The sequence below is a fragment of the Clostridium chromiireducens genome (assembly GCF_002029255.1).
Classification (GTDB): Bacteria; Bacillota; Clostridia; order Clostridiales; family Clostridiaceae; genus Clostridium; species Clostridium chromiireducens.
On sequence record NZ_MZGT01000038.1, the window covers coordinates 1 to 53866 of the forward strand.

Below are 53866 nucleotides of genomic sequence, written 5' to 3' on the forward strand. Positions count from 1 at the left end.
ATTTATTATAGTATTGCTAAACTTTTTTTATTCAATATTATACTCTTAATATACTCGTTTTCCGTTTATCTCTTTTAATAACGAGTTTTCTCGAAACATAAATTAATCCGAACTTACTCATACATTAAGTATAATCTATAAATAAATTAAGCAAAATACTAGTAAAATTTAATTTGTTGCAGCAAATAAGGAGGAATTTAAATGCATAGAGGTACAGCTGGCTTTTTGGGTGGTGTAATAGCAGGCCTTATAAAATTAGCGATTGATCAAATTGCAGTTTCTATCAACATATCTTCTTCTAGCATGATATATATTATTTCTAGGATATTATTTGTCACAAGCGGAATATATTCGTTTATTAGCTATATTATCTACATCTTATTTACTGGTTTACTAGGTTGGATCATCTCAAAAATCATAACTGGAATATTAGTTAACTTTCTTTATTGGGGAACAGTTGCCGGTATAACTATTTGGGCACTAATGAGCAGCATATTTTTGCTTTTAGGAACAATCGATCCTACTTGGTCAATAAACTTTGGTACAACTGTAATAAACTTTTTCTCTCATATTGTACTTGGGGTGATAATTACATATGCAATCTCTATTTCACGGACAGAAGTAAATCATTAGCTATATGCTGAAAAACAATAACTAACATTGAAAATACATTCACTATAACCTATTTATTATTAATACTATAATAATCTTTCAAAGTGATAAACTTCCTGTTATAAACCCAAGAAATAAAGGTAAAATATATTTGTTAGCTAAATCACTCATATCTAAATTCTATTAATTAATATTTATGAAAATGAAAGGAGAACATAACTATGGTTAGAAACGCATATGACGTACAAGGTTTAAAGATACTAAATTCTAATAATTCAGTCCAAAGTTCCGCTAGCAGCGTTTACTCTGGCAGTGCTAAAAAATCAGCTTCTAAGAAAGGTAATATGACAAGTTCTTCAGATTCACCAGAAAGTTTAAAGTAAATCTATTTTTAATAATAAAGTAGGATATTGAGTTAAATAAAATTCTATTAACTGCAAAATAGCCTGCAAAAACTTCATGAAGATGATATGATGTAAAAGATCACCAAATGAAGTTTATGCGGGCCTTATATTTATAGATTTATCTCTGTTTTTTAACTCCTTATTCCATTGTAATTTACGTAATACCCATCTATTATTGTATTAGACGCCATTTTTCCATCACCATAATAGAAATAGTACCAAACTCCATCTATTTTCTGCCATCCTTTTTTCATAATTCCTACAATTCCGCTATCTCCGCTTGTATTAAAGTAATACCAATAACCATTAATCTTTTGCCACCCTGTTCTCATAACCCCAATACTGTTTGTATTACTTTCATCTAGATAGTAATAAGCATCTCCTCCAAGATTTATAAATCCTGTTGCCATCTGCCCATTTCCATAGAAATAATAGAAATTTCCATTATCATAAAGCCAACCCGTTTTCACTTTTCCATCTTCACCTAGGTAAGACCAATAACCAGTATCTTCATCTTTAAACCACACATTTCTTGCTTTGATTTTTGATGAATTATCATGATATACACGTACATAATCAACATACATTTTTGCAGGGAATTCAGTTAACGAATCAGGATTTTTAGGCCAATTTCCGCCTACTGCCATATTCAAAACTATAAAGAATGGTTTATGATATGAAGTAGTTCCATTTACACTGTTAGTAATATCATACTCAGCATACTTAGTACCATCTACAAACCATTTAATAAAGTTTGGACTCCATTCAACGGAATAATTGTGATATTGAGTAACATCAATATTTGTTTGACCACCATAAGATTTATATTGTGCTCCATCATGTGCATTCCAGTGAGCAGTGCCATAAATATTCTCAGTAAAATTTATATGTTCCATAATATCAAGCTCACCACAATCAGGCCAATTAACAGAAGACATATTTGAGCCCAACATCCAGAATGCCGGCCAAAGGCCTTGTCCCTCAGGAAGCTTAATCCTCGCTTCAATTTTTCCATAAAGAAAGTTCTGTAATCCTTCAGTTTTTAAACGTGCTGAAGTATACTGACTACCCTTGTACAATTCTTTTCGTGCTTCAATAATAAGATTTCCATCTTCAACTCGTGCATTTTCAGGTCTATCAGTATAATACTGAAGTTCATTGTTTCCCCATCCATGCCCATCAATGTCATAAGTCCAATTTAATGGATTAATTTTATCTCCATTAAACTCATCACTCCAGGTAATCTCCCAGTTATCTGTTTTAGTTTCAGCATCTGCTTTTGAAGATATTATATTTATGCTGCTTGCTAAATTTAACGTAGTTATAATTGTAGTCGATATTGCTAGTCGTAAAATTAATTTACTTGATTTCATTTTATTTCCCCCATTTATCTTTAGTTCAAACTAAATTTTGAACCAAATATACTATACTTCACAATAACCTTATAGTCACTTATTATATACTAGTACTTTACGCGTAATATAATTAATAATTTCTTAGATTATATTATTATGGTAAACTTTACCGTAATCTAACCATTTCGTATCGTTAATTATTATAATTAACGATACGAAAATCAGCCATACACTCACATTGACTATGTCAATGTATAGCTGTAATTTTATTTTTCTCCAACGCGAACCAGTTCCCACTTTTGTGCATTTGTTCCATTATAAGTGTAAACATCAACGTTAGAAAAATTATCTGTTCCAGCTGCATATACATCCAGAGCCTTTTCACTACCAACATTAATCAATCTATATGTGCCATCACCATTAGTTATAATGTTCCACTTTTGTGCTGGCGTCCCATTTTCGCTAAAGATATCAACATTAGTGTAATCATCGGCTTTAGCTGCATATACATCTAGAGCCTTCATACTATTAGTATTGATTAATTTATATGTCCCATCTGAATTTCGAAAAATACTCCACTTTTGTGCTGCTGTTTCATTATCTTCATAAATATCTACATTAGCATAATCCTTTGTCTCAGCTGAATATACATCTAGGGCTTTTCCACTGCCAACATTAATTAGCTTATAAGTTTCTCCTGAAAATATTTCATCTGTATTTGCAACATCCTTTTCAGCTTCACTAGGATTAATATCATTCATTTTTTCTATACTACTGGTAGGAGTTTGAATAATATTTTCTTCATTTAAAGCTTTCACTGCTAAATTATTTGTAAGTATAACAATTGCAGCTATTGTACCTCCTAGTATTGTTTTTACTGTCATTTTATAAGAGCCTTTTTTAAATCCTTTTATCATCCAAATTCTATTTTTTATTTGATTATTAGTTTCAAAAAAAACTGGAACTTGTGAATAATTTCCCTTATTTAAAAGCATTCTCGAAAGAGTTAACAGTGTCATACCATACTCTGTATTTTCATCTTCTCTAAGTAGTTCAAGAACGCAAGCATCACAATCATATTCTCTATACAATCTCATTTGCTTAATTGCAATCCATACAAAAGGATTAAACCAATGTACTATTAATGCAATTATGCTAAGACAGTTATAAATTAAATGTTTCCTTTTATAATGCACTAATTCATGCAAAAACACATGAGAAAGCTGCTTATCATCCTCGATATCCAATACATATTTGGGAATATAAATTTTAGGTTTCATTATGCCTATAATGCAAGGACTTTTAAATTCATCATACACATATACCGGAATTCTTGATTTAATATTGAGCTTATTTTTACATTCATTAACTAAAGTTAAAATTCCAGGATGTACATATTCCCTTATATCCTTAGTTTTTCTTTTCAGCATAAGTGCAAACCTAAGTAACAGTAAACTTGAAATCACAAATCCTATGGCCCATATACATGAAATAACCTTAAAAACACCTGCCGTTACATCTTTATTATTTTCTGGTAGATTCCTGCTTAAATTTACCTCATTGCTGATATAGTTATTGTCTTTACCAATAATGCTGATATTATTTTGTTCATTAATTTGAGATTCTTCACTTGTTTTATTTAAATCGACTACTTCATTTTGTTCTTGTACAACGCTCCCATACCTTTCATATACCATATTTAATAAACCTATATTGGTTCCTGGAATAACAGGTATAAGGAGCTTTATTAATACCAACGTCCATAATACATTTTTAGCTCTTATACTAAGACCCTTATTAAATATTTTTAAGAATAGAATTACGATTATTATAACTACACTTGCTGTTAAAGAAGATTGTAAAAAACTCAAAAAGATTCTCTCTAATAGTTCCATAACCCCATATTCTCCTAATGGCATAAAATTTTCTAAACAAGAAATACAGTCCTTATTTTAATCAGGTAATTTTTTCTCTTTTTTGTCCTTAAGTATATTCTCTAACTCCTCAATCTCATTAATTGATAAATTCTCTTCTTCTAAGAATTTAGTAAAAAGCATGTTTAAAGCTCCATTATATACCTTTTTAAGGAAAAATTCATTTTCAGATTTGACACATTCATCTTCTGAAACTAATGGATAATAATTGTAAACTCTACCTGTCTTTTCGTAACCAATGGCTCCTTTTTTAATAAGCCTTGTAATAAAAGTTTTTATAGTTTGATCAGACCAATCATTATATTCTGATAGTGAGGCTATTATTTTTTCTGAAGTTAATGAATTTGTTTTCCACAAAAGTTTCATTACCTCCCATTCTGCTTCAGAAATTTTAGGAAGCTCCTTCATAACCTTTCCCCCTTTCTCTCGTGATTATCATTTGTAAATATCATTTCAAGTTTATTCCTCTAACTTTTTCCTGTCAATCCTTAGTTTACTTAATAATAATTTGGGGAAAATAGTAACTATTTCACGATAGCTTTGTAGGTTAAATAGCTACTATTCTTTCTTATTAATATGCTAAAAAATTTATATATGGAATTATTTGAATAAATACTTACTATAATTCTTAACCAATACGAACCAACTTCCACTTTTGAGCATTTGTTCCGTTATCAGTATAAACATTAACATTAGTGTAATTGTCACTTCCACCTCCATATACATCTAGTGCTTTCCCACTACCAACATTTATTATTTTATAAGTGCCATCATTATTAGAAATTATATCCCACTTTTGTGCACTAGTTCCATTCTCAGCATAAATATCAACATTAGAATAGTTATCTTTTTGAGCTGCATATACATCTAAAGCTTTCTTACTTTTTGGGTTGATTAATTTAAACGTTCCATCTGGGAATTGATAAATAGTCCATCTTTGGGCTTCTGAATTATTATCCTCATAAATATCAACATTAGTGAAATTATCTGTATCAGCTGCATATACATCTAGAGCTTTTCCACTACCAACATTTATTATCTTATAAGTTGCTCCAGATTCTACTCCTTTAGCTGTACTTCCATAATTCTGAATCCACGCACCATCGGAACCCACTTTATACTCTATACCATTTGTTATTATAGTAGTATTTTTTAACACAACTCCTGATTGATAAAAATACCATCTTCCATCAGTACCTTTTTGCCAAACACCCTGTGTATCATTTGTTTCACTTGTTCCAATCCATGCACCATCCGAACCTAATTTATACTTATGCCCATTTGTTGTCACTGTTGTATCTTTTTGCATCACTCCATCACCATCAAAGTAATACCATACTCCGTTACTATCTTTCATCCATCCTGTTTGATATGATCCGTTTGTTGTGACATAGTACCAATCGCTATTCTTTAGTACCCATCCTGTTTTAGTTGCAGCACTAGATGCCATTGGTAAAGCTCCTAATAATGTTACAGTTGTTAACACTGCTGCTATAGTTTTTTTGATAAATATATTTTTCATTTTAAATCTCCCCTTAATTCAAAAATAAATCTACAGATGTAAACCATAATCTAAGTTTACATCTGTAGATTTAAATTGTCAATATATAACTTGGATATAATTTCTATATTTAAGAATTGTTTCTCAAACATTATTGTTATTATCAAAACTATCCAAATGCTTTTGTAAAATATTATGTGTTTAGGTCACTAAATTTACGTAGATTAATTTTTTATAAAAAGTAGAGACTTACCATTAAATTAGATAAGCCTCTACTTTTTAATTAATCTTAATCAAAATAATTATTATATATAAAAATCCTATGTAAAAATGATATTTTAGACAAGCCATCATATTATTACAGCTTAAGAACTAAATATACTTTACTTACATGATTTTAATAACAGTTTATTATGCTTTTTCATATCTTCAAGTTCAGTTAGTATTGTTGCATCTATAACAGCCATATTTTGATTTATCATTTTTATTTTTTCCAAATCACTAATATAGTCCTTATATAGATTTAATACTTTCTTGTATGCTTTCCCTTGCATTACAAGTAACGCTTTATATTGCTGATTGGTTAAATTGACCAATTCTAATTCTTCACTTGTCATGTCATACCACCCTTTCATATAAAATAAATGCTAGAAATTTTCTAGTAAGATACCAATCACATATTTAGGATAATATTATTATTGGTATTTATATATCTAATATACTATTCGTTCTTTAATCTGATTTTCTGACCAAATCTAGAAAATATTATATAAAAATATAGCATAGATTTTACTTATAGCAATATATAATTTAAAATTATCTTATAGTAATAAATCGATAGATTAACATATATAAAAATATTTAATATTAATATCATTTAGTTTTGTTATTTTTTATCTTTTAGGTGATATTTATTACAAATACTAATATAGAAATTGGAAGGACGATAATTTATGGAATTTAAATATTCAATGCCTACAAAAATATACTTTGGTAAGGATTCAATTTTAATAAACAAGGAAGTGTTTAGCTCTATAGGAAGTAAATCTTTAATTGTTACTGGGAGAAATTCTGCAAAAAAGAATGGTTCATATGATGATGTTGTTAGAGCACTTTCTGAAGTTGGCGTTAAGCATGTTCTTTTTGATCAAGTTGAAGAAAATCCTTCGTTAGAAACTATAGAGAAAGGCGGTAATATCGGTAAAACAAATAATGTAGACTTTATTATTGGAATAGGCGGAGGCTCACCTATGGATGCTGCTAAAGCTATGGCTATTTTTATTAAGAATCCAGAGATAAATATAGATAATATTTTTTGTGGAAAACAACTAGAAAGTATTCCTGTCGTTGCTGTAGCAACAACTTCTGGAACAGGCTCAGAAGTTACTCAGTATAGCATTGTAACTTCAAATAAAGAAAAGACAAAGAAAAATTTAGGACAGTCAATATTTCCAGTGGCCGCTTTTCTTGACAGCAAATATACTTTCAATTTATCTTATGATATAACTGTCAATACAGCTATAGATGCATTTACGCATTTAGTTGAAGGATATCTAAATTCTAATAGCACTTATATATCAGACCTTTATGGTGAAAGAGGCTTTGAATTATTTAAATACTGTTTTGAAAAACTTATCAGTAAAAATTTAGATGATGAATTCAGAGACAAGGTTATGCTGTCATCAACCCTAGGAGGCATGCAAATATCTCAAACTGGAACTTCCTTGCCTCACGGCATGGGCTACCCACTTACCTATTTTAAAGGACTTCCCCATGGTTTAGCCAATGGAGTTCTGACAATAGAATATTTAAAATCATTCAAGAACAAAACTAAAATTGAAAAAATGCTAAACATTCTTAAACTAAATTCATTAGAAGAATTACAAGAAATCTTCAAAAAATTATTAAATATGAATATTCAGGTAACCGAGGAGGAAATCATTGAGTATTCAAAAGCACTTGTTTCTAATAAAGCTAAACTAAAAAATCATCCTGAAGAAGTATCTTTAGATGATATAGTAGAAATTTATAGTAAAAGCCTTTTATAGTGTTCTTCAACTATAATACAACAATTATTATTTTAGTTTTCGAATACCTTAACGGATATACATCCTTCTATCGGCATCATTAGTTTAAGTTTATATACTTTTAAATTTATGATACAATATAAGAATATAATCATATAATCAAAATAATTATGTGATTTATTTTAGGCACATGAAATGAAATATACTAGCGTACTTGCTTGTTATTTTTATGAAAAGGCTCTGGATTGGAGGAAAAAATATGAATGATAAAAATATAGAAATGATGAAAAAAATAATAGAAGAAAAGAAACAAAAAGGAAATAATACTAAAAATAATGAAAGACCTAAAAAGGTTATAGGTAGAATGTTATTGCATAGCGGAAGAACAACGCAGTAATTTTATATATTATTTTTTGATTTTCCTGTAACAAAAATAGAGGACATGATTTCACTTATAAATCATGTCCTCTATTTTTTATTGCGTTTTATCTCTAACTACTTAAGCTTCTCAAACACTCTACGATTACCAATTACAAAATAACGGCATTATTACATAACAAAAAATAGCAATGTTATCAATTAATTGAACACTAGAAAAAATATATATTCTTCATTTCTAAAAATGAATTTTTTATAGAGACAATATTCATTATTTATGTTATAATTCAAAATGTTGCTAAGGTTTCTACATAAATTTGCAATTTATTGCATCTCAAATGTCATAATGAACCTTATTTTTTATTTATTTTATAAAAATTTTAAACTTAAGCAAAGGAGAACATGTATGAAGAAAATTAAATTTGGTCTGGCATTACAAATTCTTGTCGGACTTGTACTTGGAATTATTGTAGGTGGATTTTTTTATGGTAATCCAGCTGTTGAGGCATATTTAAAGCCTATTGGAGATATTTTTATTCGATTAATTAAAATGATTGTTGTTCCAATAGTCTTTTCATCCCTTGTTGTTGGTATCGCTGGAGCAGGAGATATTAAGCAAGTAGGAAGACTTGGAGGAAAAACTATTCTTTATTTTGAGATAGTAACTACAGTTGCTATTGTTCTTGGACTTTTTATAGCTAACGTTGTTCATCCTGGAACAGGAATAAATATGCAAGAACTTACTAAAGCTAGTATTGATACTTATGTAGCAACTTCTGAAAAAGTGGCTAATCATAGTTTTGCAGATACTTTTGTAAATATTGTGCCTACTAATATTTTTGCGGCCCTTACAAATGGAGATATGCTTGCAGTTATTTTCTTTTCAGTTATGTTTGGTTTAGGAGTTTCTGCAATTGGAGAAAAGGGAAAACCAGTTCTACAGTTTGCTCAAGGCACAGCTGACGCGATGTTTTGGGTAACTAATCAAATAATGAAAACAGCTCCTTTTGGGGTATTTGCTTTAATTGGTGTAACAGTTTCTAAGTTTGGACTTTCATCTTTAATTCCACTTGGAAAATTAGTTGTTACTACTTATGGTTCAATGATTCTATTTATACTAGTAGTGTTAGGATTAATTGCAAAATTTGTTGGGACTAGCATCTTCTCAATCATTAAAATTTTAAAGGATGAACTTATACTTGCTTATAGTACTGCAAGTTCTGAAACAGTTCTACCTAAAATCATGGAGAAAATGGAGAAATTCGGATGTCCTAAGGCAATTGCAACCTTTGTTGTACCAACAGGTTATTCTTTTAATTTAGATGGTTCTACACTTTACCAAGCTATTGCTGCTATATTTATAGCACAATTATATGGTATTGATTTATCTATAGCTCAGCAAATCAATTTAATGCTTGTGCTAATGCTTACTTCAAAAGGTATAGCAGGCGTTCCGGGAGTATCTTTTGTAGTTCTTCTAGCAACTCTTGGTTCTGTTGGAATCCCACTAGAAGGCTTAGCTTTCATAGCAGGAATAGATCGTATACTTGATATGGCTAGAACTGTTGTAAATGTCTTAGGTAATTCTTTAGCAGTAGTTGTTGTATCAAAGTGGGAAGGAAAATATAATTCCATCAAAGCTCAAGAATATGTAGAATCCATAAAAAAGGTCGCTTAATATTTTTTTAAGAATAAATTAGTTAAGTATTAACTTTTTCTTATTTTTACCGAAATAATTTTACATATCTAGATTATAAAAATAAAGGACAATTAGGAGATATAGTATTTCCCAATTGTCCTTTGTTTTTAATTAATCTAAAAATTATTCTGCTAACTTATGTATAACCTTATTATTTAAATTTAGTCTATAAGTGTATACATAAGTTTTTTAAGTTCACCTTTATCCCTGCCATTCCTTTGAGCATAATCATCAAACTGATCCTTATCTATTTTGTTAATGTCAAAATACTTAGCATCCTTATTTCCAAAATAAAGACCACAGGTACTTGCTGTAGGTGACATCATATAGCTGTCAGTAAGCTCTACTTTAAGCTCACCTTCTTTATCAAGCAAGTTAAACAATTTAACTTTTTCTGAATGGTCTCTAAGTGAAGGATAACCAATTGCAGGCCTTATTCCTCTATAGTTGCCTTTAAATATATCATCCATAGATGAGTTTTCATCTGGGGAATATGCCCAGAATTCTTTTCTTACTTTAAGATGAATATATTCTGCAAAGGCTTCTGCAAGTCTATCAGCAAGTAAGATAACCATTGTCGCATTATAGTCATCACCAGCAGCTTTAAGTTTATCTGCATATTCTTTTGCGCCTATTCCACCTGTCGTAATAAAGCCACCTATATAATCCTTTATTCCACTAGTTTTAGGTGCTATAAAATCTGATAAACACATGTAAGTGTTATCTTTTTTCTCCTCTTGCTGTCTAAGAAGATTAAAGGTACTTACTTCTGAATTATTATAAATCTCAATATCATCTCCAATAGAATTGGCTTCAAAGATACCAAAAGCTGCATTTGCTTTTAGAATATTCTCACTTTCCATTTTATCAAGCATTTTTTCTGCATCAGCTAATAGTTTCTTCGCTTCTTCACCATACTTTGCATCTTTCAATATCTTTGGATATATCATTCCCATATCCCATGCAATGAAGAAAAAGCTCCAGTCTATATACTTTCTTAACTTTCCTATAGGAAAATCAATATATTTCTTTATACCTAACATCTTAGGTTTATCTATCTCTTCTTTATCCCATTCCTTCTTAAAGCTATTTTCCCTTGCATAATCTAGTGGGACAAATTTTTTAGGTACTTTATTGAAGAGTTCTCTTATTGATTCATATTCAGCTTCCAATGATTTAAGGTATTCAGCTTTTTTCTCTTTGTTTAAAAGTAATTTAGCAGCTTCAACTGCTTTTGAAGCATCAGTTGTATGAATTACTCCACCTGAATACTTTGGTGCAATTTTAATTGCTGTATGAGCTTTAGATGTTGTAGCTCCACCAACCATAAGTGGAATTTTAAAGCCCTGCTTTTCCATCTCTTCCGCAACAGTTGCCATTTCTTCTAAAGATGGAGTTATAAGACCGCTTAAAGCAATTATATCTGCATTTTCTTTCTTAGCTGTTTCTAAAATAACTTCAGTTGGTACCATTACTCCAAGGTCAATAACTTCAAAGTTATTACAAGAAAGGACTACTGATACAATATTTTTTCCTATATCATGAACATCACCCTTTACAGTTGCAAAAACTACTTTTCCCGCGCTAATACTTCCGCCGCTGCTTTTTTCTTCTTCTAAATATGGCATTAACACTTCAACAGCCTTTTTCATAACCCTAGCACTCTTTACGACTTGAGGTAAAAACATCTTGCCATCACCAAAAAGTTTACCAACTTCATTCATGCCATCCATAAGAGGTCCTTCTATTACTTCTAAGGATTTACTATATTCTGTTCTTACTTCTTCTACATCTTCCTTAATATATTTATCTATGCCTTTTATTAAAGCAGTTTTTAATCTTTCTTTGACATTTTCATTTCTCCAAGCTTCCTTGTTTTCTTCTGCTTTATTATCTACTTTGTTATAGCCTGCTGCAAATTCTAAAAGTTCATCTGCTGCATTTTCACTTTTATTAAAAATAACTGCTTCTACTTTTTCAAGTAAAGCTTTATCAATTTCATCATAAATTTGTATCATTCCTGGGTTAACAATTCCCATATCCATTCCATCTTTAATTGCATGATACAAAAACACCGAATGCATTGCTTCTCTTATTACATTGTTACCTCTAAAGGCAAAGGAAAGATTACTTACGCCACCACTTACTTTTGCATATGGCAAATTTTCTTTTATCCATTTAGTTGCATTAATAAAATCTACTGCATAATTATTATGTTCTTCTATTCCTGTAGCAATTGTTAGGATATTGGGGTCAAATATTATATTTTCTGGAGAGAATTTAACCTCATTTACCAAAATGTCATAAGCTCTTTTGCAGATGCTGATTTTTTTCTCATATGTATCTGCCTGCCCATTCTCATCAAAAGCCATAACTACAACAGCTGCTCCGAAATCTTTTATAATGGTTGCCTGTCTTTTGAATTCCTCTTCTCCCACCTTAAGACTTATAGAATTTACAATTGGTTTTCCTTGAAGCGCTTTAAGTCCAGTTACAAGGACTTCAAATTTAGATGAATCTATCATTACTGGTACCTTTGAAATTTCAGGCTCACTTGCTAAAAGTTTTAGAAAATTATCCATCTCCTCTTTAGCATCTAAAAGTGCATCATCAAAGTTTATATCTATGACTTGAGCTCCATTTTCAACCTGATCTTTTGCTATAGATAAAGCTTCTTCATAATTCTTTTCTCTTATTAATCTTGCAAATTTCGCTGAACCTGCTACATTTGTTCTTTCACCTATATTAATAAAGTTATTTTCCTTATTTGCTCTAAATGCTTCTAAACCACAGTAAACAGATTCCCTCTTTATATCAGGTAGTTTTCTAGGTGGTATATCTTTTATAGCTTCACTAATTGCTCTTATATGATCTGGAGTTGTACCACAGCAGCCTCCTACAATATTAAGACATCCATCCTTTGCTAAACTTTTTATTAAAGATGCAGTTTCTTCTGGTCTTTCATCATATTCACCAAAAGAATTTGGAAGTCCTGCATTTGGATAAACACTTATATACCTATTTTGAGTTTTTGAAAGAAATTTTACAAATGGTATTAAATCCTTTGCTCCAAAGGAACAATTTAGACCTATTGCAATTATACTTTCGTCTACCATGGTGTTTGCAAAAGCTTCTAAAGTCTGACCTGAAAGAATCCTTCCGCTTTTATCCGCAATAGTCCCAGATATTATTATAGGTAAGTTCTTACCTTTTTCTAAAAATGCAGACTTTGCTCCCATAAGGGCAGCTCTGGCATTTAATGCATCAAATATTGTTTCTATAAGTATTAAATCTGCTCCACCATCAATAAGACCTTGAACCTGTTCTTTATAGGCATCTACCAATTCGTCAAAACTTATATTCCTATAGCCTGGATTTTCAACGTCTGGAGATAAAGAGGCCGTTTTATTTGTAGGTCCAAGTGACCCTGCTACAAAACGCGGCTTATCTGGAGTTTCAGCTGTAAATTTATCTGCAGCAGCTCTAGCTAGCTTTGCGCCTTCAAAATTAAGCTCATATATTTTATCTTCTAACTCATAGTCTTTTTGAGATATACTCGTACTATTAAATGTGTTAGTTTCAATTATATCTGCTCCAGACTTTAAATATGCTTCGTGAATTTCTCTTATTATATTGGGACTCGTGAGATTTAAAATATCATTATTTCCTTTTTGGCTGCAAGAGAAGTTTAGATTACCTCTAAAATCTTTTTCTTCTAATTTATAATTTTGAATACAAGTCCCCATAGCCCCATCTAGCACCAGTATTTTTTTTTCTAATAGATCTTTTATTCGTAATTTCATTAGTTTACCTCCCCAAAGTGCATTATCTGAATAGATCAATTTTAAAGCATTTATTATAAATATATCAATATATTTTTCAATAAATGATTATATAACGATTGTACCATACTATGATGATTTTAGAATAATATCTAACTAGTAAATTCAAAAATGAACTAACTTATACAAGTTACCTTCTTTCACATATAAACTTAACACATTTTGCATACACTAATAAGGATTCCTTCCTTGGAGGTTTTTACTATGGAAAAAAAGAAGATAGATAGACGGATAAGACGAACTAAGAAGGTTTTAATAGAAGCCTTAACAAAACTTATGTCTGAAAAGAAAATAAATAATATTACAGTAAAGGAACTTACTGATTTAGCTGATGTTAACAGGTCAACTTTTTATCTTTACTATAATGATATATATGATATGTTAGAAAAGATCGAAGAAGAATTATTCAACGACTTTACAGAAGCTTACGAAAAATTTTCAGAAGAAACTACTACTTATGATAGCTTATTATCTTTCTTAGCTTATTTACTTGAATTTATAAAAATCAATGCTGATATGTTTAAAATATTACTTGGTCCTGATGGAGATTATGCTTTTATAGATAGATTTAAAAATTTTATAAAGCATACCGATTTTCCACTAAACAGTTCATTTTCTGAAATAAAAGCTTATTACTATATCCCCTACACCATATCAGGCTTTATTGGAGTTGTGCAACAGTGGCTTAATAATAATATGGATGTCTCCCCTAATGATTTAGCAATTATTATAATTGAAATGCTTTAAATATGTACGATAGGAATTTTAAAAGGTGCCGCTAATTAACGACACCTTTATTATTTATTTAATTTAGATTTCTTCAATATAGTTATTCTTTTTCATTGCTTTCGAAATCTCTTGTATTTTAGTATTTGATTTTTTTGAAATATCTTCTGATATTGACATAAGCGCTGGTATAGCAACTGGAAGTAAAACAAACGCTAATAGGAACAATCCTATTACAACAGCTATTGCTAGTTCCATTAATATAACAATATTAGATGGATACAATGTAGCAAAAGTTCCAGCTAAAATAATAGCTGCTGACATTACTACTCCGCCTATTTTTCTTGATGCTATTATAATGGCTTCTTTTGCTGAAATATCTGAATATTCCTTAAAGCGCATCATTAGGAATATACTATAATCAACTCCTAATGCAGCTATCATAATAAATGAGAAGAAAGGAACATTCCATGATAAACCTTCTGCTGCACTACTAAATAACATTTTTGATATAAAACCTGTTGCTGATAGAGCTGCATAATAAGCTACTCCAAGGGAACCCACTATATAAACTGGGATCCAAAATGATCTTATTATAATGACAAGTAGTATAAATATAGCTCCAAGTACTATTATTTGTGTAAAAGTTATATCGTGAGTTGCAACATTGCTTAGATCATTAGAATTAGCTGTTGCCCCTGCAACTCCATATTTTACACCAGAAAGTTTTGTACCGCTAAGATTGTTTTCAACTACTGTGTTTATATTATCTATAAGATTAATTGAAGCATCAGAATACGGCTCTGAATCTAAAGTTATAGTTAATTTAGCTATTTTTCTGTCGTCGGACATATATGCATCGAACATTTTAGTTATATCTGCATTATTAAAGGCTTCATCAGGAATATAAAAACTTTTAGTGTTAGTAAGTTGATTTAAAAAATCATTACTCTTATCAATCCCATCTGATATGCTTGATAACCCATTGCTGCTTCCATTTAATCCATCCTTTAGTTGTGTCATTCCTCCACTAAGATTGTTTAATCCATTATACAAAGTATCTTGGCCTGTTTTAATTTTATCAGCGCCACTTCTTAGCTGCGCCATACTTTTTATAACTTGTTCTTGTCCACTATTTCCTTGTCTTAGTCCATTTGAAAGTGCTTTTGCTCCATTCTCAAGTTCATTAATACCTTTTACAAGCTCTGAATTTGTGCCTGTGCTATCTATAACTGTTTTTAGCCCCTCATTAACTTGTTTCAAGCCAGATGCTAAAGTATCATAATTTTTGTTAGCATTGTCCATTGCTGATGTAATGCCGTCTAATGAAGCCGATAACTTGTTAGACATCTCTTTAAGGGCAGCTACGTCTGGATCATTAGGTAATTTTGCATCAATGTTATTAATACTTCCCTTCATAGCGTCTGACAACTGTTTCAATTGAATTATAGATGCTTCCAAAGATTTATACCCGTCTCCAAGTGTAGTATATCCATTATTTATCTCTGTAATTTTGCTTGAAATATTCTCAAGTCCGCCATTAATGCTTGCGACTCCGGTTTTAAGTTTTCCGATACCTGTTGCAAGATTGTCTGCACCATTGGCTCCTTGTGCAATACCATCATTTATTTTTACTAATCCGTTAGTTATAGCGTCCATTCCACCCTTTAGATTTCCTGTACCTATAGATAAATCTTTAACTGATGAAAAATCAGGAGCGTATAAACTATTATCCATCTTATTTAATCCATCTTTAACCTTACCAATACCATCATTTGCGCTAGATAATCCATTAACTACAGTATTTGTTTGTTTATTTGTATAAAAATTATCTATCATATTTCCCATAGGCTGAGTTGGACCAGATACTTCTTTAATACCCTTTATCCCTTTAAGTTTTTCAGTAAGATTATCTATTATCGCTAAATCCTCGTTATTATCTAAAGGCTGCTCGCTCTCTAAAACAACAGTAGTCTGCATAACCTTCCCTGCACTAAATTTATCTGTAATAATATTAAACCCTTTTACAGATTGATTTGTCTCACTTAAATCTTTAATATTATCAAAAGACAATTTATTTGCATTAAACGCTATTATAGGAGTAAGCATTATTGCTACTACAAGTAAAGAGATTACTGGATGTTTAACTGATAACGAAGTTATTCTGCCCCATAAACCATTTTCTTTATGACTATTTATTTCTTTTGATGGCCAGAACAATTTACCGCCCAAGAGCTTCATAGCTATAGGCGTAAATGTGAACATTTCTATTAAAAGAATAGCTATACCTATAGCAACAGCATTAGCTGATTTATATATAGAAAACTGTACAAAAGTTAAACTTGCAAAAGCTATTAAAACCGTCAATCCACTATATAGTATTGTTTTACCTGAAGTTTTATAGCTAGTTACTATTGCTTCATCAACTGACAAGCCATGGGACAACTCTTCTTTAAATCTATTAAGTAAAAGTATATGGTAATCTGTCCCGATTCCAAATAACACTAAACATACAAACATTTGAGTAAAATTTGTAGCCGGAAAATTAAATTGATTAACCATTACTCCAATAATCCCCATAGAGCAAATATATGATAATCCTACAGCTAAAAGAGTTACTATAGGTGTAACAACTGAACGGAACATAAGTATTAATACAACCAATATGAATCCCACAGTTATAATAGCACTTTTATCTATACTTTTTGCCACTTCATTTTGATAATCATTATTTATTGCAAGTGAACCTGTAATATAATGATTTACTTTGACATCTTTAATCGCATCATTAAAATCCTGCATAACTGTATTCCTGTCTCTTTCACCTTTTTCAAAGGAAACTGATGCGAGAACAGTTGTATTATCTTTTGATATCATCTGATCTTTGGCTTCTGGTTTGCTAAAGGGATCTATGATATCAGTTATTTGTAATTGTTCTTTACTTTGATTTAATTTATCTATACCTTGCTTAATATCATTCATTTCATCGCCTGAGAGTCCTTTATCGCTGCTAAAGACTAGTAGCAGTGAATCCCCCTTGGATGTGCCCATCTTGTTTATCATTTCTTGTGCGACTACAGATGGTGAATTTTCACTTATTGTAGCTTCACCTTTTTGACCAAGTATTTTATTGAAATTTGGTTGATTAAGAGTGAAAACCACTGTAGCTATAATCCATACAATCAATATACTAAAACGATGTTTTAATATCTTCCTCATAAGTTTCTCCTCCGTTTAATAGTTATTGTTTTACCGACATGAATTTATTATATTTAGATGCATTTCTTATTTCAATCATCAATGTTGCACCAGCCTGTTGAATATAAGACACATTAAATAAAACTGTCGATTATCTTAGATTTACTTATGAAAAATAATATAAGCAATTTATGAAAAGATTAGAATCAATAATATTGCATATCCTGTATAGGAAATATTTATATTTGGTTCTTCGAGGTTTATATGAAAATTAGGTTAATCCACCCGGTATAAGATCATCAAGTCCTAGGCATACTAACAATATATTTTTCCCATCTTAATTTGTAAATCTTTTATTAAAAATCCCACCATGAATTAATAGGAACATTTATATTTGAATCCAATAGTACAGTTTCCCCAATTTTAGGGGCTATTAAATTTACTTCTGATCTCTTTGCCTTTTTTATTGCCCGGTCTATTGGTTCCTTCCAACCATGATAAGCTAATGTAAATGCACCCCAATGCATTAACATCATATTCTTACCCTTTACATCTATATTTGCATTGACTGCTTGTTCCGGTGTCATATGAATATTCGACCAACGCCTATCGAATTGAGCCCCCTCAATTAAGGTGATATCTAGCGGTCCATATTTATCACCGATTTTCCTAAAATGTGAACCATATCCGCCATCTCCACTGGTATATAAACGTATATTCTTTCCAATAATTATCCAACCACCCCATAGAGTTTCATTGGAATCAAATAACCCCCTTTTTGAAAAATGTCTTGATGGTGTCAGAGCAATTGTTAAGCCTTGATAATCCATTTCATTCCACCAATTAAGTTCCGTAATTTTTTCTTTTGGAATTCCCCATCTCATTAAATGAGAATTTACTCCAAGAGGGACAAAGAAATGTAATACTTTACTATTCAGCTTTACAACAGATTGATAATCTAAATGGTCATAATGGTCATGTGATATAAAAACCGCATCAATAGGAGGAATTTTTTCTATAATATCCATCATATTTTCACTATATTTATATCTTTTACTTCCTGCAAATGAAACTGGTGATGCAATAGGACTTAAAATTGGGTCCAATAGCAACTTTTTATTATTAACGCTAAGTAAGAAAGACGAGTGCCCAAGCCAAGTTAAACTATCCTTTTCACATTTGATTTTTTCCCAATCAATTGATTCAACAGGAATTTCACAATGAGGATTTCGATTTTCATCACCTGTAATCGAATCTTTAATCATTGATAAAATATTCGAGAAACTCATGTTCAAACTCGTCGGAGCTTCATTTACAAATTTCCCGTTAACATAATTATTAAATTGCTTATACGACTCTTTTTGTTCATTAGTTGGCTTTCTTCCAAAGGCTGGGTTAAATTTTAGAAATAATACAATGCCAACACAAAATAATATTAGAAAACTAAATACATATAACATCTCTTTTTTCTTATTCCTCCTATATTTTCATTCGTTCATATTACCTTATTAATTAATTTATAAGTTATTTAAAACATGCTTTTGCTTTACTTAAAATTAGAACGTATTTCTATTAGTTTCTGTAAATTTATAAAAATTATGCCACCAGAGTCTTATCCTGATGACATTCAAATATAAAAATATATTTAACCTATGACTACTATCCGAAAAGTTTCACTTTATAAAAATTCCAGCTCGCTAAAGGCTTTTATAAATTCTTTTACTCCATAATTCTCAAATTCTACTTCAACCATCATATCATCTTCATTAAGAACTTTTCCTATTCCATATTTCTTGTGATTCACCCATTTAATAGGTTCATGATTTATTTCTTCCACTACTGATATATCTGCCGGTTTAGAAACTACTGCTTCCTCTGTCCTATTTACTATTTTAACTATTGACTCAGTAACTACTGCCTCTTCTTTCTTTCCGTGAGCCTTTGCCTCTTGAATTTGCTTCTTCAGTTCTTGTAAATTTACATTCTCACTTTTTACCTTATCATTTTGTATTAGTTTTTCTGGAATCATGTAAATATATCTACTTTCTCCCGGGGCTACTCTTTGATAATCAGGATTTGTATAATAGGAAAGTTCTAAATAATCTTTTGCTCTTGTAATTCCAACAAAAAATAATCTTTGTTCCTCTTCTTCCTCCATATCTCTTGTATGCAATGGAATTAATCCATAATTTACACCTGTAATAAACACATATGAAAACTCTAACCCCTTTGATGCATGTAATGTCATCAGCTTAACCGAATCCGTCTCATTAGTTATGTCCTTCTGCAAAATATTAACACCATATAATGCTGAGGAGTTTATAAAATCTCTTAGTCCATTTAAAAATGGAACTTGCTTTTCCTTCACATATTCCATAATGATACCTAGTAAAGCACAAATTGATTCTTTATCTTCATTATATGTAGCTGCAGTTGGTCTTATATATTTATCAAATTCAAAATAAGTATAAAGCTCATCTGATTTAGTAATGTTAGAACATTCATTAAGAAAGTTATGCATTTTTTCAAGTAACTCTGACTTAATTATATTCTGCTCTTTCACTATTTTTCTTGCTGCCTTTTCTGTCATCCTTTCCCCATAATCCTTATTGCTAAGAACATATATTGCAGATGAAAAATCATTAGGATTTACTGAAAAACGCAATAGCTTAATCATCCAGTTTAATACAGGAATATCACGTATAGTTTTCTTCATAGATACTTCAAATGGAATCTCATTTTTCAAAAATACATCTTCGAATACCTGAGATTGATTCTGTAATCTATAAAAAACTGCAATTTCTTTATATGATACACCTGATTTATGTATTTCCTTAATCTTATCTGCTAGATAACATGCTTCATTAAATGAATTATACTGATTTTTCACTACTATTTTATTTCCAGATTCCCGTGCTCCTATCAGATTGCTTCCACTCTGCTGAAAACACCTTGCTGCTTCTAAAATAGCACTGCTAGAACGATAATTTATTGGAAGAGACAGTTCCTTTGCATCATATTTATGCTTCAATGTATAAACTACATTCAAGGAACTACCACGCCAGCTATAAATAACTTGATTAGGATCACCTACTGCAAATAACTTAGTGCCCCCACTTTTTAATTTATCAATGAAATCAAGCTGTAGTTTATCGCTGTCTTGAACCTCATCAATAATAATCCACTTTGGTTCTATCTTATACTCATCTAATAAAATATTTGCATTTTTTAATATATCTGAAAAGGTCATCTTATTCTGTTTTATTTTTTCTTCTTTTAATAACTCAACCAGCCTAAATATATCATCATCATATGGTGAAACCTTTTCCTCTTCTTTCTCAATGGACATAGCCTGCTCAAGCCGCTTTATTAATCGGTTCTTATATTTAATTTTAAGCTTTTCTTCCTGTGTTATCTGCATAGCAATATCTAATTCCTCTTCTGGCTCTATTACAAGAAATTCCTTATTGTATTCTATTTTTTCAACAGATAATACATTTTTAAGCAAATGTAGTGCAACACTATGAAAGGTTCCAAAACCCTCAAGCTCTTCTAATTGTATACTATCATCAGAAGCGATTAATCTTTCTTTAATCTCATTTGCTGCTTTGTTAGTAAAAGTCAATACAATCATATCTTTATAGCTAATGTTTTTTGCATAATGGAGATATATAATTTTTGAAATTAATACTGTAGTTTTTCCACTCCCAACATTTGCATTTACAATACATGCATTACTTTCATCTAACACTGCTTCTTTTTGATATTCATTTAATCTCTTCAATTGTTCCTCATAATGCATGAAATTTCTCCTATTCTGTAAGATCTTCATATCTTCTCTGTAATTTATTTTTTATGTTTTTTCTGTCTTCGTCTGTCTCTTCAAGTCTGACTCTTAATTCAATTCCTACTGGAGCATCTGTATGGAAGGAAATTATATTTATTATACTCTTTTTATTGCTTTCTTCCATCACCCATTCTCTATAAAAAGCATTATTTAAAACTAAAGTTAAAGTACGATTGTCTATTTCAACTTCAGGAATTGTACTTAAAAATTTTGCAAATGCATCTCCATTCTCTTGCATATATTCACAGAATTCTTTCCATTTTCCTTGTAATTCTTCAAATTTAAATGGTTTCTTAATAAATGTTGAAGGAGCATATTGAACTAGCTTAATATCCTTTGGTGCCTCTATTTCTTCTAATAAATTCTTTAATCCCCAAAGAACCATAGATTTATCTAATTGATAATCCCCAATACATGCAGCACATCCATTTTCACATTTGCATCCACCAACCATCTTAATTGCATCTTCAACAATCTGTTCAGTTAAATCAAATACCTTTTCTGCATAACCGAGGCCCCCTACATACTTATCATAAATAAACATATATACTTCTTCATCATAATTTTCCCTTATTTCTATTGCATTATTAGACATTACAACTCCAATATCTTCCTGCTCTGTCATTGTAGCCATCATGGCTGCATTTTTTATAGCAAAACATACTCCTTCAAAGTGATTGTTTCTTATAATCATGCCATTTTGACTTTCTTGAAGCAGTCTTCTATATACCGTAACCACATTATCTGGAATCCTTATCCAGGTGCTTTCCGTATCGTAATCCTTTGATAATGGTTTTTCTAACTGTTCAAAACCTAGATTCTGATGATTATGAAATTGCAACTTTTTGTACATATAAACTATTTCATCAACATTTACATCACCAAATGTGACCTTAGTGCGTTTATACTCCATATCCTTACTGCCTTGAATAATCCTTATATTAGTAATACCACCAGGCATTGTGTAATAATTTCCATTAGAAGGAATCGCAAATGCAGTTCTGCTTTCTAAATCAAGTTTTATAACTTGATATTGAACACCATCATGCATATAGATTGCCCCATTATGAACTTCACGAAAGGCCTGCATTTCATCCATTTCTGTAATCTCTTTATTATTATCTTTATTAATCAACTTGTATCTAGCTTTATCAATATTTCTTAAACTAAAGTCTCCTGCTGGAAAGAAATTACCACTCCATGCAAACTTTCCACTTTGATTGGTTAATTCACTTGCTCTAATTAAAACTGGAATTGTTTCACCTAAATCTGGAAAAATAGAAATATCATCTAAGGTTAATGGTATTTCAGCAGCTGCAGCACGTATATGAGCAAGTTCTATTAGAAGATTATTCTTATCAATAACTGCATTTTCACTTCCGCTTTCAAAAAGCCAGTCTGGATTAATTGCTATGTACTGATCAAAAGGAAGATTATCAAGAATCAAATAATTGGTAGACTCGCTTCCACTTCTACCTGCTCTTCCACTTTGCTGCCAAAAAGATGCCTTTGTTCCTGGATATCCAATAATTACTGTTGTATCAATTTTCCCAATATCTATTCCAAGTTCTAAAGCATTTGTAGATACGAGTCCTCGTAAAACTCCTGTAATCATTTTATTTTCAATCTCTTTACGCTCGATTGGCGTATAGCCTCCCCTATATCCAGATATCTTATCTTTTAAGGATCCTCCAAAGAAGTTCTCCGTCTCTAATTTATCTCTTGATTCTTTTAATACTACTTCAACATTTCTTCTTGATTTAGCAAAAGCAATAAAACTATTATCATTTTCCACTAAATCAGGTAGTAAATCAGCGGCAACTGAGGTTGATTGTACTTGCCCATAATACTTTTTATCATTTCCCATAATCTTCGGTGGTTGTACAAGCATGTATTTCTTTTGTGGGGCTGGTGAACCATCCTTACTAACTCTAATGAATTTCTGCCCACAGATTTCTTCTGCGAGTTTAACAGGATTGGCTATGGTTGCTGAACTGCATAGATACTTAGGTGATGAATTATAATATCTGCATACTCTCCCTAGTCTTCTAAATACATTTGCAAGATGTGAACCAAATGCGCCTCTATATGTATGCAGCTCGTCAATTACTACATATTTTAAATTAGAAAATATAAAATCGAAACCAAATTTACTATGATTCGGTAAAAATGCAGCATTTATCATTTCTGGATTAGTTAAAATAATATTAGCGCTTTTTCTTATTCTACTTCTTTCATTTACAGTCGTATCCCCATCGTATACACCTGCCGAAATCCTATTATCCCCGAAATATTCTAAGTATGGTAAGATAGCACGATACTGATCACTTGCAAGTGCCTTTGTAGGATATATAAAAATTGCTCTTGCAAGAGGATTTGATAAAATTTCTTGAATAACTGGCAGTAAAAAGCTAAGAGTTTTTCCACTGGCCGTAGATGTGGTTATTACAATATTATTTCCCTCCATTGCTTTTTCAAACATTTCTGCCTGATGACAATATAGCTTACCAATCCCTTTTTCAGAAAGGTATCCACACAATTCCGTTGACAAATTACTTGGGTAATCCACATAAGCAGCTTCTCTTTTTGTCATTGTTTTATTATATATTATTAAATCGCTTATATTCATTAAATAATGCTCCTATTCTTCTAAGTCACGCTCAAAAAATAATAGACCAGTATGGCAGCCTATTTTGCACCATAGTTAATTAATTTTTCATGTGCTCAAATTACCTTATAATTATATAACAAAGTTATTAATAATTACATCTTAATGCAATAAGCGAAAATCTACTATAAGTGCATTTATTAAATCAATTCGTTCAGTAAAATGTATTCCTATTATAATCTTATCTAACTTCTGTATATGAAAAAACTAGCAATGTTTAGTTATAAATAAAAAATTGTTAAGTATTTATCTCTAAGCAAGAATATAGTAAGTAAACCTATACATATAATTTAGTAAGATTATTATATTTTGAGGTATTGAATGAATGCTAAACAAATAACCTTCCACCATTTGTTATATGAAAAAATAAAAGAAAGCCATAAACACTATGCTAAGAAAATTTTATCTGAATTATATCCAGATAAGTCATTAAGCCAATTTAATATTCTTTCAAAATTCTCCAAAAAGCATTCCAAACTTGTAACTGCGTCTATTAAAGATCTTGAAGAATGCAATCTAATTAAGAATTCTAATACATCTAAATTGTCACCAAGTGAAAAACAATATATACTTACCAAGGCTGGAAAACAACTCGTTGAAGATGATGGTAGTCTCTTATAATATGAAAAGGCTAGAAAAATTTCTAGCCTTTCTCTATTTAAAACTTCAATTGGATCCTTAATTTTTGCATATCCGTTTTAATTTCCTCTTTTTCGATTTAACTGCACATTCCTTATTTCTTCGTAATTACTATTCTCCATACCTCAGGCCCCTGCTCTAGATACTCCCACTTAAACTTTTCAGGAACCTTTGACATAAAATACTGATAAAGAGGACGTGGATCATGATCATTTATAAGTTCCATTTTTTCATCTAAATTTAGTTTTTCAAAAGCTTCAAAAATAATATCCTTCTTACTTCCTCTTTCTAGAGTCCTAACATCTATGCTTGTAGCAAAATTGGACATACTTGACTTCTCCTTTCGTTTTCCCTTATTAATCAATTTATTTAGCTGATATTATTATAACCATATGTTTATATTTTAAGTGTGATTTATATCACAACATGATATAACAATTAAGGATATTTCATGATTGAAATATCCTTAATTGTTAAATTTTCTATGAAACTCCTCTAAAGAAAGTTGAAGTCCTAAGCTTTTCTATGAAATTTAAAATGCTCTTATGCATGCTCATTAAGCTTACTAACAGCAATAACAGCCAGCCTGCTAAAGGCGAAAAAGTTAACAATATAGCTAACACAATGATTAGTAAAGTTATTAGTACTTTTAATAAAATTCCATTTACGCATTTCAAGCTTGCAATAAGCCCAAGAAGTGCATTACAAATAAAAAAAGTATTTGCGATTCCTACAGTCCATTCCAAAGTAACGTAATTATAATGAATAAGAACAATAACCAAACAATGAAATGTAGTTAACAATATTAAAGCTCTTTTAGGCGATCGTTCTTCTTCCTTTTTTCTTAGGAAAGCAGGAAGAGTTCCTTTTTCTGCCCTGGAAGCCATTTGTCTTGTCACAGCACCTAATATCATAATTAAGGTTGAATAACATAAACCTGCTGCTATAATTCCCATAATAATATATGATAAATTACCGAATAACGGAATGAGAATTAAACTTACATTGATATCTGTTTCTTTTGTAACCATATAGCTTGTACTATTCTGTAAAGCAAAGGTGGTCAATAGATATATGAAAATAACAGCTGAAAGACTAATTTTCATAGCGAGCATAAGCGTTCTTTCTGGATTTATTACCTCTTCAACATAACTTCCAATTACTTCCCATCCTATAATGGCCCAAAATAACAACAAAAGCGTCGAGCCAAGTGTTGTAATTTGCGGGAAGGCATTAGGAAAACTTATAGAATCTTGCTCTGAAAGATTAAAAATACTGCCAATAACAAGAATAAGGCCCGTAAGTGAAGAAAGCACTAAAGTAACTCTTCCCATTGCAGTTATTCCCATTAATAGAACAAGTACATTAAGCAGTAACAAAATTAAAATTACAAATATCTGATAATTATTTCCCCCCGGAATCATATTGCAAATAAAGCCAGAAGCTGTATACAAAACAGCTACTGGACCAAAGCAAACTGCTGCTGTTAAATAGTTTGAAGATAGTTCACAAAAATTCTGCCCAAGTTTCTCTCCTACTACTACATTTACTCCCTCATTACTTGAAGTCAGTATACTCATCTTTGTAAATATATAAGCAAATATAATACCCATAAGCATTATTATTATCCAAGCAATAATGGCCTTATCTCCAAGCATCTTAATTGCAATAGGCGGCAGAAGTACAATACCCGATCCTAATATTGGACCTATCATTAGGCCGCTAATAGTAATAGTATTTAGCTTTTTGTTCATATTTCCCCTCCTTATTGTTCATTATTATATTATAAGAGGGCAAATCCCATTTGTAAAATTGAAAATGTTAATAAGATCTATCGAAAATTTTGATGAAGTGCTATGATTTAGATATCTTTTCTTTTTACAAGTATATCTCCAACCTTCAATTCATCATGACATTGTACAGTAAAAATCATTTGTGGAATATTTGCACTTTCTATAACTTCCCCATTTTCTTTTCTCATATCCTCAACTTTTGTGAACTTGTTATCGCCTTTTATGGCTAAAACTTCAACAAAATCTCCATTATTAACTTTATTCCTTTGTTGTATCGTTGCGACGTAAGTTTCCTTATTATAATCTTTCACAATACCTACCATATCATAATTTTGTATATATGCTGAGCTTTCATAACTTTGTCTGATTTTTTCATCAAAATAGAAACCTGTTGTATATGGTCTATGGCTAGGTTTCTGAATCTCCTCCATCCATTTAGGATTAAATTTATAGTTTTTAGGATCCTCCATGTATTTATCAATTGCTTCTCTATAAGCTTTTACAACAGATGCTACATAATATGAACTTTTTATTCTTCCTTCAATTTTCAAAGAATTTATGCCAGCTTCAATAAGTTCAGGAATATGCTCTATCATGCATAGGTCCTTTGAGCTCATAAGATTAACTGTATTATCGCCCTCTGTAATTTTTTGATAGTCTCCTGTTTCTCCTTCTTCAAATAGATGATATTTGAATCTACAAGGCTGAGTACAAGTTCCTCTATTTGCATCTCTGCCAGTTATGTAAGTTGATAATAAACACTTACCAGAATAACATGCACACATTGATCCATGTACAAATGCTTCTATCTCGCAAGTTTCTGGTAATTCTTTTCTTAATTTTTTTAAATCTTCAAGACTCATTTCTCTTGCCGCCACAACTCTGCTTACTCCAACCTTATGCCAAAATAAAGCAGATTTATAATTTAAATTGTTGGCCTGAGTACTTAAATGTATTTCAAGTTCTGGTACAACTTCCTTTACTATACTCATTATTCCTGGATCAGCAATAAGTACAGCATCAACACCTACTTCATATAATTCCCTTAGATATTCTTCTACTCCCACTAAATCTTCATCATGTGGAATTACATTTAGCGTAACGTGTACTTTCCTTCCTCTTGAATGTGCATATTCAAGACCTTCCTTTAATTGTTCTATTGTAAAATTATCTGCAGCCGCCCTTAAGTTTAATTTATTTCCTCCAAGATATACTGCATCAGCACCAAAATCTATAGCAGTTTTAAGTTTCTCTAAATTTCCCGCTGGTGCTAGGAGTTCTATTCTGTTCATATTTTATGTCCCCTTATCTTTTAAATAAATAATACGTAATACCTTTATAGTATTACAGTATTATTTTTATATCAAGAAGTAAAAGATCTAATCTGTACTAATATAAAATTAAATGTATTTTGTCAGATGTCACATTTTTAAATATCTAATCATAAATTGTATTAAAGTTAGTCGAAGGAAACTTTTTTAGTACAGTATAATTTTTTTGCCTATATGAAATTATTTTTTAACTCTAATTATAACTTCTACCATGCCCATACGATTTTATATTTATAGAGTTAGCCTTAGGAAAAATATTTAACTTAAGAATAAACTTTTAGCTTAAAAATTTAAAATGTTCTATTTGAAGGAGGAAATAATATGTTAAATCTTAATAATATTTCAGTAGGAAACTTTGCTAAAGTTGAAAATTTGTCTGCAACAGGTATGCTAAGAGAAAGACTTCTTGCTCTTGGACTCACAAAAGGCGCAAAGATAGAAGTGATAAGAAAAGGGCCTTCTGGAGATCCCACAGTCTATGATATTCGCGGTGCTATGATAGCTCTTAGAAATGAAGAAGCTTCTTTAATATCTGTTAATGAATGCTAAAACAGCAGGTATTACCTGCTTTTTATAATAATATTATATTTTAGGAGGCTATAATGGGTCTAACATTTGAATCAACAAAAAATAGTTCACTAACAGACATATTTAAAATAGAAAAAAAGGAATCCCAATACATTATTGCACTTGCTGGTAATCCTAACACTGGAAAAAGTACTGTATTTAATTCCCTAACTGGACTTCATCAGCATACTGGCAATTGGCCCGGTAAAACAGTAGTAAACGCAAGAGGAGAATTTACTCATAACAGTAAAGAAAATATCTTAGTTGATATTCCTGGAACTTATTCATTATTTGCTTCATCTGTAGAAGAAGAGGTAGCAAGAGACTTTATTTGTTTCGGAAATTCAGATGCTGTAATAGTTGTTACTGATGCAACTTGTCTAGAGAGAAACTTAAATCTTGTCTTTCAAGTTATGGAGTTAAGGCAAAATGTAATACTATGCATCAATCTTATTGATGAAGCAAAAAAGAAAAATATAACAATAGATGCTAAAGGAATTGAACAAGAACTTGGAATTCCTGTAGTTTTATGTGCAGCTAAGAGCGGACAAGGTATAAAAGAACTAAAGGACGCAGTATATAAAGTTACAACTGGTCAAATAAAACCAAATCCTAAAGTTCTGATGTATGATAACTATATAGAAGAAAAAATTAAAACCATTCAACCTATTATAGAAAAAAATATACAAAATATAACTTCTAGATGGCTTGCCTTAAGAATTATCGATGGTGATAAAAAATTAATAGCTTCTATTTCTAGCAATATAGATAGCAATTCATTAGAAGAAATAATGAATATTGTAAAAGAATCTAACCTTCATGATGAAAATAGAAATATAAGAGATGATATTTCTAAGGAAATTTATATAAAAGCTGAAGAAGTAAGAGATAAATATGTAAAAGAAGATAAATCAAAAATGAACAGAGATAGAGTGATTGATAATTATATAACTTCAAAAATATTTGGTATTCCGCTAATGCTTTTAGTTTTAGCGGCAGTGTTCTGGGTTACAATAACTGGTGCAAATATCCCATCTGAAATGATAGCAAATGTACTTTTTGCCCTTGAGGATAAGCTTACTTTATGGTTTACAAACATGAATGCCCCAAGCTGGCTTCACGGAATTCTTATACTTGGACTGTATCGAACCTTAGCATGGGTTGTGTCTGTAATGCTTCCACCAATGGCAATATTCTTTCCTATATTCACAATACTTGAAGATTTAGGATACCTGCCAAGAGTAGCTTTTAACCTCGATCATTTATTTAAAAAGGCTTGTGCCCACGGTAAACAATGCTTAACAATGTGTATGGGATTTGGTTGCAATGCCGCTGGAATAATCTCTTGTAGAATAATTGAGTCTCCTAGAGAAAGGCTTATAGCAATCTTAACAAATAATTTTGTTCCATGTAATGGAAGATTCCCTACCCTAATAGCTATAGCTACAGTTTTCCTAGTTTCAAAAGGCGGAAGTGAATTTAGTTTTTTACCTGCTTTATCAGTTACCGCCTTAGTTATTATAGGTATATCTGTAACTTTGTTAGTATCTTATGGATTATCTAAGACAATTTTAAAAGGAGTACCATCTACATTCACTTTGGAACTTCCTCCTTATAGAGTTCCTAAAATAGGGAGAGTTTTATATACTTCAATAATTGACAGAACTATATTTGTACTTTGGAGAGCTGCAGTTATAGCTGCTCCAGCTGGCGCAATAACCTGGATACTTGCTAATATATATATTGGTGATTCAAGTATTATTGGACATGTTGCAGCTTTTCTTGATCCTTTTGCTCAAATTATTGGCATTGATGGATATATATTAATGGCCTTTATATTAGGATTACCTGCAAACGAGATTGTACTTCCAATACTCATGATGTGTTATCTATCGACAGGCTCTATGATTGAATTTAATAGCATAGATTCTTTAAGAGAAATATTATTAAATAATGGATGGACTTACCTTACAGCACTAAATACTATGTTATTTAGCTTATTACACTGGCCATGTGCTACAACTCTTTTAACAATAAAAAAAGAAACAGGGAGCTTAAAATGGACAGCCATTGCAGCTCTACTTCCTACTTGCATTGCAATTTCTGTGTGTTTTATGACAAGTATAATTTTTAGACTCTTAGGATTAGCTTAGTGTAATTCAATAAAAGGTTGTAACCTAAAAAGTTGCCAACCTTTTTATGATTATTCATAAAAGCTTTTAAATTACTTATACATTTATCCATTTTCTAGTATAATATAAAATATATCAATTGTTATCTAATATTTATTTTTATTCAAATGTATTATACTATTATTTATAAGTAACACGGAGGTTAAAATGAATAATATTTTATTTGCTTTTGGATTGACTCTTTTCGCTGGTCTATGTACTGGTATAGGGAGCGCTATTGCATTCTTTACTAAAAAAACAAATACTAAATTTCTATCTATAAGTCTTGGATTTTCTGCCGGTGTAATGATTTATGTTTCTATGATAGAAATATTCTTTAAAGCAAAAGATTCTCTTACAAATGAACTTGGTCTAAAAGTCGGCTCATGGATTACTGTAATCTCATTTTTTGCTGGTATGCTTTTAATTGCACTTATTGATAAATTAATCCCTAGCGGCGAAAATCCACATGACATGTATAAAATTGAAGACATAAATAATAACAATAGACATTTAGATACTAAACTCCTAAGAATGGGGATATTCACTGCATTAGCTGTTGGAATTCATAATTTTCCAGAAGGTTTAGCAACTTTTATCTCTGCGCTGCAGGAACCTTCTATAGCAATACCAATTGCTGTGGCTATAGCAATCCATAATATTCCTGAAGGAATAGCAGTATCAGTACCTGTTTACTATGCTACTGGCGATAAGAAAAAGGCGTTCTTTTATTCATTCTTATCCGGTCTATCTGAACCCATAGGTGCACTTGTAGGTTATTTAATATTAATGCCTTTCATTAATGATTTAGTATTTGGTATACTCTTTGCATCTGTGGCAGGAATAATGGTATTTATATCTCTAGATGAATTACTCCCTTCAGCAAGAGAATATGGTGAACATCATCTTTCAATATATGGCCTTGTAGCTGGGATGGTAGTTATGGCAGTAAGCTTATTATTATTTTTATAAATTATAATAAATATTATTATTAAGCCAATCCAATAAGTACAGGTGATTCTGGAATCACCTGTACTTATTTACTATTATCTTTCACATTTCTATATTCATTGAACTTTTCCATCAAATCAGGATACTTGTTAAAAAAATTTATCAAGTCAATCATTCCATATAAAACATTACTGCTTATAGTATGTTCAATCTTTTCCGTTTCTTCCAATAAATCATCTGATATATTAAGTAGTTTTAGAAATTCTTCAATTAGATCATGACGTTTTAATAAGTACTTTCCTATTTTCATTCCCCTGCTTCTAAGAATAATTACACCATATTTCTCATATTTAATTAAATTTAAATTTGCTAGTTTCTGTATCATTTTAGTAACTGAAGATGGCTGTACATTCAATGCAGCTGCAAGATCATTAGCCCTTATAAATCCGCTCTTACTTGAAAGTCTATAGATCATTTCCATATAATCCTCAGCTGAAGGTGATAAGAGGCTTTGATTTTTTCTCATATATTCTCTAAAAGTAAAAAATTCATCTTCTATCATTACTCCGCTCCTAACTTATTATCTGATACTTAAGTATATTATTAGTATTTGTTAAATATATTAATTGAATAAAGATTTTCCCTTGTAATGTAATTTACAAATAAAATAAGATAAATATTTATATGTCCTAACGATAATAATAACTATATCTACAAAAGCGAAAGAGATGATTTCAATGAGGAAATTAAGGCTAATAGCGTCAACACTAGAGATATTATTTATTACATTCTTAATAATGTTAAATTATTGTAGTAACAATATTAATGCTGAGGTAACTTCTCCTTCAAATCAAACACCTATAAAAATAGCTGTATTCATATATGATTTTAAAGATAGATATATATCCTTAGTTGGACAAAATTTCGAGGAAATTCAGAGGAATAATCAAGGAAAAGTTGAATTTACTTTTTACGATGGAATGGATGATCAAGCAGTTCAAAGTAGAGATATTAATACAGTATTAAACATAAGAGATACCGACCTTATATTGTTGGATATTGTAGATACAAATAATTCTAAAGTAGTGATTGATAGAATTAAAGAAACAGGTATTCCAGTAATTTTATTTAATAGAGAACCCATTAATATAGAAGACGTAAGATCCTATAATAAAGCATTTTTTGTAGGAACAAATGCATCACAAGCTGGGACACTGCAAGGTCAAATTTTAATTAATGCATGGAATTCCAATAAGAGTCTTGATACAAACAATGACGGTATAATGCAATATATTATGCTAATGGGAGAGCGAGATAACATAGAAGCTATAGAAAGAACGAGATATTCTATTTCAACTATCAATAAGGCGGGTCTTAGAACTCAAGAACTTGATCTGAGGGTAGCTGATTGGAATAGAGATTCAGCTCGAAGTATAGTAGAGGCACTTTATTTGCAATATGGCAGAAACATTGAGGCTATTATTTCTAATAATGATGAGATGGCAGTAGGTGCAATAGAAGCGCTTCAAAAATACGGCTATAATAAAGGAGACAATACTAAAACCATACCTGTAGTTGGTGTCGATGGTATACCAGAAGCTCAGGAGTTAATTAAGCAAGGTACTATGACTGGTTCTGTACTTCAAGATGCTAAAGCTATGGCTGAAGTATCTTACAATATGGGAATAAATTTGGTAGATAGAAAAAATCCTCTTGACGGCATACCATATGAATTTGACAGCACAGGAGTTGCAGTCAGAATCCCTTATAAAGAAATAATTAGCTAATTAACATGTAATTTAAATTAAAGGCTCCCAAATTTACTGGCAGCCTTTAATACTAGCTTCTATAAATATTATTTCTTCTAACAGCGCAAAACAAATAAACAAAATACTTCCATGCAACACTGCTCATAATATTAAAATTCACGCAAAGGTGTATTTTCTATCTCAAGTTCTTGAAACAGCCTTGATATAATTGATTTATATTCGTTTAAGCTATCTGTTTTTCTTATTTTCTTTGCATATTTATCACTATCCGCAAACAAATGTATCATATAAAACCATAATTCTTTCATTTTAAATAATACATTCTTATCTCCAGAAAGGACTTTCTGATAGCCTGTGCAAACTGCATCATGGAATTCTTTAACGACTTGTTTATCTATGATATTATTATTCTTAATTTCGCTTATTAATACCGGATTTGCAATGATACCTCTGCCTAGCATTACAGTATCTAGATTTGGATACATTTCTATCAATTCTTCATAATTCTTTACGTTAAAAATGTCCCCATTATAGCAAACAGGATTTTTGCTTAATGATAGTGCATCTTTAAATACCACCATATTCGGTTTGTTCTTGTAATAATCCGTTTGTATTCTCGGGTGGATTATAAGCTCCTCTAGAGGATACTTATTAAAAATTTTAATTAACTCATAAAATTCATCTGGTGAGTCTTTTCCGATTCTTGTCTTTATAGAAATTTTCGTTGTTGCCTTTGAGAATATCTCCTCTAAAAATTCATCCAGCTCCTTTCTTCGTGAAAGAAAACCTGAACCTTTACACTTTGCAACAACTGTACCAGATGGACATCCCAAATTTAAATTAATCTCATCATAGCCAAACTTAGTTAATTCGTTCACTGTACCAATAAAATGCTCTGAATTATTAGTAAGTATCTGCGGAACTACAATAAGGCCTTGATTATGCTCAGGTAATACATCATTTAATTCTCTTGAAGTAAACCCCTTATTTTTAGTTGGTGAGATAAATGGCATAAAATACTTATCAATTTGTCCAAAAAAAGTTTCATATGCATTTCTATATATATATCCAGTAACACCTTCTAAGGGTGCAAAATAATATTTCATATTATAATACTCCTCGTTTATAAATAATTTCACATCTATTGTATCCAACAAATATCTTTTTGTATAGTCACTTAATACTTTTCTATTCTGACATGTCACTTACTTTATTCTAGACGAGATGAACTTACCGGACTTACCAATAAGTCTTTGATAGAATTTTTGAACTAATACTATTGCTTACAATAAAAAAATCCTGTTTTCCCAAAATAAAACAGGATTTTTTATAATCTTTATCACTTGGCATTTATTTTCTTCTTCAATTCTAAATCTTATAGGATTGATTTTTCCGTCTTTCCTAAAATAAGCTATCATTTCTATCCTTTTAGAAACAACCTTCATCTCTGCACTTACCTTACAATATGCTACTTATCATTGAAAGTATATCCTAATTTTAAACTTTTTAAAGTTCTGAAGAAAAAAGAATGATCTACTAGCATATTGTAGACCATTCTTTTTTATGAAACTGTAACAAAACTAATCTGATATATAACTCTAAAATAAAATTTCTATTGCCCACAAATTTGTGGCTGTTCAATGAAAATTGAACTTAATTTTATAAGATTACTTTGAAGCTCTTTTTAAAAGTTCTTGATTACAGCTGCTTAAAAAGAGTGGAACATTTTCAATATCAACATCACTAGTATCAAGCCCAAACCATCTTGTTGGAGAAACAGTAAATCTTTTTATAAATAACTTAGCTCTGTATATGAAGGCTTCCCAAAAACCCAATTCTGTTTCATATGAAAGCTGTTCTACAATTAAAGAGAAACGAAAATCACCAACTCTTCTATCAGGCATAATAGTATAGTTTCTAGATTGAATGTTTATTTCTCCGCTTTTAACTAACTCAGTAGAGATCTGACGTAAATACACATTTAATCTTTGTTCTACTCTAAAGCCAAGTCTTAATTGGACTTTCACAATATAAAAAGTTCCAAAGGTTTCAACTTCATACTCTGCATCATAAGGGTTATCAGTAACAACAATATTAACAAACCAATACACATCTGCTTTCTTAGGTCTTTTATCTAAGATGGAGTACATTATATTTCTTTCAATTTTCTCTGCATATTCTGAATTAGTTAAATATACAAGATTTGTTGCGTATTTAGGTCTATCAGTATCTTTTCGCAAGAGATTTAGCTGCGCTTTATAATCTTCAATTTTTACATACTGTAGTAAGCGGATTTTAGTATAGTGACCTTGAATCCATATATACATAACAGATAAGAATGCTAAAGCAATTAAAACTGCTACATATCCACCATGCATAAACTTAACAGCATTTGCAATAAAGAAAGAAACTTCAAATATACCAAAGAAAATTAGCATACTAATGGCAATAGTAGATGAAACCTTTTGTTTTAATAAGTAGTTAAATAGTAGAATAGTTGTCATCAGCATAGTAACAGTAATTGATAATCCATAAGCACCTTCCATATTTTCGGAACTTCTAAAGTGTAGAATAAGTCCAATACAAACAATCCATAAAAGTTTATTAATTGAAGGGATATACAATTGCCCTTTAGATCTAGATGGATACATTATATGTAATCTAGGAAATAAATTTAATTTAATCGCTTCAGAAACAAGGGTAAAAGATCCTGAAATTAATGCTTGAGAAGCAATAATTGTAGCCAACGTTGAAATTATTATACTACAAATCAAAAAGCTATTTGGGACCATTTGAAAAAATGGATTTAAGCCTTCTACATTTATATACATAGGATTTTTTCTAGCAGATAAAACCCAAGCTCCTTGACCAAAATAATTTAATAATAAACAGGCTTTAACAAAAGGCCAAGAGGCATAAATATTCTTCCTACCAGCATGCCCAAGGTCCGAATAAAGTGCTTCTGCACCTGTTGTTGCTAAAAATACGCTGCCTAGAATAAAGAATCCTAATTTGTTTTCACTGCTAAGAAGAATCTTGATTGCATAGTATGGAGACAATGCACGTAATAGAGCCCAATCATGAGAAATTTGCATAATCCCTAAAATTGCCAACATCGAAAACCAAACAAGCATTACTGGTCCAAACATTTTTCCGATTAAATCAGTTCCAAAATGCTGAATAAAAAAAAGTATACTTAATATTACTATTACAATGATAATAATAATATCTTGATTACTACCAAAAAGAGCGTTAAAACTTGGAATAAGCTCTAATCCTTCAACTGCCGAAGTTACAGATACAACAGGGGTTAACATCCCATCAGCAAGTAAGGCCGAACCACCAAGCATAGCTGGAATAATAAGCCACTTTGCACGATTACGAACCAAAGTAAAAAGAGAGAAAATTCCACCCTCACCTTTATTATCCGCCTTCAATGTAACAAAAACATATTTTATTGTTGTTAAAATAGTTATCGTCCAAAAAATTAATGATAAGGATCCAAGAATAAAATCTTCAGATATATGTTCTAAACCGCCATTACCTTGAACAATTGATTTCATTACATAAAGAGGTGACGTTCCAATATCTCCATAAACTACACCTAATGCAACTAATATTCCGCCTAAACTTAATTTACTGATACCATTATGTTTTATAGTTGATTTCATATTAATCATCCTTTTCAATAAATAAAAATATAAATATAGTATGCCTCTTTCAAGCATAATAATTAGTATAATTTTGTCTAATATTAACTAAAATTATTGAAGTTTATAAACAGACAGCTAAAAATTAATCCTCTGCCAACCTATACCCTACTCCAACTTCAGTATAAATATATTGAGGCTCCGCTGGATTCTTTTCAATTTTTCTTCTAAGACTAGCCATAAAAACTCTAAGAGATTGAGTTTCATTTCCTACTGCAGATCCCCAAATTTCATGAATAATAAAATTGTGGGTTAACACCTTACCAGAATACTTACAAAGAAGTGCCATTATCTTATATTCTATTGGAGTTAAGTGAATATCTTCATTATCTATAATCACTTTTCTCTTATCAAAATTAACGACTAAGCCCTTAACTTTAAAAATTTCTATATTTTCCTTTTCATTAGTACTTGATGCACTATGCCTTAAAGATACCCTTACTCTTGCTAGTAATTCGCCAATTCCAAAAGGCTTAGTCAAATAGTCATCCGCCCCTTTATCTAAGGCCTCTATTTTTTGTCTTTCACTTTCCCTTGCTGAAACAATTATTATAGGAACTTTTGACCATTGTCTTATATTTGCAATAACATCGATTCCGTCCATATCAGGAAGCCCTAAATCTAAAATTATTAAATCAGGTTTATGTGACATAGAAAGCGCAATAGCTTCCGTTCCCTTTTCTGTTTCTATGTAATTAAATCCTTGTGCCTTTAAAGATGCTACTATAAAATTTCTTATAGGTTTATCATCTTCCACTACAAGAATATACGGTTTACTGTCCATTTTTCTCATCTCCCTTTGGAATATTAAATCTAAAAATAGCCCCGGCCCTTTCTTTATTATAAGCGCCAATTGTACCGCCATGCGCTTCAACTATAGATTTACAAATTGCAAGTCCAAGCCCAACACCTCGCCTTGAATCAGATATCTTATCCCCATTTGTAAAAAATCTTTCGAATATATGAGGTAATATCTCTTCTGATATTCCCATTCCATTATCAATTACTTCAAAAATAATATTTTTATTATCTTCATAAACTTTAACCTCAATTACCGAACCTTTAGGTGTAAACTTTACTGCATTGTCAAATAGATTTATAAGCACTTGTTCAATTAAGCTTCCATCCATAGGAACCATTATTACCTCTTCAGGAACTGTTACTTCTATTTTATGATCCTTAAAGCGTTTGGAAGTCCTTTGAACTGCCTCATATACTACTTCCTCTACAATTTCAATGCTTTTTCTAACTTTCAGATTTCCACCATCAAATCTCGTCATACTAAGAAGGTTTTCTACTAATCTTATAAGCCACTCAGTGTCATCATAAATACCTTGTAGCAGCTCTCCTTTAGTTTCTTCTGATATAAGATTACCTGTTTCAATAATAGTGCTTACAGCACCTTTAATACCTGCAAGAGGACTTCTTAAATCATGAGAAATTGATCTTAAGAGGTTACTTCTTAATCTTTCACTTTCAATTTCTAAATTAGACTTCTTTTGAGTTTCTGCAAGAATTTCTCTATCTAATGCTATGTAAATTTGACTAGCAACTGTTTCAAATATAAATTTTTGTTTCGGTTTTAAAGTTCCATTAGTGCATGAAATCCCCAACACTCCCAATATCTTCCCATGACTTTTTAAAGGAATATAATATCCTTTTGCTCCATAAAAAGTGTTAGTACCTGCACCAGATTCTTTATCATTAACAAATGTCCAATAGGCAACAGCTTCTTCATCCTTATTTAATAAACTTCTATCTTTTTCTCCTTTAATTGCTGTATAAGTGAATGGAGCTGATAGTTTATTTTCTTGTGCCAAGTAGCAGATAACGGTTCTTTCTAGTAACCTTGATAAATATTTTATACCTATTCCTACAACATCTGCAGTACCTGTTGCACTTAATAATTTTCTGCTTACTCTATATAAAATTTGAGTTGTATTTTCTCTTGCTAAAGAATTTTCTGCTTCTCTTCTTATCTTATTTGTAAGCGTACCTATTGTAAAAGCTACTATAAGCATTATCGGAAATGTAACCAGATAGCTTTTATCATAAAATTGCAATGAATATCGAGGTTCTGTAAAAAGATAATTAAATAAAACCACACTAATTGCAGAACATATAAATCCTAAAAGATATCCTCTTGTTTTAATATTTACAATAATAACTCCTAAGATAAAAATCATAATAATATTAGCTTCACCATAGTCTAAATAATCAATTAATACTGTAGCTAACGCAGAAATTAACATAATTAAACTTGATATCAAAATTTCTTTAAGCGATAAATTAAATTTAATCTTATTCTTTTTAGTAGAGGTTTCATTTCTTTCAATTGTTATTGAATTTGGTATAACATATACATCTATATATGAATTGGATTCCATAAGCTTATCAACTATATCTCGTGCATAAAAACGAGAAAAAACATTTGGCTTCTTATGATTTTTGCCTATAATGATTTTAGTAACATTTCTAAATTTAGCATATTGGATTATTTGCTCAATTGTATTGTCACTATGAACAGTTACTACTTCTCCACCTAACTGCTCTGCTAAATTAAAGTGTTTACTTAATCTTTTTCTATCTTCCTCGCTTAAGTTTTGTGACTTTGTAGTTTCAACATAAAATGCTATCCATTTGGAATGGTGCGCTTCTGCCATTCTTGTAGCCGTTCTTATTATTCTTGAAGACGATGGTGACGGAGAAATACATGCAAGTATTGCATCTGATGTTGGCATTACAGTTATCTGTTCTTTTGATAAACGTACATTTTCAACTTCATAATTTACTCTATCTGCAGTTCTTCTTAAAGCAATTTCTCTAAGAGCATATAAATTATTCTTAGTAAAAAAGTTATTTACGCCATTCTTAGTTTGTTCCGTGCTATATACTTTTCCATCACTAGACCTCTTGAAAAGTTCATCGGGTTCAATATCAATTAATTCTACCTTATTAGCTTCATCAAATATCTTATCAGGAATTGTATCTCTTATAGAAGTATGAGTTATACTTTCAACAATATCATTTAAACTCTCAATATTTTGAACGTTTAAAGTAGTATAAACATCTATCCCCGCTTCTAAAAGCTCTTCAATATCCTGCCATCTTTTTCTATGTCTTTGAGTGATCACATTGGTATGAGAAAGTACATCAACTAAAATTATTTCTGGTTTCCTAACAAGCGCTTTATCTAAATCAAATTCTTTTAAGGTTATTCCTTTATATTCAATTATTTTATTATCTAAATTTTCGATCCCCTTTACCAGTGCCATAGTTTCCGGCCTCGCATCAGGTTCAATATATCCAATTACTATGTCATGCCCTAATTTTTTCATATCATGAGCTTCCATAAGCATGGCATAACTTTTCCCAACGCCAGCTGCATACCCAAAAAATATCTTGAGTTTGCCCCTTGAAGAGTCTTTTTCTTCTTTCTTTATTTGATTTAAAAGATAATCTGGATTTCGTCTTTTATCAATATCTATTTAAATCACTCCTAACCTCAGTTAATTTTAATTTCTTTTCACTAAAATTATATAGGAGTATATGAAATAAAACTAGGATTATTCTATTTTTGAATATACCCACTCTTTTCCATCTTGTGTATAATCATAAAATTCTATACTACTTCCTTTAACTTTGCCTTTTAAACTTTCAACATTTAAATAATTCCGTTTATCTTTATCAAAAGTTATTTTTATCTCATTATCTTCTATTGTGTATTCACCATAGGTGTAAAATACATCCTTATAAAAATTATCTATAACTTTGCATCTTCCATTTGAAGTAAGTTCTAAAATTGTATTATCCGAAGTTTTATATTTACCACTATAAGGATCATTAGTTGAACCTGATATAAAAATATTAATCATAATAAAAAATAAAAGTATCGAAACTATCTTTTTCATTGTGTCCGCCTCATTTCTTTACTTGCTAATTTGCTTTCTACTTGTCAGAATTCGATTTTATATATAAATAATACTATTTTATATATAAAGATTGGATTAAAATGCTTATATTTGTATAAAGATTGTATAAAGATTATAACCCTTTACTAATAAATTTACTTTTTATAAATCTTAACAAAAAAATATCCAAAATAGAAATTTAATTTCTATCTTGGATATTCTCGTCTACTTCTCAACTACACTTATGGTACTTTCTAATGTGAATCCAAATTGTTTAAATAATGTTTCTGCGTTTTCTGATACTATGAAAATATCTAATGATATTATTTTACTATTTCCCCCAGCTTCGCCCCAATATGGGGATTTAGTACATTGGTCATAATTCTAGTCTACAAAGATTTCATTTTTTGTATTCAAAATGTTGTTTTTGAACCTTTATATGTATCAAAATTGATTTTTTTACGGCTTCTGATACAAATTGTATAATTGGTCCTCCAAATAAAGCTGCCATAACCGTTACTACACCTGCTTTTCCCCCAAGTGTAAAGCCAATTGCTAGGGAGCTAAGATCACAAATTATTTTAGCTGTTTTATATTGAGAATTTATTTTATCTTTTAATATCATAGCTAAAGCAGTAAATGGATCTAATCCAATATCTATTGCGATAAAAATTCCAAGTCCTATAAATAACATTAAACATCCAACTACTGAACTTAATATTTTAAACTCTAATATAAGTGGAAAATTAAGAGCTTCATAGATTTTAGAGCCTATTCCTACAAAGGTTCCCATAGGAATTGTATATATGAAAGTTCCAATATTTATGTATCTTCTATTAAGTAAAAATGCAATTACTATAATTCCGTAGTTCACCACGTTTGTTACTACCCCTAAGCTATCCATTGGAAGCCCGCAAATGTTGCGAACTCCATCATATAAAATTGCTACTGCATCATTCCCAAGCATTGCAGCTGAGTTAAATGCAATTCCGAATCCTACAAAAGCAACTCCAACCAACGCTATTGCAATATTTATCATAAAAGTTTTTAGTGATTTTTCTTTTGTTTGGTTAAACGCATTATTCATTAATTATTATCATTCCTTTAGACCTATATTAACTTATTTAATACTGATTCACCTATTGTGTTCTCTGGCATTTCTAACCCAAAATTCTCTACTATTGTTACTCCAACTGTAGCAAAACTATTGCTTATTTCAAGTAATCCGCTTTCAGTCATAGATGGCGAATATGCTAGGAATGGAACATGTTCTCTTGTGTGATCAGTGCCTTTGTATGTTGGATCATTACCATGATCTGCAGTAATTATTAACAAATCATCTTCCTTTAGTTTATCTAATACTTTCCCTAAATTAACATCAAACTTTTCTAGTTCTTCTGCATAACCAAGCGGGTTTCTTCTATGGCCCCATAACGCATCAAAATCTACTAGGTTAACAAAACATAAGCCTTTAAATTCTTTATCCATTATTTCTAAGGTCTGTTCCATTCCATGAACAGAACTTTTTGATTTATTTGATTCTGTTATGCCTTCGCCATCATATATATCACTTATTTTTCCAACAGATATTACATCATAGCCATTATCCTTTAATACATTTAGTGCAGTTCTTCCATATGGCTTTAAAGCATAGTCATGTCTATTACTTGTACGTTTAAATTCACCTTTTTTCATTCCTAAATATGGTCTTGCTATAACTCTTCCAACTTTCCATTCATCTTTAAGAGTCAATTCTCTTGCAATTTCACAGCAGCGGTAAAGTTCTTCTAAACCGAAAGTTTCTTCCTGACCACAGATTTGCAAAACAGAGTCTGCTGAAGTATAAACGATCATATCTCCTGTTTCTATTTGGTGTTCCCCAAGCTCATCTAGGATTTCTGTGCCACTAGCACTTTTATTACCTACAATTTTATGCCCTGTTCTTTTTGTAAGCTCATCTAATAATTCTTGTGGGAAACCTGTATCAGTAAAAGTTTGGAATGGCGTTTCTATTTTTAACCCCATCATCTCCCAATGTCCAGTCATTGTATCCTTTCCAACACTTGCCTCTCTCATTTTCATGAAATAGCTTAGAGGTTTATCAACTGGGCCCACGTGCTTAATAGGACGTAAATTTCCCAAACCTAATTTTTGTAAGTTGGGAATATTAAAGCTTTCTACTGATTCTGCTATATGCCCAAGGGTATCTACCTTAATATCTCCATACTCCTTTGAGTCCTCCATCTCTCCAATTCCAAGAGAATCTACTACTATAGTAAAAATTCTATTATATTTTTTCATAACTCCACCCTTTCTAAAAATAATTCTAAAATTAAATTTCTCATTTAATTAATAATTCACCTTTTAATTTTAGTTTTAATTACTTATTATTTCAAATCGTCTTCTGTAAATGACATTGGCAATAATTCTTCAATTCTTATTTATTATCTTCTCTCTCTTTGTCAGCTTTTATTAATTTTCTTATTCCCTCAATTGCAACTTCTATAGCAGTTTCTGTATCATGCACTATTTTATTTTCAAGTCCAGCCTTTTCGCGTTCTTGATTTGCAACAACTAAAAATACTGAACCAACTCGTACCTTTAAGTAACTTCCTACTATAAATAAAGCCGCTGATTCCATTTCAGATGCAAGACATCCCATTTTTAACCATGCATCCCACTTGTTTAGTAATTCATTACTAACAGGTTTAGTTTCTGGTGAATGTTGGCCATAAAAAGAATCCTTGCATTGAACTACTCCAACATGATAATCTTTATTTAAATCCTTAGATGCTTGTGTAAGCAGGCTTGCAACTTCAAAATTTGCAACAGCTGGGAATTCAATTGGCGCATATTCTTTACTAGTTCCTTCAGCTCTAATCGCTCCTGTAGCTACAACCACATCTCCACCTTTAACATTTATGTCCATTCCACCACATGTACCTACTCTTACGAAAGTATCCGCTCCGCAATTTACTAGTTCTTCTAAAGCTATAGCTGCTGATGGTCCCCCTATTCCTGTCGAAGTAACACTTACTTTAACGCCATCTAAATATCCAGTATAAGTAACATACTCTCTTTTATCAGCAATAAGCTTTGGTTCATCAAAGTAAGAAGCTATCTTTTCGCATCTTTTTGGATCTCCCGGCAATATTACGTATTTACCTACTTCTCCTTCTTTAACATCTATATGATATTGTTTACCCGAACCTTCTGAATAATTCATGCTAATCCCTCCATATATTTGATAAACCGCCTTAAGAATACGGTTACACTTATGTTCTTAAAAAATGTTGGATACGCTTCAAACTTGTCTACCAACTTGTATTATTGTCTGTACCAAAAGAATAGCATGTCTAATATTCCTTGTCAATACTTTTATTAATCCTATCTTTCTAGTTATATTTAATTGAAAACATCGATAAAATATGTACGAAATCTCAAGCAGACATGGTTAATACACCGCCTGAAATTATTTACAACAATTTGATTGCCACTGTCATAGAATTTAAGTTATAATAAATATAAATGAAATGTTTATCTGAAAATATATAATTTAGACGTTATACTTGTCTAGACATGTTTACGCTTTTAACTAGACACGTTTATGACTTCAGAAAGGTGATATTCTTATGAATGAATTTGATATCGTTGAAAACTCTAAGGAATTGAGATATGTAACTGTTTATAATCAACTTTTTAAAATGATAAACGAAGGTACTTTTCCTGAAGGAAGCAGACTTCCATCTGAACCTGAACTTTCAAAACTAATTGGTGTTAGCAGGACAACATTAAGACAAGCACTTGCACTACTTCAAGATGATGGACTTGTGAATAATATTCGAGGCAAAGGAAATTTCATAGTAAAATCTAGGCCACAAAAAGACTTGGGCCTCGAAACAATCGGCCACCCCGTATACAAGTGCCTAAACGAAGCGATTGATGAGGTTAGTATTGCGTTACGTATAGAACCATCGACAGAATATTTCAATAAGATCTTAATAAAGAAAACTGCCGCTGTAGTATTAATTGATAGATGGTATAAATCACAAGGCGAAGCTGTGGCTTATTCCTTTACATTATTTCCAATTGAAACAATTTCAAATTTCAATTTGGATTTAAATGATCATGATAAAATTTTGAATTTCATAGAAAAAGAAATTTATGAATTAGCAAGTAATATATTAGTTGAAATTAAATATTCTACTTCTGGAAATTTTGCTGCTAAAACTAACCCAATTTCCTCCGAAGACCAATTTTATCTAATACAGGAAACTATACATAAGGACTCAGAATTTCCGATAGCATCCAACAAACATTATTTGCCTATAAAAACTAGTGCAATTAAATTTCATCCTAAAAAATAGTATTAGCAATTAATGATTCCCTACATACATCAATAACAACATAATGCCATATATGTACGCATAAAAAATAGCACTTACGAAAGTAAGTGCTTAATTACATTCGACATTAATGTCTACCAACTCAATTTCCTTGCTTCCTTTAGGTAAGTTTGGAATCTCATCGTCACCATATCTTATCCTTATTAAAGCTGCCCTATAAATATCATCAGAGTAATTACCGTCTTTATATAAAAACATTGCTGTTTCTTTTTCTAAACAGCTAGGCATTATATCTTCAACATTATAGTGTCTTCCTTTATACTTGAATATACATTTAATTAATGTTTTAATTTTACTCATTTTTATCACCCTAATCACCTAGTATATGATAAACATGAATAAGTGTTACTTTTTATATTAAGCTGTTTTTAGAAGCCATCTTTCTATTATTTCAGCTTCCTCACTAGATTCTTTTTATTCGCTATTATTATATAACTTACCTTATAAAGTCTCCGCCAATAAAATATCCTTGAAAAGTTTATATATTTTTTCTTTATTAAAATTTGTTACATCTTTTATTAAACCCCCAGCCATATCCTTATGTCCGCCTCCAAAACCAATTCCCTTTAATGCTTTTTGTATAACAACAGCCGCACTCAACTTACTTTTCTCATTTCTAATAGAGAAATTTATTACCCCATTATTTTTTGCGCACAGAATTACAAACTCAATCTCCTCAAGTGACAATGTAAAGTCGCCAAGAATTCCAAGTAAATTCTGATCACATCCATCCTCAAAATAGCAGAACGCAACTCCCTCATCAATCTTTATGTTATCTATTAAGTACTTATAGAAATTTAGATCCTGAGTTTTAATATTATTTCTGAGTATTGAATTAACTAATGGAATATTAGCTTTTTCATATAGTATATGAAAGGCGTTTACATCTTCCTCTGATACGCCCCTTGTAAGTTGAGCTGTATCCATGTTTAGTCCTATAATTAGTGCAGTAGCTACATCCTTGGATATACTTATTCCAAGTTCTTTATAGTACGTATAAATTATGGTTGAGCAAGCTCCATAGCTGCTCCTTATATCAATATATCTGATATTTTCTGGTTTATTGACATCATGATGGTCTATTACTAATATTTCATATCCCTTTAAGTCTTCAACATTGCTATTTCCCTTACAACCATCTACTACAATTATTCTATCTTCATCACCTATATCAAATTCTTCATGCTTTCTGATGTTTATATTAATACTTTCTATCATTTTAACAAGTGAATCTCGTTGAATCTCCCCTTTATATATAATATGAGAGCTTATTCCAAACTCCAACAAAAGCTTGCTTAATCCATAGGCTGATGCTACTGCATCGTGATCTGGGAAATTATGAGTTTGTATAAGAACTCTTTTTGAATTTTTTAATTCATTAATAAAATCCATAATTTGAAACATATGCACACCATTCCTTATAACTAACTTCTTTGAACAAATTTATGACTTATAACCATATTTTACATACAATATTTTATTTAGTTAAATTTTAAACTCCATTCGTTATATTAACCATATATTCTATTTATGCCTTTAAAAATGTTTTATAGTCTTCATAATTTTTCTTCAAAAGATTTGGAGTGTCAAGACCATAAGGGCAGTGAGCCTTGCAATTTCCACACTCTATACAATCTTCGATTTTCTTCATCTTAGCTTGACCTTCCTCCGAAAGGTGTCCTTCAGTTGGAGATCGGCGAAGAAGCAAAGACATTCTTGCGCAATTGTTAATTTCTATACCCGCAGGGCATGGCATACAATATCCGCAACCACGGCAAAATTCACCTACAAGTTCTTTTCTTTCATTTTCAATAAATTTTTCAATCTCAGTTGTCATTACAGGAGGCTTTTCAATATAAGAAATAAATTCATCAAGCTCATTTTCTCGTTGAATTCCCCAAATAGGTAAAGTATTGTCGAACTGAGAAAGGTATGCATAAGCAGCATCACTTCTTGTTATAAGTCCACCTGACAATGCCTTCATACAGATGTAACCAACATTCTTTTCTTTACATAAATTCACTAAATCCTCTTCTTTTTTATGTGCTAGATAGCTAAATGGAAACTGTAAAGTATCATAAAGTCCTGAAAGAACAGCCTCTATGGCTACTGAAAGTCTATGATTTGTGATGCCTATAAAATGAATTTTTCCTTGCTTTTTTGCCTCTAACATAGCCTCATAAAGTCCTGTCCCATCATTTGGTTTAGGGCAAAAACTTGGATTATGAAATTGATAAATATCTATATAATCTGTTTTGAGCATAGTAAGACTATTTTCTAAGTCCTGCCAAAACCCTTGCACAGTAGTAGAAGGTGTTTTTGTAGCAATAATTATTTTATTCCTTACATCACTTAGCGCAAGACCAATTTTATATTCACTATCAGTATAACTTCTTGCTGAATCGAAAAAATTAATACCATTATCATAAGCTTTTCTTAATAGTTTTGCTGCTTCCTCACTAGAAACACGTTGAACCGGTAGAGCACCAAACCCATTTCTATTTACTATTATTCCTGTTCTCCCCAATGTAATATTCTCCATATTGTCATCACCCTTCTTATAATTCAATAAATATATTAGTTAATTTACTCTACAGTCGTCTTATTTCTTTCCTTCCTAATATTACATATTATAATACTTCAAGTTAACTACATGTCAAGAATAAATTTATAAGATATCCCTGATTTAAAACACTTTTAAATTAATAAATCATATAAGTATGCATAAATTCATGCTGCTTAAATTGTATACGAAATAGTTCTATATAAAAAGTTTTACTTTATGACAGGTCCGATAATGAAAAGAATAATTTTACTTAACTTTTATTTTATAGTCTAATATTATTCATACTCACTATAACCCTCAATATATTCAAAGGCTTTTTATTTTTCAATGCAAAAAACCAGTAGAACAAGTATAACTCTGTTATATTTGTTCTACCAGCTTTTAACCATAAGGGTTTATTTGGTTCATAGTATTGGGTAGAAATTATTCACTATGCTTTTAGCTTATAATTATTTTAAGCCTTGTTCATAGTTTTCTATCATGTGTTTTACCATGTAACCGCCAACACTTCCATTTTGTCTTGAAGAAAGGTTTCCTTTGTCTTGGCTTTCATAGTCTTGTAATCCTATTTCTGAAGCAACTTCAGTTTTTAATCTGTTTAACCCTTGTTTTGCTTCTGGTACTAATGTTCTGTTTCTTCCACTATTATTTGATGCCATTTGAATCTACCTCCCTTAATAATATAAATTTTGTTTGGCAGTAATATATTAACCATTATCACAGATTATAATCTGCTAAAATATTAGCAAAATTAGTATTAATAAGCCATACTACATAACTTTATATATTTTGTCTTTGTCATTTATTATAGGAGGTTTTTATGATATTTTAGCTTATTAATTAACTCCTGAAACCAATATGTATATGGCTTTTTTATTTCATTAATACTAAATCACATGAAGTCAGCTGCATCCTCAGTTCTTCTATTCAGATACGTTTGCGTAGTAAAAAAGCAATTATTTTTCAATAAATATTTGATAATTTTCTTGACCTCTTGCATTTCTATTATTATAATGAGTTTTAATATAGTAATTAATGACAACGTCGTCTAATATTGATAAATATTAGACGACGTTTTTTATAATAAAAATACACATGACAATGGAGTCAAAGCAAAATAGCTTGACTCTGTTTTTTTATCATTAAAGTTTTTGTCCCATTTTTATATAAAACCTATTTTTAAGAAAGAAGATGATAGCATGAAGAAACTAGAATTTATTATTAAGAGTGAGCATTTGGATGATTTAAAAACTATCTTAACTAATTGCAATGCTACTGATATTATAATTTCAAATATTAAGGATTACAATAACGAAAAAGGGTATAAGAAAATCTTTAGAGGTACAGAATATACTGTTAATTTTCTGCGCAGAGTAAAGGTTGAAACAGTTGTGACTCCTGAAGTTGCTGAAATCATACTAGATAAAGTTTTACAAGAAATTAGAATCAGCAATTACACAGATGGGAAAATATTTATTAACGATATTGAAAATGTTCTTGAAATCTATGCTGTTTAATATTGCAATAATCTTTAGTCTAATAATTTAATGCCACAACTATGCACCAAATAGTAAACATCAACGTTTAAAACTATTAAAACGTTGATGTTTTTCTTGCTATAGCTCTGAATGACATTTATTAACTATCTCTTTAATTTCATTAGCCGCTTCATTTCCAGATAAAACAACTAACCTGTAATTAAAATTATTATTAAAAATTTGGCAGTAGAATTCTTTACCCAACTCATCTATCTCTTCATAATTTTCCTCTAACTTTTGTAGTAAAATTTCTTCTCCAAGACCAGTTCTATCTATAAAGTAATACATATTAAATTTATTTATATATTCTTTTACTATCTTAAAATTATCTTTATTCAAAATAAATCCTATAACGTAATCTTTATCAGTCTTCTTGGATCCTTTTTTTACAGTTAAACCAAACATAGATACCTCTGGTATTTTTTTTATCTCAACTTTTTTATATGCCATCATTGACGAATCTAAGGATTTTATAATTTCTTCAAATGTAATTTTGGGTTTTTCATCATTTCCAAAAAATAGTAACCTCGAATCCAAAACTGCTAAACATAAATTGGCTCCAATCAGTTCGTTTAAAACCTTTTCTCTAAATCTATTCTTTTCCTTTATTCCATGATATTCTATAAAAGTCTTAATTCCCTCTTCATCTTCTTCACTTCTCATCTTTAGCTTATTTCTATCAAATAAAAACATATTTTCTTCTCCTTAAAACCATAATATATACAATTATAATATATAAGTAACCAGTTTCATAAACAAAACTTGGAAATAAAATAAACTCTATTCTTTAATATAAATATAATTAATATGCATGCAATTATAATCATATATCTATATTATTATTCAATTTAAAACATACTAAACAACTTTTTATTCTTAAATACGAAGAATAAATTCCACCAAAAAATATAACATAAAGTAAGCAATTTAGTACTATTGTCAAGCTATTAGTTTCAAAACACTTATAAATACATGCTATTCCTGGAATTATAAAAAACATAGCTGCTATAGCTCGTCCAATCTTATCAAAAACAAAAGGATTATTTGAATTTTTATTATAATTTTTCATAAATTTCGATGTTGCAATAAATTCAGAAAATTTAAGGCATACAAAACCCAAAAACCACAAAGGCAAAATTTTTACATTAACCAAAGTTACATATGAAAGAATTATATATAATAAATCAGCAAATACATCAAGTTTAGCTCCTATAATTGAAACTGAATTCATTTTTCTTGCAATTCTTCCATCTAATAAATCTGAAATACAAATAGCAGAAAATAATATAATCAACATATTACTTTTATCTTCATTATATAAAAACTGATCAATTATGGCATAAGCAAATAAGAATGACATTATTATTCTTGTTATAGTGATTAAGTTAGGTATGAATTTTGTTATGAGTCGCATCATCTTCCTCCTGCCCTATATTTAACATTTCCATTTAGGATATACTTTAATTATAAATAGTACTTATTCCAAAATCTATTATAGCACTAATTTGTGAAAATTTTATGACAGAATATCCATAAAAATTTGCTAATGTAAAAATTAGATCTCAGCCTAAGTAAATATAAAACTTATTAGAGTATGAATAGCGCAAACTATTTCCGCAAATAATAAAAAATAAAACAAGGTGGTGATATAAAATGGGTTCTTCTCAATATAATAAAAATAAGAATGATAAAAGTAATGCTGATAAAATGAATGGCAAGAACAACCGAGATAAAGGCAATAATCAAGTTAGCTCAACTAATAATGAACAATAATTCACTTAAAATTTAATATATATACCTAAGTTAAAAATTATGATTATGAATTTACTTGCCAAAGATAAGGTCATGCACTTGTTTAAGTTACTGAATATTAAGTTGTTAATTTCTATTAAAGAAATATCTATAGCTTAATATTCTACTGTAATACTTTCACAAAAGCATGACCTTCATTTCTAGTTTAAAATATATTTTAAGAGATAAATTAATATACAGATTAAGTATCTATAATATATAAATATAAAGCGTATATCTCTTATTACTAGGAATAATATGATACATGATGTGTTTTATGTTACTTTTTTAAAACACTGATAGAATAAAAATACTTCCTCAGATATATATAGATAACCAATTATATGGGTCTCTAAAATTTAAATCTATGTCCCATTTCAATCAACTTGTTGGCTAACTTCGATGAATCTTTAGCATGTTTTGTCACTTGTTCTACTGCTGCACTTGTCTCACTTATGTTCGCAAATATCTCTTCTACGCTTGAAGCTGATTCTTGTGATGTTGCTGAAATATTTAGTATCGAATTATTCACTTTTGATACATTTCTAGCAATTGAATTTGCAGATACATATATCTCTTTTGACATCTGATTTACAATTTGAGCATCCTGCTCATATTGATGTCCAATTAATTTTATCATTTCATAATCAGGTTTAACCTGTTTTTCTATAAATCCTAATATATCGTTAGTGTGATCAATAAAGTTTTTAATAACTCCCCTTACTTGTTCAACATTTCTCTTTATTTCTATAACTGTCTGCGATGATTTTTCCGCTAATTTTCTAACTTCATCTGCAACTACGGCGAAACCTTTTCCTGCTTCCCCTGCACGAGCCGCCTCAATAGAAGCATTAAGTGACAACAGATTCGTTTGTTCTGCTATTTGATCTATAACTGCTGCCATATTGTCTATTTCTTTAATTACTTTTATATCATCAATTGCCTTTCTAATCTTTGTTTCTTTTTCATTATATAAACTTATAGCCTTTATAGATGACTGTTCTGCTTTTTCTTTTACCTCCAATGCTCTTTGCATGATTTCATCTGAATCCTTTTCTCTTTTCTCAGCCTTCTTATTAAGTTCATTAGTCAATTCCTCAATTACTGTCGTATGAGAACTTACTTCTTGCGTTGATGTACTTAAATCCCCACTGGTGCCAGCAATCCAACCTGTAGCTCCCTTAATATTATGCATTGTTACAGACATTTCTTTCATTATTGTTGTTAGCGCCTCATTTGAAATACTCATTTCTTTCATCTCATTGACAAGCTCTAAAACAAGTTTCTTCATATTTGCTGTAGCAATATTTAAAGCTCTAGACATATTGCCTAATTCATCATCAGAGGTTATCTTTATTTCTTGTGTCAAATTTCCTTCTGCTAAACCATTAGCAAAATTAACTACATAACTTATTCTTCTTTTTAACCAAATTGCCATTGCACTACCTAGAATAACCAGAGTTAGTGCTCCAATTACTATAAGAGCTGTAAGAAATATGAATGAGCTATTAAAAACAGCTTTACTTGATTCTGACATATTCTTTGCATACGCAATCTTGTCTTGTATAACAACATTTAAATTATATTCTAACTGCTTCCTTAAGTTTACATATTCAGAATTGTACAACCTAATTGCTTCTTCATAATTGTCCTCATTTATATATTTCATTATATTAGATCTTGAATCCCTATATTGAGATAATGTATTTCTAACTTTTTTATAATCTTCTTCTTCTTTATTACTCGAAAATTGTATATTCTCATATTCTTCAAAAATCTTGTTATTTAAATTTGATCGATCATTTAAATTACTTATGGAGTCACTAACACTACTTTTGAAATTACTATTAATAATATGTTCCATATCTGATACACCTAAATTAACATTGTTTTGGATTGAATATAATTTTTGCAAAGCTAATAAATTATTATTATAAATTATATTTGTATTATTATTTAATACATTCATATTCGATAACCCAATTCCTCCAACTACAATTAAAAATAATGCACTTACTATACTTGTTATAATTAACTTTTGAGATATTTTTATTTTTTTAAACATTTTTATCTCCCCCTCTTGCTACATGAATAAATATCAATAGATTTACTATGAAATCTTAAAGTTAATATTTTATAATTATTCGTACACATGCCCCTTTTGAATAAATAAAATATATTATAATTCCCATAGGTTTACTTTGTTATTATAATGCTACTATTTTTTCTACTTTGCAATACATTTTTGCAAGGAATTCCATTGCAAAGAAAAAATTTTATATTTTCATATATTTCATCGTTTACATTTATTGTTTTGTTAAATTAAGATAAAATTTTTAGAACTTTCAAAATATATATTCAAACTATAGATACATAATATAAAAACCAAGCTTACGTATAGGCCAAACAAGATAGAAGTCATGATATTTATTCGACGATAAGTGTAATTTAAAATTTGATACTTACACATAACAGAAAACACAGTATATATCTTTAATCACTATGCAGTGAGATATATACTGTGTTCTTATA

The 53866-nt window shown here is 30.3% G+C and carries 43 protein-coding genes; 13 read left to right on the forward strand and 30 right to left on the reverse strand.

The features are described 5' to 3' along the window. Window positions 1-201 precede the first annotated feature (201 nt). Together CLCHR_RS14195 and CLCHR_RS24810 are read left to right on the forward strand one after the other, a co-directional pair. Complete coding sequence (locus tag CLCHR_RS14195) at window positions 202-633, forward strand: hypothetical protein (RefSeq protein ID WP_079440493.1); 432 nt, start codon at window positions 202-204, stop codon at window positions 631-633. A gap of 200 nt (window positions 634-833) precedes the next feature. Beyond that, window positions 834-995 (forward strand): hypothetical protein, encoded by a 162-nt coding sequence (locus CLCHR_RS24810; RefSeq protein WP_169896802.1) that lies wholly within the window; start codon window positions 834-836, stop codon window positions 993-995. 152 nt (window positions 996-1147) lie between these two features. Here the strand turns inward: CLCHR_RS24810 and CLCHR_RS14200 are convergent, their stop codons facing one another. The 5 genes from CLCHR_RS14200 to CLCHR_RS14220 form a co-directional block, all read right to left on the reverse strand. After that, a complete protein-coding gene (locus CLCHR_RS14200) occupies window positions 1148-2389 on the reverse strand; it encodes a glycoside hydrolase family 16 protein (RefSeq protein ID WP_079440494.1) in 1242 nt (413 codons plus the stop codon). Window positions 2390-2637: 248 nt separating this feature from the next. Further along, window positions 2638-4266 (reverse strand): M56 family metallopeptidase, encoded by a 1629-nt coding sequence (locus CLCHR_RS25090; protein ID WP_207652321.1) that lies wholly within the window; start codon window positions 4264-4266, stop codon window positions 2638-2640. A 57-nt stretch (window positions 4267-4323) separates the two neighbouring features. Continuing rightward, window positions 4324-4713 (reverse strand): BlaI/MecI/CopY family transcriptional regulator, encoded by a 390-nt coding sequence (locus CLCHR_RS14210; protein ID WP_079440495.1) that lies wholly within the window; start codon window positions 4711-4713, stop codon window positions 4324-4326. Window positions 4714-4933: 220 nt separating this feature from the next. Next, window positions 4934-5827 (reverse strand): RICIN domain-containing protein, encoded by an 894-nt coding sequence (locus tag CLCHR_RS14215; protein ID WP_079440496.1) that lies wholly within the window; start codon window positions 5825-5827, stop codon window positions 4934-4936. A 362-nt stretch (window positions 5828-6189) separates the two neighbouring features. Next, a complete protein-coding gene (locus CLCHR_RS14220; RefSeq protein WP_079440497.1) occupies window positions 6190-6423 on the reverse strand; it encodes a hypothetical protein in 234 nt (77 codons plus the stop codon). Window positions 6424-6759: 336 nt separating this feature from the next. Here CLCHR_RS14220 and CLCHR_RS14225 point away from each other — a divergent pair, with 336 nt between their 5' ends. From CLCHR_RS14225 to CLCHR_RS14230, 3 genes are all read left to right on the forward strand, one after another. Further along, a complete protein-coding gene (locus CLCHR_RS14225) occupies window positions 6760-7854 on the forward strand; it encodes an iron-containing alcohol dehydrogenase family protein (protein WP_079440498.1) in 1095 nt (364 codons plus the stop codon). A 238-nt stretch (window positions 7855-8092) separates the two neighbouring features. After that, window positions 8093-8230, forward strand: a complete 138-nt coding sequence (locus tag CLCHR_RS24815) for a hypothetical protein (protein ID WP_169896803.1) — start codon at window positions 8093-8095, stop codon at window positions 8228-8230. A 387-nt stretch (window positions 8231-8617) separates the two neighbouring features. Next, on the forward strand, window positions 8618-9889 hold the full coding sequence (locus tag CLCHR_RS14230) for a cation:dicarboxylate symporter family transporter (RefSeq protein ID WP_079440499.1): 1272 nt from the start codon (window positions 8618-8620) through the stop codon (window positions 9887-9889). A 182-nt stretch (window positions 9890-10071) separates the two neighbouring features. Here CLCHR_RS14230 and metH read toward each other — a convergent pair whose 3' ends face one another. Next, the gene (gene metH / locus CLCHR_RS14235; protein WP_079440500.1) at window positions 10072-13713 is read right to left on the reverse strand and encodes a methionine synthase; all 3642 of its coding nucleotides are present in this window, start codon (window positions 13711-13713) and stop codon (window positions 10072-10074) included. A gap of 243 nt (window positions 13714-13956) precedes the next feature. Here metH and CLCHR_RS14240 point away from each other — a divergent pair, with 243 nt between their 5' ends. After that, window positions 13957-14499: a TetR/AcrR family transcriptional regulator gene (locus tag CLCHR_RS14240; protein WP_079440501.1), complete on the forward strand. Its 543-nt coding sequence runs from the start codon at window positions 13957-13959 to the stop codon at window positions 14497-14499. A 63-nt stretch (window positions 14500-14562) separates the two neighbouring features. Here the strand turns inward: CLCHR_RS14240 and CLCHR_RS14245 are convergent, their stop codons facing one another. The 4 genes from CLCHR_RS14245 to CLCHR_RS14260 form a co-directional block, all read right to left on the reverse strand. Then, entirely contained in the window at window positions 14563-17697 is a 3135-nt protein-coding gene (locus tag CLCHR_RS14245; RefSeq protein ID WP_079440502.1) for an MMPL family transporter, read from the reverse strand. 335 nt (window positions 17698-18032) lie between these two features. Beyond that, a complete protein-coding gene (locus CLCHR_RS14250; protein WP_079440503.1) occupies window positions 18033-19136 on the reverse strand; it encodes an MBL fold metallo-hydrolase in 1104 nt (367 codons plus the stop codon). Window positions 19137-19354: 218 nt separating this feature from the next. Continuing rightward, a complete protein-coding gene (locus CLCHR_RS14255; protein ID WP_079440504.1) occupies window positions 19355-21478 on the reverse strand; it encodes an ATP-dependent helicase in 2124 nt (707 codons plus the stop codon). 10 nt (window positions 21479-21488) lie between these two features. After that, window positions 21489-24152: a DEAD/DEAH box helicase gene (locus tag CLCHR_RS14260; RefSeq protein ID WP_079440505.1), complete on the reverse strand. Its 2664-nt coding sequence runs from the start codon at window positions 24150-24152 to the stop codon at window positions 21489-21491. A 360-nt stretch (window positions 24153-24512) separates the two neighbouring features. Between CLCHR_RS14260 and CLCHR_RS14265 the strand changes: the two genes are divergently transcribed. Next, window positions 24513-24812, forward strand: coding sequence for a hypothetical protein (locus CLCHR_RS14265; RefSeq protein WP_079440506.1), 300 nt, complete (start codon window positions 24513-24515; stop codon window positions 24810-24812). 112 nt (window positions 24813-24924) lie between these two features. On the opposite strand, the gene CLCHR_RS14270 is transcribed toward CLCHR_RS14265, so the two are convergent. The 3 genes from CLCHR_RS14270 to CLCHR_RS14280 form a co-directional block, all read right to left on the reverse strand. Beyond that, window positions 24925-25158 carry a DUF2249 domain-containing protein gene (locus CLCHR_RS14270; RefSeq protein WP_079440507.1) on the reverse strand — a complete coding sequence of 78 codons (234 nt, stop codon included), beginning with the start codon at window positions 25156-25158 and terminating at the stop codon, window positions 24925-24927. A gap of 154 nt (window positions 25159-25312) precedes the next feature. Continuing rightward, complete coding sequence (locus CLCHR_RS14275) at window positions 25313-26584, reverse strand: APC family permease (RefSeq protein WP_079440508.1); 1272 nt, start codon at window positions 26582-26584, stop codon at window positions 25313-25315. Window positions 26585-26691: 107 nt separating this feature from the next. Continuing rightward, entirely contained in the window at window positions 26692-27915 is a 1224-nt protein-coding gene (locus CLCHR_RS14280) for a peptidase U32 family protein (protein WP_079440509.1), read from the reverse strand. 360 nt (window positions 27916-28275) lie between these two features. Between CLCHR_RS14280 and CLCHR_RS14285 the strand changes: the two genes are divergently transcribed. From CLCHR_RS14285 to zupT, 3 genes are all read left to right on the forward strand, one after another. After that, window positions 28276-28503: a FeoA family protein gene (locus CLCHR_RS14285; RefSeq protein ID WP_079440510.1), complete on the forward strand. Its 228-nt coding sequence runs from the start codon at window positions 28276-28278 to the stop codon at window positions 28501-28503. A 53-nt stretch (window positions 28504-28556) separates the two neighbouring features. Next, complete coding sequence (gene feoB, locus CLCHR_RS14290; RefSeq protein ID WP_079440511.1) at window positions 28557-30674, forward strand: ferrous iron transport protein B; 2118 nt, start codon at window positions 28557-28559, stop codon at window positions 30672-30674. A gap of 186 nt (window positions 30675-30860) precedes the next feature. Then, window positions 30861-31664: a zinc transporter ZupT gene (gene zupT / locus CLCHR_RS14295; RefSeq protein ID WP_079440512.1), complete on the forward strand. Its 804-nt coding sequence runs from the start codon at window positions 30861-30863 to the stop codon at window positions 31662-31664. A 64-nt stretch (window positions 31665-31728) separates the two neighbouring features. Here zupT and mntR read toward each other — a convergent pair whose 3' ends face one another. Next, window positions 31729-32205, reverse strand: a complete 477-nt coding sequence (gene mntR / locus CLCHR_RS14300; protein WP_079440513.1) for a transcriptional regulator MntR — start codon at window positions 32203-32205, stop codon at window positions 31729-31731. 175 nt (window positions 32206-32380) lie between these two features. Here mntR and CLCHR_RS14305 point away from each other — a divergent pair, with 175 nt between their 5' ends. Continuing rightward, window positions 32381-33430, forward strand: coding sequence for a galactose ABC transporter substrate-binding protein (locus CLCHR_RS14305; protein WP_079440514.1), 1050 nt, complete (start codon window positions 32381-32383; stop codon window positions 33428-33430). Window positions 33431-33561: 131 nt separating this feature from the next. Here CLCHR_RS14305 and CLCHR_RS14310 read toward each other — a convergent pair whose 3' ends face one another. The 9 genes from CLCHR_RS14310 to udp all read right to left on the reverse strand — a co-directional run bounded on the left by CLCHR_RS14310 (window position 33562) and on the right by udp (window position 44259). Then, complete coding sequence (locus CLCHR_RS14310; protein WP_079440515.1) at window positions 33562-34518, reverse strand: tRNA dihydrouridine synthase; 957 nt, start codon at window positions 34516-34518, stop codon at window positions 33562-33564. A gap of 177 nt (window positions 34519-34695) precedes the next feature. Continuing rightward, entirely contained in the window at window positions 34696-34857 is a 162-nt protein-coding gene (locus tag CLCHR_RS24820; protein ID WP_169896801.1) for a hypothetical protein, read from the reverse strand. Between the two features lie 222 nt (window positions 34858-35079). Further along, window positions 35080-37083, reverse strand: a complete 2004-nt coding sequence (locus CLCHR_RS14315; protein ID WP_079440516.1) for a KUP/HAK/KT family potassium transporter — start codon at window positions 37081-37083, stop codon at window positions 35080-35082. Window positions 37084-37207: 124 nt separating this feature from the next. After that, a complete protein-coding gene (locus CLCHR_RS14320) occupies window positions 37208-37906 on the reverse strand; it encodes a response regulator (RefSeq protein WP_079440517.1) in 699 nt (232 codons plus the stop codon). Next, entirely contained in the window at window positions 37896-40610 is a 2715-nt protein-coding gene (locus CLCHR_RS14325) for a sensor histidine kinase (protein ID WP_079440518.1), read from the reverse strand. Before CLCHR_RS14325 ends, CLCHR_RS14320 begins: the two co-directional genes overlap by 11 nt. Before the next feature lie 78 nt (window positions 40611-40688). Continuing rightward, a complete protein-coding gene (locus CLCHR_RS14330) occupies window positions 40689-41033 on the reverse strand; it encodes a hypothetical protein (protein ID WP_079440519.1) in 345 nt (114 codons plus the stop codon). A gap of 400 nt (window positions 41034-41433) precedes the next feature. Beyond that, window positions 41434-42120 carry a YczE/YyaS/YitT family protein gene (locus CLCHR_RS14335; protein ID WP_079440520.1) on the reverse strand — a complete coding sequence of 229 codons (687 nt, stop codon included), beginning with the start codon at window positions 42118-42120 and terminating at the stop codon, window positions 41434-41436. Between the two features lie 23 nt (window positions 42121-42143). Next, window positions 42144-43334, reverse strand: coding sequence for a phosphopentomutase (locus CLCHR_RS14340; protein ID WP_079440521.1), 1191 nt, complete (start codon window positions 43332-43334; stop codon window positions 42144-42146). Between the two features lie 136 nt (window positions 43335-43470). Continuing rightward, window positions 43471-44259, reverse strand: coding sequence for a uridine phosphorylase (gene udp, locus CLCHR_RS14345; RefSeq protein ID WP_079440522.1), 789 nt, complete (start codon window positions 44257-44259; stop codon window positions 43471-43473). A gap of 406 nt (window positions 44260-44665) precedes the next feature. Between udp and CLCHR_RS14350 the strand changes: the two genes are divergently transcribed. Next, window positions 44666-45400, forward strand: coding sequence for a GntR family transcriptional regulator (locus CLCHR_RS14350; protein WP_079440523.1), 735 nt, complete (start codon window positions 44666-44668; stop codon window positions 45398-45400). A 90-nt stretch (window positions 45401-45490) separates the two neighbouring features. Here the strand turns inward: CLCHR_RS14350 and CLCHR_RS14355 are convergent, their stop codons facing one another. From CLCHR_RS14355 to CLCHR_RS14370, 4 genes are all read right to left on the reverse strand, one after another. Then, window positions 45491-45739, reverse strand: a complete 249-nt coding sequence (locus CLCHR_RS14355; protein ID WP_079440524.1) for a hypothetical protein — start codon at window positions 45737-45739, stop codon at window positions 45491-45493. A gap of 141 nt (window positions 45740-45880) precedes the next feature. After that, entirely contained in the window at window positions 45881-46831 is a 951-nt protein-coding gene (locus CLCHR_RS14360) for a DHH family phosphoesterase (protein ID WP_242966064.1), read from the reverse strand. Window positions 46832-46967: 136 nt separating this feature from the next. After that, window positions 46968-47981, reverse strand: coding sequence for an aldo/keto reductase (locus CLCHR_RS14365; protein WP_079440526.1), 1014 nt, complete (start codon window positions 47979-47981; stop codon window positions 46968-46970). A gap of 473 nt (window positions 47982-48454) precedes the next feature. Further along, the gene (locus CLCHR_RS14370) at window positions 48455-48664 is read right to left on the reverse strand and encodes an alpha/beta-type small acid-soluble spore protein (protein WP_079440527.1); all 210 of its coding nucleotides are present in this window, start codon (window positions 48662-48664) and stop codon (window positions 48455-48457) included. A gap of 540 nt (window positions 48665-49204) precedes the next feature. Between CLCHR_RS14370 and CLCHR_RS14375 the strand changes: the two genes are divergently transcribed. After that, complete coding sequence (locus CLCHR_RS14375; RefSeq protein ID WP_079440528.1) at window positions 49205-49522, forward strand: P-II family nitrogen regulator; 318 nt, start codon at window positions 49205-49207, stop codon at window positions 49520-49522. 99 nt (window positions 49523-49621) lie between these two features. On the opposite strand, the gene CLCHR_RS14380 is transcribed toward CLCHR_RS14375, so the two are convergent. The 3 genes from CLCHR_RS14380 to CLCHR_RS14390 all read right to left on the reverse strand — a co-directional run bounded on the left by CLCHR_RS14380 (window position 49622) and on the right by CLCHR_RS14390 (window position 53399). Next, entirely contained in the window at window positions 49622-50236 is a 615-nt protein-coding gene (locus CLCHR_RS14380) for a hypothetical protein (protein WP_079440529.1), read from the reverse strand. A gap of 130 nt (window positions 50237-50366) precedes the next feature. Continuing rightward, the gene (locus CLCHR_RS14385; RefSeq protein ID WP_079440530.1) at window positions 50367-50957 is read right to left on the reverse strand and encodes a CDP-alcohol phosphatidyltransferase family protein; all 591 of its coding nucleotides are present in this window, start codon (window positions 50955-50957) and stop codon (window positions 50367-50369) included. A gap of 729 nt (window positions 50958-51686) precedes the next feature. Next, the gene (locus CLCHR_RS14390) at window positions 51687-53399 is read right to left on the reverse strand and encodes a methyl-accepting chemotaxis protein (protein ID WP_079440531.1); all 1713 of its coding nucleotides are present in this window, start codon (window positions 53397-53399) and stop codon (window positions 51687-51689) included. Window positions 53400-53866: the final 467 nt, after the last annotated feature.

Coding starts and splice junctions, on each gene's coding strand:
- CLCHR_RS14215 (WP_079440496.1), bottom strand. CDS start 5,827: ATGAAAAATATATTTATCAAAAAAACTATAGCAGCAGTGTTAACAACT.
- CLCHR_RS14255 (WP_079440504.1), bottom strand. CDS start 21,478: ATGCATTATGAGGAACAATTGAAGAGATTAAATGAATATCAAAAAGAA.
- CLCHR_RS14275 (WP_079440508.1), bottom strand. CDS start 26,584: ATGAACAAAAAGCTAAATACTATTACTATTAGCGGCCTAATGATAGGT.
- CLCHR_RS14265 (WP_079440506.1), top strand. CDS start 24,513: ATGAATGCTAAACAAATAACCTTCCACCATTTGTTATATGAAAAAATA.
- metH (WP_079440500.1), bottom strand. CDS start 13,713: ATGAAATTACGAATAAAAGATCTATTAGAAAAAAAAATACTGGTGCTA.
- CLCHR_RS14335 (WP_079440520.1), bottom strand. CDS start 42,120: ATGAATAATGCGTTTAACCAAACAAAAGAAAAATCACTAAAAACTTTT.
- CLCHR_RS14315 (WP_079440516.1), bottom strand. CDS start 37,083: ATGAAATCAACTATAAAACATAATGGTATCAGTAAATTAAGTTTAGGC.
- CLCHR_RS14195 (WP_079440493.1), top strand. CDS start 202: ATGCATAGAGGTACAGCTGGCTTTTTGGGTGGTGTAATAGCAGGCCTT.
- CLCHR_RS14340 (WP_079440521.1), bottom strand. CDS start 43,334: ATGAAAAAATATAATAGAATTTTTACTATAGTAGTAGATTCTCTTGGA.
- CLCHR_RS14385 (WP_079440530.1), bottom strand. CDS start 50,957: ATGCGACTCATAACAAAATTCATACCTAACTTAATCACTATAACAAGA.
- CLCHR_RS14200 (WP_079440494.1), bottom strand. CDS start 2,389: ATGAAATCAAGTAAATTAATTTTACGACTAGCAATATCGACTACAATT.
- CLCHR_RS14330 (WP_079440519.1), bottom strand. CDS start 41,033: ATGAAAAAGATAGTTTCGATACTTTTATTTTTTATTATGATTAATATT.
- CLCHR_RS14310 (WP_079440515.1), bottom strand. CDS start 34,518: ATGAAATATTATTTTGCACCCTTAGAAGGTGTTACTGGATATATATAT.
- CLCHR_RS14375 (WP_079440528.1), top strand. CDS start 49,205: ATGAAGAAACTAGAATTTATTATTAAGAGTGAGCATTTGGATGATTTA.
- CLCHR_RS14355 (WP_079440524.1), bottom strand. CDS start 45,739: ATGAGTAAAATTAAAACATTAATTAAATGTATATTCAAGTATAAAGGA.
- CLCHR_RS14250 (WP_079440503.1), bottom strand. CDS start 19,136: ATGTTATATGTATTTAGTTTTCTAATATTATTTTGTGTTGGCATTGTA.
- CLCHR_RS14230 (WP_079440499.1), top strand. CDS start 8,618: ATGAAGAAAATTAAATTTGGTCTGGCATTACAAATTCTTGTCGGACTT.
- CLCHR_RS14350 (WP_079440523.1), top strand. CDS start 44,666: ATGAATGAATTTGATATCGTTGAAAACTCTAAGGAATTGAGATATGTA.
- CLCHR_RS24810 (WP_169896802.1), top strand. CDS start 834: ATGGTTAGAAACGCATATGACGTACAAGGTTTAAAGATACTAAATTCT.
- CLCHR_RS14220 (WP_079440497.1), bottom strand. CDS start 6,423: ATGACAAGTGAAGAATTAGAATTGGTCAATTTAACCAATCAGCAATAT.
- CLCHR_RS14225 (WP_079440498.1), top strand. CDS start 6,760: ATGGAATTTAAATATTCAATGCCTACAAAAATATACTTTGGTAAGGAT.
- CLCHR_RS14210 (WP_079440495.1), bottom strand. CDS start 4,713: ATGAAGGAGCTTCCTAAAATTTCTGAAGCAGAATGGGAGGTAATGAAA.
- CLCHR_RS25090 (WP_207652321.1), bottom strand. CDS start 4,266: ATGGAACTATTAGAGAGAATCTTTTTGAGTTTTTTACAATCTTCTTTA.
- udp (WP_079440522.1), bottom strand. CDS start 44,259: ATGAATTATTCAGAAGGTTCGGGTAAACAATATCATATAGATGTTAAA.
- CLCHR_RS14360 (WP_242966064.1), bottom strand. CDS start 46,831: ATGGATTTTATTAATGAATTAAAAAATTCAAAAAGAGTTCTTATACAA.
- feoB (WP_079440511.1), top strand. CDS start 28,557: ATGGGTCTAACATTTGAATCAACAAAAAATAGTTCACTAACAGACATA.
- CLCHR_RS24820 (WP_169896801.1), bottom strand. CDS start 34,857: ATGAAGGTTGTTTCTAAAAGGATAGAAATGATAGCTTATTTTAGGAAA.
- CLCHR_RS14245 (WP_079440502.1), bottom strand. CDS start 17,697: ATGAGGAAGATATTAAAACATCGTTTTAGTATATTGATTGTATGGATT.
- CLCHR_RS14270 (WP_079440507.1), bottom strand. CDS start 25,158: ATGTCCAATTTTGCTACAAGCATAGATGTTAGGACTCTAGAAAGAGGA.
- CLCHR_RS14280 (WP_079440509.1), bottom strand. CDS start 27,915: ATGAACAGAATAGAACTCCTAGCACCAGCGGGAAATTTAGAGAAACTT.
- CLCHR_RS24815 (WP_169896803.1), top strand. CDS start 8,093: ATGAATGATAAAAATATAGAAATGATGAAAAAAATAATAGAAGAAAAG.
- CLCHR_RS14380 (WP_079440529.1), bottom strand. CDS start 50,236: ATGTTTTTATTTGATAGAAATAAGCTAAAGATGAGAAGTGAAGAAGAT.
- CLCHR_RS14260 (WP_079440505.1), bottom strand. CDS start 24,152: ATGAATATAAGCGATTTAATAATATATAATAAAACAATGACAAAAAGA.
- CLCHR_RS14305 (WP_079440514.1), top strand. CDS start 32,381: ATGAGGAAATTAAGGCTAATAGCGTCAACACTAGAGATATTATTTATT.
- CLCHR_RS14390 (WP_079440531.1), bottom strand. CDS start 53,399: ATGTTTAAAAAAATAAAAATATCTCAAAAGTTAATTATAACAAGTATA.
- CLCHR_RS14365 (WP_079440526.1), bottom strand. CDS start 47,981: ATGGAGAATATTACATTGGGGAGAACAGGAATAATAGTAAATAGAAAT.
- zupT (WP_079440512.1), top strand. CDS start 30,861: ATGAATAATATTTTATTTGCTTTTGGATTGACTCTTTTCGCTGGTCTA.
- CLCHR_RS14320 (WP_079440517.1), bottom strand. CDS start 37,906: ATGGACAGTAAACCGTATATTCTTGTAGTGGAAGATGATAAACCTATA.
- CLCHR_RS14370 (WP_079440527.1), bottom strand. CDS start 48,664: ATGGCATCAAATAATAGTGGAAGAAACAGAACATTAGTACCAGAAGCA.
- CLCHR_RS14285 (WP_079440510.1), top strand. CDS start 28,276: ATGTTAAATCTTAATAATATTTCAGTAGGAAACTTTGCTAAAGTTGAA.
- mntR (WP_079440513.1), bottom strand. CDS start 32,205: ATGATAGAAGATGAATTTTTTACTTTTAGAGAATATATGAGAAAAAAT.
- CLCHR_RS14240 (WP_079440501.1), top strand. CDS start 13,957: ATGGAAAAAAAGAAGATAGATAGACGGATAAGACGAACTAAGAAGGTT.